Source organism: Streptomyces sp. NPDC107581, assembly GCF_055657175.1.
The window spans coordinates 1-57,671 of sequence record NZ_JBVKBH010000015.1 but is presented as its reverse complement, the minus strand read 5'-3'; the positions used below and the strand labels follow the sequence as shown (position 1 = coordinate 57,671).

General features: G+C 72.5%; 43 protein-coding genes. 20 read left to right on the top strand and 23 right to left on the bottom strand.

Features of this window, described 5'->3' with window-relative positions:
* Positions 1-36: 36 nt before the first annotated feature.
* Entirely contained in the window at positions 37-804 is a 768-nt protein-coding gene (locus ACZ7P3_RS31885; protein WP_472086944.1) for a glycerophosphodiester phosphodiesterase, read from the bottom strand.
* On the bottom strand, positions 801-1,454 hold the full coding sequence (yczE, locus tag ACZ7P3_RS31880; protein ID WP_472086942.1) for a membrane protein YczE: 654 nt from the start codon (positions 1,452-1,454) through the stop codon (positions 801-803). Before yczE ends, ACZ7P3_RS31885 begins: the two co-directional genes overlap by 4 nt.
* A gap of 102 nt (positions 1,455-1,556) precedes the next feature.
* On the opposite strand from yczE, the gene ACZ7P3_RS31875 reads away from it, so the two are divergent.
* Entirely contained in the window at positions 1,557-3,065 is a 1,509-nt protein-coding gene (locus tag ACZ7P3_RS31875) for an SCO1417 family PLP biosynthesis transcription factor (protein WP_472086941.1), read from the top strand.
* Positions 3,066-3,349: 284 nt separating this feature from the next.
* Here ACZ7P3_RS31875 and ACZ7P3_RS31870 read toward each other — a convergent pair whose 3' ends face one another.
* Together ACZ7P3_RS31870 and ACZ7P3_RS31865 are read right to left on the bottom strand one after the other, a co-directional pair.
* Entirely contained in the window at positions 3,350-4,927 is a 1,578-nt protein-coding gene (locus ACZ7P3_RS31870) for a P-loop NTPase family protein (RefSeq protein WP_472086939.1), read from the bottom strand.
* A 40-nt stretch (positions 4,928-4,967) separates the two neighbouring features.
* Entirely contained in the window at positions 4,968-5,162 is a 195-nt protein-coding gene (locus ACZ7P3_RS31865; protein ID WP_020938770.1) for a hypothetical protein, read from the bottom strand.
* Between the two features lie 265 nt (positions 5,163-5,427).
* Between ACZ7P3_RS31865 and ACZ7P3_RS31860 the strand changes: the two genes are divergently transcribed.
* The 9 genes from ACZ7P3_RS31860 (at position 5,428) to ACZ7P3_RS31820 (ending at position 19,635) form a co-directional block, all read left to right on the top strand.
* A complete protein-coding gene (locus ACZ7P3_RS31860; protein ID WP_472086937.1) occupies positions 5,428-5,820 on the top strand; it encodes an ankyrin repeat domain-containing protein in 393 nt (130 codons plus the stop codon).
* A gap of 302 nt (positions 5,821-6,122) precedes the next feature.
* Entirely contained in the window at positions 6,123-7,541 is a 1,419-nt protein-coding gene (locus tag ACZ7P3_RS31855; RefSeq protein ID WP_472086935.1) for a HEAT repeat domain-containing protein, read from the top strand.
* Between the two features lie 193 nt (positions 7,542-7,734).
* Positions 7,735-8,865 carry a glycosyltransferase family 4 protein gene (locus ACZ7P3_RS31850; protein WP_472086934.1) on the top strand — a complete coding sequence of 377 codons (1,131 nt, stop codon included), beginning with the start codon at positions 7,735-7,737 and terminating at the stop codon, positions 8,863-8,865.
* Complete coding sequence (locus ACZ7P3_RS31845; protein ID WP_472086933.1) at positions 8,862-10,043, top strand: glycosyltransferase; 1,182 nt, start codon at positions 8,862-8,864, stop codon at positions 10,041-10,043. Before ACZ7P3_RS31850 ends, ACZ7P3_RS31845 begins: the two co-directional genes overlap by 4 nt.
* Entirely contained in the window at positions 10,040-11,008 is a 969-nt protein-coding gene (locus ACZ7P3_RS31840) for an SGNH/GDSL hydrolase family protein (protein WP_472086931.1), read from the top strand. Before ACZ7P3_RS31845 ends, ACZ7P3_RS31840 begins: the two co-directional genes overlap by 4 nt.
* A 511-nt stretch (positions 11,009-11,519) precedes the next feature.
* Positions 11,520-12,227, top strand: coding sequence for a GntR family transcriptional regulator (locus ACZ7P3_RS31835; RefSeq protein ID WP_472086929.1), 708 nt, complete (start codon positions 11,520-11,522; stop codon positions 12,225-12,227).
* 69 nt (positions 12,228-12,296) lie between these two features.
* Positions 12,297-13,826 carry a hypothetical protein gene (locus ACZ7P3_RS31830; protein WP_472086928.1) on the top strand — a complete coding sequence of 510 codons (1,530 nt, stop codon included), beginning with the start codon at positions 12,297-12,299 and terminating at the stop codon, positions 13,824-13,826.
* 154 nt (positions 13,827-13,980) lie between these two features.
* Positions 13,981-14,871: a hypothetical protein gene (locus tag ACZ7P3_RS31825; protein ID WP_472086927.1), complete on the top strand. Its 891-nt coding sequence runs from the start codon at positions 13,981-13,983 to the stop codon at positions 14,869-14,871.
* A gap of 39 nt (positions 14,872-14,910) precedes the next feature.
* Entirely contained in the window at positions 14,911-19,635 is a 4,725-nt protein-coding gene (locus tag ACZ7P3_RS31820; RefSeq protein ID WP_472086925.1) for a hypothetical protein, read from the top strand.
* A 67-nt stretch (positions 19,636-19,702) separates the two neighbouring features.
* Here ACZ7P3_RS31820 and ACZ7P3_RS31815 read toward each other — a convergent pair whose 3' ends face one another.
* From ACZ7P3_RS31815 to ACZ7P3_RS31775, 9 genes are all read right to left on the bottom strand, one after another.
* Positions 19,703-21,253: a GMC family oxidoreductase gene (locus tag ACZ7P3_RS31815; protein WP_472086924.1), complete on the bottom strand. Its 1,551-nt coding sequence runs from the start codon at positions 21,251-21,253 to the stop codon at positions 19,703-19,705.
* Between the two features lie 25 nt (positions 21,254-21,278).
* Positions 21,279-22,847 (bottom strand): APC family permease, encoded by a 1,569-nt coding sequence (locus ACZ7P3_RS31810; RefSeq protein WP_472086923.1) that lies wholly within the window; start codon positions 22,845-22,847, stop codon positions 21,279-21,281.
* 78 nt (positions 22,848-22,925) lie between these two features.
* A complete protein-coding gene (locus ACZ7P3_RS31805) occupies positions 22,926-24,392 on the bottom strand; it encodes an aldehyde dehydrogenase family protein (protein WP_472086922.1) in 1,467 nt (488 codons plus the stop codon).
* Positions 24,385-25,515 carry an aromatic ring-hydroxylating oxygenase subunit alpha gene (locus tag ACZ7P3_RS31800; RefSeq protein ID WP_472086920.1) on the bottom strand — a complete coding sequence of 377 codons (1,131 nt, stop codon included), beginning with the start codon at positions 25,513-25,515 and terminating at the stop codon, positions 24,385-24,387. The genes ACZ7P3_RS31805 and ACZ7P3_RS31800 overlap by 8 nt, the downstream gene beginning before the upstream one ends.
* Before the next feature lie 10 nt (positions 25,516-25,525).
* Positions 25,526-26,680, bottom strand: coding sequence for an N-methyl-L-tryptophan oxidase (solA, locus tag ACZ7P3_RS31795; RefSeq protein ID WP_472086918.1), 1,155 nt, complete (start codon positions 26,678-26,680; stop codon positions 25,526-25,528).
* Positions 26,681-26,703: 23 nt separating this feature from the next.
* Complete coding sequence (locus ACZ7P3_RS31790) at positions 26,704-29,250, bottom strand: GcvT family protein (protein ID WP_472086916.1); 2,547 nt, start codon at positions 29,248-29,250, stop codon at positions 26,704-26,706.
* A 75-nt stretch (positions 29,251-29,325) separates the two neighbouring features.
* Positions 29,326-29,952: an MBL fold metallo-hydrolase gene (locus ACZ7P3_RS31785; protein WP_472086915.1), complete on the bottom strand. Its 627-nt coding sequence runs from the start codon at positions 29,950-29,952 to the stop codon at positions 29,326-29,328.
* Positions 29,949-31,034 carry an S-(hydroxymethyl)mycothiol dehydrogenase gene (locus ACZ7P3_RS31780; RefSeq protein WP_472086913.1) on the bottom strand — a complete coding sequence of 362 codons (1,086 nt, stop codon included), beginning with the start codon at positions 31,032-31,034 and terminating at the stop codon, positions 29,949-29,951. Before ACZ7P3_RS31780 ends, ACZ7P3_RS31785 begins: the two co-directional genes overlap by 4 nt.
* A 357-nt stretch (positions 31,035-31,391) precedes the next feature.
* Entirely contained in the window at positions 31,392-32,135 is a 744-nt protein-coding gene (locus ACZ7P3_RS31775) for an IclR family transcriptional regulator (RefSeq protein WP_472087217.1), read from the bottom strand.
* A 397-nt stretch (positions 32,136-32,532) separates the two neighbouring features.
* Here ACZ7P3_RS31775 and ACZ7P3_RS31770 point away from each other — a divergent pair, with 397 nt between their 5' ends.
* Both ACZ7P3_RS31770 and ACZ7P3_RS31765 read left to right on the top strand, forming a co-directional pair.
* Positions 32,533-32,856, top strand: coding sequence for a bifunctional 3-phenylpropionate/cinnamic acid dioxygenase ferredoxin subunit (locus ACZ7P3_RS31770; protein WP_472086912.1), 324 nt, complete (start codon positions 32,533-32,535; stop codon positions 32,854-32,856).
* A gap of 226 nt (positions 32,857-33,082) precedes the next feature.
* The gene (locus ACZ7P3_RS31765) at positions 33,083-34,267 is read left to right on the top strand and encodes an NAD(P)/FAD-dependent oxidoreductase (protein WP_472086911.1); all 1,185 of its coding nucleotides are present in this window, start codon (positions 33,083-33,085) and stop codon (positions 34,265-34,267) included.
* A gap of 98 nt (positions 34,268-34,365) precedes the next feature.
* On the opposite strand, the gene ACZ7P3_RS31760 is transcribed toward ACZ7P3_RS31765, so the two are convergent.
* Positions 34,366-34,902 (bottom strand): hypothetical protein, encoded by a 537-nt coding sequence (locus ACZ7P3_RS31760; protein WP_472086909.1) that lies wholly within the window; start codon positions 34,900-34,902, stop codon positions 34,366-34,368.
* A 416-nt stretch (positions 34,903-35,318) separates the two neighbouring features.
* On the opposite strand from ACZ7P3_RS31760, the gene ACZ7P3_RS31755 reads away from it, so the two are divergent.
* The 4 genes from ACZ7P3_RS31755 (at position 35,319) to ACZ7P3_RS31740 (ending at position 39,789) form a co-directional block, all read left to right on the top strand.
* The gene (locus ACZ7P3_RS31755) at positions 35,319-38,168 is read left to right on the top strand and encodes a sensor histidine kinase (RefSeq protein WP_472086907.1); all 2,850 of its coding nucleotides are present in this window, start codon (positions 35,319-35,321) and stop codon (positions 38,166-38,168) included.
* Positions 38,165-38,599, top strand: coding sequence for a roadblock/LC7 domain-containing protein (locus tag ACZ7P3_RS31750; protein WP_472086905.1), 435 nt, complete (start codon positions 38,165-38,167; stop codon positions 38,597-38,599). Before ACZ7P3_RS31755 ends, ACZ7P3_RS31750 begins: the two co-directional genes overlap by 4 nt.
* 9 nt (positions 38,600-38,608) lie before the next feature.
* Entirely contained in the window at positions 38,609-39,004 is a 396-nt protein-coding gene (locus ACZ7P3_RS31745; protein WP_472086903.1) for a DUF742 domain-containing protein, read from the top strand.
* Positions 39,005-39,183: 179 nt separating this feature from the next.
* Positions 39,184-39,789: a GTP-binding protein gene (locus ACZ7P3_RS31740; RefSeq protein ID WP_472086902.1), complete on the top strand. Its 606-nt coding sequence runs from the start codon at positions 39,184-39,186 to the stop codon at positions 39,787-39,789.
* A 117-nt stretch (positions 39,790-39,906) separates the two neighbouring features.
* Here the strand turns inward: ACZ7P3_RS31740 and glpK are convergent, their stop codons facing one another.
* The 5 genes from glpK to ACZ7P3_RS31715 all read right to left on the bottom strand — a co-directional run bounded on the left by glpK (position 39,907) and on the right by ACZ7P3_RS31715 (position 46,101).
* Positions 39,907-41,427: a glycerol kinase GlpK gene (gene glpK, locus ACZ7P3_RS31735; RefSeq protein WP_472086900.1), complete on the bottom strand. Its 1,521-nt coding sequence runs from the start codon at positions 41,425-41,427 to the stop codon at positions 39,907-39,909.
* Between the two features lie 34 nt (positions 41,428-41,461).
* Positions 41,462-42,211, bottom strand: coding sequence for an MIP/aquaporin family protein (locus tag ACZ7P3_RS31730; protein WP_472086898.1), 750 nt, complete (start codon positions 42,209-42,211; stop codon positions 41,462-41,464).
* A gap of 362 nt (positions 42,212-42,573) precedes the next feature.
* Complete coding sequence (locus ACZ7P3_RS31725; RefSeq protein WP_472086897.1) at positions 42,574-44,223, bottom strand: EAL domain-containing protein; 1,650 nt, start codon at positions 44,221-44,223, stop codon at positions 42,574-42,576.
* A gap of 241 nt (positions 44,224-44,464) precedes the next feature.
* Positions 44,465-45,655 carry a lipid-transfer protein gene (locus ACZ7P3_RS31720; protein WP_472086895.1) on the bottom strand — a complete coding sequence of 397 codons (1,191 nt, stop codon included), beginning with the start codon at positions 45,653-45,655 and terminating at the stop codon, positions 44,465-44,467.
* Positions 45,652-46,101, bottom strand: coding sequence for a Zn-ribbon domain-containing OB-fold protein (locus ACZ7P3_RS31715; protein ID WP_472086894.1), 450 nt, complete (start codon positions 46,099-46,101; stop codon positions 45,652-45,654). Before ACZ7P3_RS31715 ends, ACZ7P3_RS31720 begins: the two co-directional genes overlap by 4 nt.
* Before the next feature lie 226 nt (positions 46,102-46,327).
* On the opposite strand from ACZ7P3_RS31715, the gene ACZ7P3_RS31710 reads away from it, so the two are divergent.
* Positions 46,328-46,864 carry an NUDIX domain-containing protein gene (locus ACZ7P3_RS31710; protein WP_472086892.1) on the top strand — a complete coding sequence of 179 codons (537 nt, stop codon included), beginning with the start codon at positions 46,328-46,330 and terminating at the stop codon, positions 46,862-46,864.
* Positions 46,865-46,874: 10 nt separating this feature from the next.
* On the opposite strand, the gene ACZ7P3_RS31705 is transcribed toward ACZ7P3_RS31710, so the two are convergent.
* Complete coding sequence (locus tag ACZ7P3_RS31705; protein ID WP_472086890.1) at positions 46,875-49,235, bottom strand: glycoside hydrolase family 31 protein; 2,361 nt, start codon at positions 49,233-49,235, stop codon at positions 46,875-46,877.
* Positions 49,236-49,449: 214 nt separating this feature from the next.
* Between ACZ7P3_RS31705 and ACZ7P3_RS31700 the strand changes: the two genes are divergently transcribed.
* Positions 49,450-51,417: an acetoacetate--CoA ligase gene (locus tag ACZ7P3_RS31700; protein ID WP_472086888.1), complete on the top strand. Its 1,968-nt coding sequence runs from the start codon at positions 49,450-49,452 to the stop codon at positions 51,415-51,417.
* Positions 51,418-51,429: 12 nt separating this feature from the next.
* Here the strand turns inward: ACZ7P3_RS31700 and ACZ7P3_RS31695 are convergent, their stop codons facing one another.
* Complete coding sequence (locus tag ACZ7P3_RS31695) at positions 51,430-52,749, bottom strand: aminotransferase class I/II-fold pyridoxal phosphate-dependent enzyme (RefSeq protein ID WP_472086886.1); 1,320 nt, start codon at positions 52,747-52,749, stop codon at positions 51,430-51,432.
* A gap of 124 nt (positions 52,750-52,873) precedes the next feature.
* Between ACZ7P3_RS31695 and ACZ7P3_RS31690 the strand changes: the two genes are divergently transcribed.
* The gene (locus ACZ7P3_RS31690) at positions 52,874-54,082 is read left to right on the top strand and encodes an MFS transporter (RefSeq protein WP_472086885.1); all 1,209 of its coding nucleotides are present in this window, start codon (positions 52,874-52,876) and stop codon (positions 54,080-54,082) included.
* Positions 54,083-54,104: 22 nt separating this feature from the next.
* The gene (locus tag ACZ7P3_RS31685; RefSeq protein ID WP_472086883.1) at positions 54,105-54,998 is read left to right on the top strand and encodes a hypothetical protein; all 894 of its coding nucleotides are present in this window, start codon (positions 54,105-54,107) and stop codon (positions 54,996-54,998) included.
* Positions 54,999-55,068: 70 nt separating this feature from the next.
* Here ACZ7P3_RS31685 and ptsP read toward each other — a convergent pair whose 3' ends face one another.
* Complete coding sequence (gene ptsP / locus ACZ7P3_RS31680) at positions 55,069-56,739, bottom strand: phosphoenolpyruvate--protein phosphotransferase (RefSeq protein ID WP_472086882.1); 1,671 nt, start codon at positions 56,737-56,739, stop codon at positions 55,069-55,071.
* A gap of 78 nt (positions 56,740-56,817) precedes the next feature.
* Positions 56,818-57,267: a PTS sugar transporter subunit IIA gene (locus tag ACZ7P3_RS31675; RefSeq protein ID WP_472086880.1), complete on the bottom strand. Its 450-nt coding sequence runs from the start codon at positions 57,265-57,267 to the stop codon at positions 56,818-56,820.
* Positions 57,268-57,671 lie beyond the last annotated feature (404 nt).

Here is a 57,671-nt window from a genome sequence, read left to right as displayed (position 1 = left end):
GTTCCGTGCGAAGGCGCGGTCCGGGCGGTCCGGGGGTCAGACCCAGACTCCGCGGTCCTCCATGACCTTGCGCAGCATGTCGATGTGATCGGTCATGATGCCATCGACACCCAGGTCCAGGAGGCGGTGCACCCGTTCCGGATCGTTGATGGTCCACACGTGCACCTGCAGCCCGCGCGCGTGGGCGGCCCGTACGAAGCGGTGGTCGACCACCGGGACGCCCGACTGGGCCTCGGGCACCTGCGCGGCGACCGCGGAGCGGCGCACCGCGGCCGGCAGGCCCCAGGAACGCAGCCGCAGGCTGAGCACTCCGCGCGTGCCGAACGAGGTGGCCAGCCGTGGACCGGCCAGCCGCTGCGCCCGCAGCACCCGTGCCTCGGAGAAGGAGCCCACGCAGACCCGGTCCCAGGCGTCCGTGCGCTCGATCAGCTCCAGGAAGGGGCGCAGGGCCGGCTCCGCCTTGATGTCCACGTTCCAGCGGACCCCGGGGAAGGTCTCCAGCAGTTCCTCGAAGAGCGGGACGGGTTCCTTCCCTCCCACGCGCGCGTGCCGTACGTCCTCCCACGGCAGGTCGGCTATGCGGCCCGCCCCGTCGGTGACCCGGTCCAGCGTCGCGTCGTGGAAGGCGACGAGCCTGCCGTCCGCCGTGGTGTGGACGTCGGTCTCCATGTAGCGATAGCCCATGTCGGCCGCGCGCCGGAACTGCGCCACGGTGTTCTCCAGCCCGTCTGCCGCCCCGCCGCGGTGGGCGAAGGCGATGGGGCCGGGATGGTCGAGATAGGGGTGGCGTATTGCGGTGGTCACGGACGCAGTATGGCGCGTTCCGGTTGCCCGGTGGCAACGACCGTGCTGCGCCCCGGTGCCGAAGGGGCGGCGAACACGCGCAGGAAGAACTGGGCGAGCGGGCCGATGGACAGTGCGTACAGGACGGTCCCGACCCCCACGCTGCCGCCGAGGGCGAATCCGGTCGCGACGACGGTGACCTCCACCGCGGTGCGGATCAGCCGGATCGAGCGGCCCGTGCGCCGGTGCACCCCGGTCATCAGGCCGTCGCGCGGGCCCGGCCCGAAGGCGGCGGAGATGTAGAGGCCGGTCGCCATGCCGTTGAGCACGATGCCCGCGAGCAGGACGGGCACCCGGACCGCGAGGGAGTGCTCCTCCGGGAGCGCGGCCAGGGTGGCGTCCATCACGAAGCCGATCACCAGGACGTTGGAGACCGTGCCGAGCCCGGGGCGCTGCCGCAGCGGGATCCACAGCAGCAGGACGGCCGCCCCCACGATCGTCAGCACCAGACCCATGCTGAGCCCGGTGAGTTCGGCGAGGCCCTGGTGCAGCACGTTCCAGGGCTCGAGCCCGAGACCCGCCTGCACCAGGAGCGCGGAACTCACGCCGTACAGCGCGAGCCCCGCGTACAGCTGGAACAAGCGGCGTCCGAGCCGACTGCGCGTGGACACGACATACCCCCCAGGGTGGTGATGGTGGCCTGACCCATGACACTCTGTGGCTTGGGATGGAATCCCATCCATGGCCAATTCGGGGAAGGTGGACTGATCGTCATGGCGCAGTGGACCTCAGCGGTGGGGGCCGCGCAGCTCGGCCGGCTCCTCAACTCCCAGCAGGACCGCCCGGCCGGCCCCGGCACACGCCGTCCACCCGCCTACCGTGCCCTCGCCGACGGCATCCGGCTGCTGGTGCTCGAAGGGCGCGTCCCCGTGGCAGCCCGCCTTCCCGCCGAGCGTGAACTCGCCCTGGCCCTCTCCGTCAGCCGCACCACGGTCGCCGCCGCCTACGAGGCGCTGCGCAGCGAGGGCTTCCTGGAGTCCCGGCGCGGCGCGGGCAGCTGGACCGCCGTGCCGGCCGGCAACCCGCTCCCCGCGCGGGGCCTGGAACCGCTGCCTCCGGAGACCCTCGGTTCGGTGATCGACCTGGGCTGTGCCTCACTCCCGGCCCCCGAGCCGTGGCTCACCCGCGCGGTCCAGGGAGCGCTGGAAGAGCTGCCCCCGTACGCTCACACGCACGGCGACTACCCGGCCGGACTGCCGACCCTGCGCTCCATGATCGCCGAGCGGTACACCGCGCGCGGGATCCCCACCATGCCCGAGCAGATCATGGTCACGACCGGGGCGATGGGCGCCATCGACGCCATCTGCCACCTCTTCGCCGGCCGCGGCGAACGCATCGCCGTCGAGTCGCCGTCCTACGCCAATATCCTCCAGCTGATGCGGGAGGCGGGCGCGCGGCTGGTGCCCGTCGCGATGGCCGAGGGGCTGAGCGGCTGGGACATGGACCGCTGGCGCCAGGTCCTGCGCGAGGCCGCGCCCCGGCTCGCCTACGTCGTCGCCGACTTCCACAACCCGACCGGCGCGCTCGCCGACGAGGACCAGCGGCGCCGGCTGGTGGACGCGGCCCGCGCGGCCGGGACGGTCCTCGTCGCCGACGAGACGATGAGTGAACTGTGGCTCGGCGAGGAGTTCGGGGACGGTGGCATGCCGCGGCCGGTCTGCGGCTTCGACCCGGCCGGCTCGACCGTCATCACGGTCGGTTCGGCGAGCAAGGCGTTCTGGGCCGGCATGCGCATCGGCTGGGTGCGGGCGGCACCGGACGTGATCCGCAGCCTGGTCGCGGCCCGCGCGTACGCCGACCTCGGCACGCCGGTCCTGGAGCAGCTGGCCGTGAACTGGCTGTTCAGCACGGGAGGCTGGGAACAGGCGGTCGAGCTGCGGCGCGGCCAGGCCCGGGAGAACCGTGACGCCCTGGTCGCCGCGGTGCGCCGCGAACTGCCCGACTGGGAGTTCGAGGTTCCCCGGGGCGGGCTGACCCTGTGGGTCCGCGCGGGCGGCCTCTCGGGATCGCGGCTGGCCGAGGCGGGGGAGCGGGTCGGCGTCCGCGTCCCCTCCGGCCCCCGCTTCGGAGTGGACGGCGCCTTCGAGGGCTACGTGCGTCTGCCGTTCACGGTCGGCGGAGCGGTCGCCGATGAGGCGGCGGTACGTCTGGCGGCAGCGGCGCGCCTCGTCGAATCCGGCGCGACCGGGGGGACGGAGGCGCCGCGCACGTTCGTGGCGTAGGGGTGGTGGCCGCGGCGGCTACGCGCCGTCGGGGTGGTGGCCGTGGCGGCTACGCGCCGTCGGGGTGCGGGCCGTCTTCCGGGTGCGGGTGGGTTGTGGCTGGTCGCGCCGTTCCCCGCGCCCCTTTGGGGTGGTCGCCGGTTGGGGTGGTGGCTGTGGCGGTTGTGCGCGGTGGTGGGTGTCTTGCGGGTGCGGGTGGGTTGTTGTTGGTTGCGCAGTTCCCCTCGCCCTTCTGGGGGCGCTGGGTGGTGTGCGGCGTTGTTGCTGATCGCGCAGTCCCCGGGTCAGGTGCTCTCTGCGGCCACGGGCTCCGCGGGCAGTGGTTCGGTCTCGACGGCTGTCGTCCGGGGTGGCAGCAGGCCCAGGACCGCCTGTCGGTCGGCCTCGCTGGTCGCGTCGTCGTACGGGTCCGGAGTGGACGGGACCTGCAGCCGGTGCACCGCCGCGGACCCCAGCCGCGCATACCCGCGCCCGGGCGGCATCTGCGCCAGCGGGGTGGTGTGCGGCGGTACCCCGAGCACCGCCGCCACCTGCTCGGGCGTCGCGGGCCCGAGGACGATCCGCGCGCGTGTGTGCTGCCGTACCGCCTCGCTCAGGGTCTCCGTGCTGTCGAACTGCTCGGCCACGGCCACCGTCACGTTGGCCGCACGGCCGTGCCGCAGCGGCATCTGGAGCAGCGTCTGCGGATCCTTGCGGCCGTCCGTCGCGGCGAGGTGGGTGAAGACGGTCGGACGGTCCAGCAGGATCCACAGCGGACGCCGGGTGTCCTCGGGCGGCGGGTCGCCCGCCTGCCGCGCCCGGTTGATGGCGATGAGCCGCCGCTCGGTCTCCTGCGCGGCCCACTCCAGGCTGGCCAGCGCCCCGTTCGGCGCGCACTCCACGGCCAGTACGCCGTCCCGGCCGATCAGGCAGGCGTACTCGCCGGTGCCGCCACCGTCGACGATCAGTACGTCGGCGTACTGGAGGGCCTGCAGGGCGATCGAGCGCAGCAGGGTCGAGGTGCCGCTGCCGGGGTGGCCCATGGCCAGCAGGTGCGGCTCGGTGGAGCGCAGGCCGGTGCGCCAGACGACCGGCGGGACGTCGCACTGTTCCTCCCCGTAGGAGAGGGGGAGCGTGCGCTGCACTTCGCTCGCGTCGGTGAAGCCGAGGACCGTCTCGCCCGGCGCGGTGACGAAGCGCTGGGCGGCGATGCCGGTGGGCAGCGGGGCGAGGGCGGTCACCGTCAGCCGGTTGGCCTCCTCCTCCCAGGCGAAGTGGTACTCGCGACCCCGTCCGGCCTTCGCGGTGAGCAACTGCTCGATGCGCGCGCGGGCATCCGGTTCGTTGTCCGGGAAGTACGCCGGGTAGCGGATCACCAGGTGTCCGACGCGCCCGGCGTCGTTGAACTCGTGCTCGGCGAAGGCCTTTTCCCACTCGCCGCCGTGCGCGTACAGCGGCGTCGGATCCTCGGAGGTGGAGAAGTAGGGCACCAGGGCCTCGTACAGGGACCGCAGCCGCTCGGTCTGCGACTCGTCCGGGCCCTCGGGCGCCGGTGGCGTGCGGTCGCGGCCGTGCCAGGCGGCTGCCGCCATCACGGTGATGGCGGCGAGCAGCGGTCCGTACGGCATCAGCGCCACGACCAGGACCACGGAGGCCGTCAGGAACAGCAACGGCCCGCGCTTGTCCTTGGGTGTCTCGGCCCACTTGCGCCGCCCGGCCGAGGCCAGCCGGCGCAGCCCGCGCGAGATGGTGATCAGCGGGTGGAGGACGTCGGTGGCGCTGTCGGCCGCCGTCCGGGCCAGCTCCCGGCTCCGGGCGATCTGCATCCGGGCGATCTGCGCGCTGTCTTTGCTCAGAATGCGGGGGAGAGGACGCCGGGCCACTGCTGTCTCCTGTGGGTGCGTACGGGCGGGACGGGCGGCGTCAGAACTTGATGCCGCCGAGGAGGCTCGCCAGGCTCTCGCCGCCCGCCTTGATGCTGGGGGCGATGCCCGTGCTGGCCAGGTAGAAGCCGAACAGGGCCGAGGTGCACGCGTGCGAGCCCTTGAGCCCGTCCTTGCGGAAGAAGAGGAAGACGACGACGCCGAGCAGCATGACGCCTGAAATGGAGAGGATCATTTGAGGTCTCCTGGTGTCGGGAGGGGACAGTCACCATGAGTACTTCCAGGATCACAGGATGTGTCTATACGATAAAAGGTGCAACCGGGTGAAATCCGGCGCATTTCCCCCGCCCGGTGGACCCGGTCATGGTCCGGTTGAGCAGGACGCTTGCGTCCCGCGGGCTCTGCAGTGATCTTTACCTCGGGCACATCGGGTCATGTGAGGCGCGAGCCAGTACCCTTGCGATTCACCTGAACGGTTGTAATGAGAGGCGGTCCGGTCCATGAGCGAAGCCCCCGACCCCGAGGTCGTGGAGCTGGCGACCAAGATCTTCGATCTGGCCCGGCAGGGGCGGACGGAGGAGCTGGTGGCGTACGTCGACGCGGGTGTTCCGGCCAACCTCACCAACGACCGTGGCGACTCCCTCGTGATGCTCGCCGCCTACCACGGCCACGCCGACGCGGTACGGGCCCTGCTCGCCCGGGGCGCGGAGGGGGACCGCATCAACGACCGAGGCCAGACCCCGCTCGCCGGGGCGGTCTTCAAGGGTGAGACAGAAGTGATCAAGGCCCTCCTCGAGGGCGGCGCCGACCCTGCCGCGGGTACTCCCTCGGCCGTGGACACGGCGCGCATGTTCGGCAAGACGGAACTCCTGGAACTGTTCGGCGCGCACTGATGCGAACGTCCTGACCAGATACGGCACGGAAAACGGGGGAGGCGGTAAAGGGCCGCCGGAAATACGGTCGCGGCAGCACACACCGCGGGTCATCATGACGACGTGATTCACGGACGCGATGGCTGGGCAGGTGTTGCCGCACCGCGCGGACTGTGATGCACGGTCCGCATGGGCCACCGACGAGAGGCAGAGAGAAATGGTCTACAGCAAGCAAGAGACGGCGGGCGCTCCGACGTTGTGTCACGCGGCCAGGTAATGCGTGTTCTCCGGTTGCGTCGACGCTTGATGTGAGGCTGTTTCCCATGTTCGATCCGGTCATAGCGCCCAGCGGCACGCTGCTCGGCCTGCTCCAGCGCGGCCGTGGCGACGGCACCCTGCACGCGCTCACCGCCCCGCGCGCGGAAGCGCTCGCGGCCCTGAACCACTGCGTGCTGCGCGACCCCCGCCACGACTGGCAGGTGGAGAACCGCTCCCTCTACTACGCCCGGCTCTACCTCGACCTGAACGGCGAGCTGGACGCCATCGAGGCGCACCTCTTCGATCCCGAGGACGTCCTCGACACCGACGAGTCGCGCACCGGCCTCGCCCTGGCCGTCCTCGGGCACCTCGCCTCCTACGGCAGGCGGGACGCGCTCGAACTGCTGCGCAGGTACGCCGCCCGCGGTTCCAGCTGGGCCTGGGCCCTGGACGAGCTGGCCCTCCGGGACGACGACGCGGGCCTGCGCGCCCTCGCCGCTCCCGTCCTGGCCCGCTTCGCCACCGATCCCGAGGGCGAGGCCGAGCTGGCCGTCGCCGTGCGCGACGCCTTCGAGCCGCGGCCCTGGCGGCTGTGGGCCGAGGATCCGCGCGAATCGATCGCCACGCGTGTGCGTGCCGCCCAGGAAACCGGCTGTTTCGACCGCTGGCAGCGCCAGATGCGACCCACCGGGCCCCGCCCGGGATGGAGCGTGCGAGCCGTCTTCGAGTGGGCCCAGCTGGGCATCGAACGCGGCGCCGCCCTCCATGTGCCGGCCGCCCGCTGTCTGGTGGCCGTGGCCTGCCCCGAGGACCGGCCGGAGATCCTCCAGGCCGCCAGGAACGGCATCGACGGCGCCCGGTGCACGGCACTGCGCTACCTCGCCGACAGCAACGACCCCGAGGCCCTCGACCTGATCGAGGCCGCCGTCGCCGACGGGACGACCCTCGTCGTGGAGGCCGCCGTCGACGCATTCGAACGGATGTGCAGTATCGCCGCCGTCGACCGCGCGCGCGGCTGGGCCCAGCGCCCCGACGCCCTCGGCGCCGCCGCCGGACGCATACTGGCCGTCCGCGGCGGAGCCCAGGACCGCGATCTGGTCCTCGGCGCCCTGCGCGAGGCCGTACGCGGCGAAGGGCCCGACGCGCCGACCCTGTGGACCCTGGTCGACGGCACCGGACGGCTCGGCATCGCCTGCGCCGCCCCCGTGCTGCGCCACATCTACCGGGAGACCGCCTCCTCCCACCTGCGCGGCCGCGCCGCCCGGGCCCTGGCCGCCACCGACCCCTCCTTCGCCACCGGCTTCGCCGTCGAATGCCTGTGGGACTGCGAGGAGACCACCCGCGAAGTCGCCGCCCGGCACGCCGAGACCGGTGACGCCCGCGTCGTCGAGCGACTGCGCCGCCTCGCCGCCGACCCGGCCGAGGAGGACGAGGTGCAGACGGCGGTCCGCAGCCGCTTCGGACCGGACGCCCAAGCCATGTGACCCACCGGAGCCGTTCTGCAAGGGCGGACGGGCGGGAGACCGCCCGCAGGGTGAACGCGGGGTGACCCGGAGGTCAGCCGGTCATGACGGCCGTCTGACCTGCTCGGGTGTGCAGGCCAACGCTCATGGGACGTTCCCCCACCGGAAAGATCGACGTTGACGCGGCCACGTCCGGCACGGCGACAACACCCGTATGCGTGTCGTCATCGTGACCGAATCCTTTCCCCCCGATGTGAACGGCGTTGCCCACTGCGCGCTCCAGACCGCCCGGCACCTCGTGGATCGCGGCCACCATCCGCTCGTCGTTGCGCCGGCCACCGCGCCCGGCACCAAGGCCGACGCCCTCGAGGCGCCGTGCCCCGTCGTCCGTGTCCCCTCCCTCCCCCTCCCCGGCTACCCCCAGGTGCGCGTCGCGCTCCCCAGCCGGCGCCTCGCCGCTGCGCTCACCGAGCACCGCGCCGACGTCGTTCACCTGGCAAGTCCCTTCGTCCTCGGCGTCCGCGGCATGGCCGCCGCCGCCCGGCTCGGCATCCCCGCCGTCGCCGTCTACCAGACCGACCTGGCCGGCTACGCCCGTACCTACATGGGCGCCGGCGAGGCCGCCGCCTGGCGCCGGATCCGCTCCGTGCACTCCGCCGCCGACCGCACCTTGGCACCGTCCAGCGCGGCCCTCAACGACCTGGAGGCACACGGTGTGCCCCGGGTACGGCTGTGGCAGCGGGGCGTGGACACCGCCCGTTTCCGGCCGGACCACCGCGACGAGGAGCTGCGCCGCGAGCTCGCCCCGAACGGTGAACTGATCGTCGGCTACGTCGGCCGGCTCGCCCCCGAGAAGCACGTCGAACTCCTCGCCGGAGTCTGCGGCCTGGACGGCGTACGGGTCGTGGTCGTCGGCGACGGGCCCAGCCACGCGCACCTCACCGAGGCCCTGCCCGGCGCGGTCTTCCTCGGCCGCCGCACCGGCCACGACCTCGCCCGGATCTTCGCCTCGCTGGACGTGTTCGCGCACACCGGCCCCTTCGAGACCTTCTGCCAGACCGTCCAGGAGGCGATGGCCAGCGGCGTACCGGTGGTCGCCCCCGCCGCCGGCGGCCCGCTCGACCTGGTCGACCACGGCCGCACCGGACTGCTCGTCCCGCCGCGCGACGCGGACGCCGTACGGGAGGCTGTACGCACCCTCGCCGCCGACCCCGGCCTGCGGGCCGCGTACGGCGCCGCCGGGCACGCCACGGTCGAGGGCCGCACCTGGGCCGCCGTCGGCGACCAGCTGATCGCACACTACGAAGACGTGCTCGCGGCGCGCAGGACGGTGGTGGCGGCATGACCGGCACCCCGCTGCGCATCGTGCGGCTCGCCAACTTCGTCGCCCCGTCCTCGGGCGGCCTGCGCACGGCCCTGCGCGAACTGGGCAGGGGCTTCCTGGCCGCGGGCCACGAGCCGGTGCTCGTCGTGCCGGGCGAGCGGTACACCGACCGGGACACCGAGCAGGGCCGGGTCATCACCCTCCCCGGGCCGCAGCTGCCCGGCACCGGCGGCTACCGCGTCCTGACCGACAAGCGCCGCGTGGCCGCGCTCCTGGAGGAACTGGCCCCCGACCGCCTGGAGGTCTCGGACCGCACGACCCTGCGCTGGACCGGCCGCTGGGCGCGGCGGGCCCGGGTGCCCGCCGTGATGGTCTCCCACGAGACCGCCGACGGAGTGCTGCGCACCTGGGGCCTGTCCGAGAACCTGTCCCGCCGGGCCGCCGACGCCCTCAACACCCGTACCGCGCACGTCTACTCGCGGGTCGTGTGCACCACGGAGTTCGCCGAGCGCGAGTTCGTCCGCATCGGCGCGCGCAACGTCGTACGCGCCCCCCTGGGGGTCGACCTGATGGAGCGGCATCCGGCACTGCGCGACGCGCGGCTGCGCGCACTCCATGCGAGCGCGCCCGAGGCGCTGCTCGTGATGTGCTCCCGGCTGTCCGTGGAGAAGCGGCCCGGCACGGCCCTGGACGCCCTGGAGGCCCTGCTGCGCCGCGGCCGGCGGGCCGTGCTGGTGGTGGCAGGGGACGGGCCGCTGCGGATACGGCTCGAGCAGCGTGCGCGGGAGCGCGGGCTGCCGGTGACCTTCTTGGGGCACGTCTCCGACCGGGCCCTGCTCGGCGCGCTCCAGGCCTCCGCCGACGTGTGCATGGCGCCCGGGCCGGCCGAGACCTTCGGCCTGGCCGCCCTGGAGGCCATGGCCTGCGGTACGCCCGTGGTGGCGAGCGCGTCCTCGGCGCTGCCCGAGGTGATCGGCTCCGCGGGGGCGACGGCCGCCGACCGCGGAGAGGCGTTCGCGGACGCCGTGGAGCTGCTCCTGTCGCGTCCCGAGCACGAGCGGCGGGAGGCGGCACGCGCGCGTGCGGAGTGCTTCGGATGGGCAACGGCTGTGGAGGCCTTCCTGGCGGCCCATGACGCGGAGGTGCTCAGGCGCGACGACACCCCGGTCCGCCCCGCCGCCCGGGAGGGCGTGGCATGAGACCCGTCCGTTTCGTGGCCCTCGGCGACTCGCTGACCGAGGGCGTGGGCGACCCTGTCGCAGACGGCTGGCGGGGCTGGGCCGCGCTGCTGGCCGGCGGCCTCGCCGCGGACGCCGGGGGCGTGGAGTTCACCAACCTCGCGGTCAGCGGGGCCCAGACGCGGGACGTGCTGGAGCGGCAGACTCCGGCCGGTCTCGCGCTGCACCCCGACGTGGTCGCCGTCGTCATCGGCGTCAACGACACCCTGCGCGCCACCTTCGACATCCACGCGGTCACCGCCCGGCTCGACCAGGTGTACGCGGCCTTCACCAGGCAGGGAGCGACCCTGCTCACCGCCTGCCTGCCCGATCCCGGCGCGATGCTCAGGCTCCCGGCCGCACTGGCCCGTCCGCTGGCCCGCCGGCAGCGGGCGGTCAACGCGGTGGTCCACGCGCTGTCCGACCGGTACGGGGCCGTGCATCTGCACGCCTCGCAGGGCGAGTGGCTCACCGACCGTGCCCTGTGGAGCTCGGACCGGCTGCACCCGGGCGAGCGCGGTCACCGGCAGCTGGCCGTACGCTTCCACGCCCTGCTCGCGCAGGCGCACCTGAGCATGGGCACGCCGCCGTCCACCGAACCCGAGTTCCCCGCCCCGACCCGGTCGGCGAGCCTGCTGTGGCTGGCCACCGCGGGCACCGCCTGGGTGGTCAGGCGGTGCAGGGATCTGCTGCCGCAACTGCTCCAGCTGGCCGCCGATGAGATGAGACACCGCGCGCGGGGCACCAGCGCACGTCTCGATCTGCGCGCCACGGCCGCGGTGTCCGCGGCCCTGGCCGCCCTGCCGGTGACGGAGCGGCCGCAGGGCACACCCGACGACGCCGAGGCTCAGCGGCGCCGCACGGCCACGCACCTGACCGGGGTGCCCGGTGCGGCCTGCGCGGCCGCGGAGAGGCCGGAGGCAAGGCCCACGGCGGTACCTGGGTAGCCGCCGGCGGCTCCTGGACGACCCGCGGCTACGCGGTGACCGCGTGGTCACGGCGGTTCCTGGACGGCCCGCGCCGGTTACCGCGTGGTCACTGCGGTCCCTGGGTCCACGGTGGCCACCGCGTGGCTCACGGGTCCCTGGCGGCCCGCGGCGGTCACCGCGTGGTCACGGCGGTTCCCCTGGGTCCACGGTGGCCACCGCGTGGCTCGCAGCGGTCCCTGGAGGGCCCGCGGCGGGCCCCGCGTGGCGCGTGGCGGTCACCGGACAGCCCCGGCGGTCACCGGGCGACCTCCCGCGGTCGGACGCTCGGACGGTCGGCCGAGAACTCGACCGGCCGGCCGCCCGGCGGGACCTGCACCGTCCCGGGCACCGTGCCCCTCCTGTGCCGCGCCCTTCCGTGCCGCGCCCTCCGTCCCGGCACCCGTGCCAGGCGGAGCGCAGCCAGGGATCGTTCGACGATCCATCAATACCTACGTTGTTTCGTTCCTCGGTCTGCGGTTGAATTCCGGGCATGGCAGAGCAGCTGACGGGACTGGCCGACGACCGCGCCCTTCTGGGGCGCACCAGCACCGCCGAACGGGTCTCCGACATTCTCAGGAGCCGCATAGCCGACGGCTACTTCCCGCCGGGCACCCGCCTGTCCGAGGACGCCATCGGCGGCGCGCTCAGGGTCTCCCGCAACACCCTGCGCGAGGCGTTCCGGCTGCTCACCCACGAGCGTCTGCTCGTCCACGAACTCAACCGCGGCGTCTTCGTGCGGGTCCTGACCGTGGAGGACGTCGAGGACATCTACCGCACCCGGACCCTCGTCGAGTGCGCGGTCGTACGCGGACTCGGCGAGCCGCCCTACGTCCTCGACGGCCTGGCCGCCGCCGTCACCGAGGGGCAGCTGGCCACCCACGAGAACGACTGGAAGGCACTGGGTACGGCCAATATCCACTTCCACCGGGAACTGGTCGCGCTGGCCGGCAGCGAACGCACCGACGAGCTGATGCGCAGCGTCTTCGCCGAACTGCGGCTCGCCTTCCACGTCGTGGACGATCCGCGCCGACTGCACGAGCCCTACCTCATCCGCAACCGCCAGATCCTCCAGGCGCTGCAGGCCGGGGACCGTATCGGGGCGGAACGGCTGCTGGAGACCTACCTCGCGGATTCGCTGGAACGGGTCGTCGAGGTGTACCTGCGACGGGTCGGCGAGGACGGCGCCGACGCCTCCTGAGCGGCTGTGACGCCCGTCGCTTCTGCGTCGTTTGGGTTGTTGTCAGACTGAGGACCTAGTCTGTGCACCGTGACTTCGCCTGCACCGACGGACCGTGTTCCGCCCCAGCTCAGCGCGGGGCCGCGCCCAGCACCGGGGCCGGCCGCCGACGAGGGGCTGGCGCGTCGGCTGCGCGCGCTCGCCTGCACCGCGCCGCTGCACGACCTCGACGCGCGCAAGGCCAACCTGGCCGGCGAGTACTCGGTGTACGGCATGGCCGAGGTGGCCCTGTCCGCCATCGACCTGGTCACGCTGAACATGGACTTCGACACGGGTGCCGACCACGAGCAGATCGTGGCCCGGCTCGTCCCGCGCATCGCCGCCCAGGCCCCGCACCGGCCCACCGCCGAGCACGAGCGCGTGGCCCGCTGGGTCCTGGAGAACCTGATCAACGTCGGCAGCGTGGACCGCGGCTTCCGCGCCGTGTACGGCACCTTCGCGCCGGACGGTACCTATGTCCGCCGTGACTACGACTTCAAGCTGATCGAGGAGGTCCCCGGCCCCGGCGGCACCGTCTACCTCCGCACCACCGACGAGGCGGTCAACGTCCTGGTCGGCGCCCTGGACACCGACGTCACCAGCGCCCAGATCGCCGCCGAGGTCAAGCTGGAGGTGCTGATCAGCCGCGGCCGCCTCGCCGACGCCCAGCTCGCCGCGGAGCAGGCCCGCTACCGCACCGTGCAGTACTCGGAGACGCTGCGCCGCGCCCTGGAGGCCACCCGGCGCAACGTCCGCGCGGTGGACTGGCTCAACGCCGTGCCCGACATGATCACCGAGGCCCTGGACCACGTGGCCGACCGCTACCGGCACGAGAACGCGATCCTCACCAACATCCGCAAGGCCCGCGACGAGACCGAGGAGCCCGAGCACAAGCGCCGCGCCGCCGAGCTGGTCGACATCGTCAAGGACTGCATCCGGCGGCACACCCAGCTCCAGTCGCGCCTGCTGGAGGCCGGCCCCCTGTTCCGCGCCGAACAGGACCGGCAGGCCTTCGCCACGCCCACGACCACGTCCGGAACGGACCTCTACGGCCACTTGGTCGCCCCGGTGCTGCCGCTGCCCCTGGAGCAGGCGATCCGGGTCACGGACGCCTTCTTCGCGCACGGCACGGGTCTGCGCACGCCCGTCTCCGTACGGGTGGGCGACCTCGTCGACATACTGCTGACACCGCCGGTGGAGCGGGAGCACCTCGGCGCGGAGATGCCCGAGCCCGACCTGATCGCGACGCCCGACGACAGCCGGTTCAGCGAGGAGCAGCTCGCTGTCGCCATGGAGCTGCTGGATCTGCCGGCCGACGCGCCGAGGAGACTGTCGGGGCTGCTGGCGCAAGCGCGCCGGACCGGGGACCCCGATCTTGCCTACCTGGTCGCCCTGTTGGCGGTGCACGCCGCCAGCCCCGCCGTGGGCACGGCCTACCGGCAGGGCGAGGAAAAGCTGTTGTTCGCCGTGGACGACGGGACCGAGCTGGACGATCCGGAGTTCGGCGGGGCCGACCTGATCGTGGGGACCGCCCTGCTGGACGCGGCAGGGATGGCCGCCGACAGAACGGAGGCCGCGTGATGGTCCCGCCGGCGGTCGCGTGCCCATCCGTCGTGGCCGGTCGCCTCCCGTGGCGCGGTCGCGGACGGCTGCGGTCCCGCGCCTCGTGGGAAGTTGCGCCTTCCCTCGGTTCCAAGAGTTTCAAGAACAAGGACAAGAACAAGGAGTTGTGTCCGTGAGCGAGCACGTCGAGTGGAGTGAGGCGGAGACCCCCGCCGCATCGGCGACCAGCGCCGTCACCCCCGCCGACGCCGCCGACGCGGCGCGGCTCGTCGCCTTCGGGCTGCAGCCCAAGCTGCAGCCCGCGCGCGACCAGGAGTACACGGAGCTGCTGCGCCGCTACCGCGACGACCCGCCCTTCGCGCGGCTCGCGGACGCCGTCGCCGCCGGTCTCGGACTCGTCGTGCTGGAGGTGTCCCCGCGCGCGGGCATGGCCGTGACGGCCGCCGAGGACTCGGTGTTCGCCGTCCGCATGGGCGACTACGCGCGTCGCACCGCCGCCGACTCCGGGGACCGCTTCCTGCACGGGCTGGCCCATCTCGCCGTCGCCGCCCTGGCGTTCCCGCGCCCCGAGGACCTGGCCGACGACTCCTACATCGGCCGGGTCACCGTCAACGGGGTCGACGCCTTCGTCCGGCAGGCCTGCCGCCGCCTTGAGGAGCGCGCCGAGGAGCACGGCGAGAACACCGACCCGGCGACCGACGCCCCCGGACTGGAGGCGGCCTGGCGGATCTGGGCCAGACGCAGCGCGACCGGCGCCACCAAGGACGCGCGCCGGCCGGCCGCCTCCACCACGGGCATCGTGGCCAAGGCCGTGACCTTCCTCACCGACTCGGGATTCCTGCAGCGCACCGGGGACGACCACGGCGGCACCTACCGCACCACCGCGCGCTACCAGCTCCAGGTGCGCGACATGGCCGGCAGCGCCGCGCTGGCCGAACTGCTGGAGCTGGGCGTCGTCCCGGTCACCGACGGCACGGCCAGCCTGCTGCCCGCCGAGGAGAGCGCGGACCTGGACCTGGTGGCCGACGCCGGGCTGCCCTTCCACGCGCCTTCGCACCCCTGAAACCTCCCTGATCTGCCGGAAGACTGACGAGAGTCCGCCATGTACGAGCTGTCCCGGGTCCGCCTCTACTCCATCGGGCCTGCCGGTGCGCGCTATGCCGACACCGTGCTTGACCTGCGGGGTGTGGGCGAGCCCGTGCCCGACCCCGCGCCCACACAGGCGGAGTTCTTCGAGGAGGAGCCCACCGGCCCGCCGCGCCGCCCCGCGCCCGCGGGCGTGCTGTTCCTGGAGAACGGCGGCGGCAAGTCGGTGCTGCTGAAGCTGATCTTCTCGGTGATGCTGCCGGGCCACCGCAACACCCTCGGCGGTGCCAGCTCCGGCGTGCTGCGCAAGTTCCTGCTCGCCGACGACTGCGGGCATGTGGCGCTCGAGTGGCAGCACGTGCAGACCGGCGAGTGCGTCGTCGTCGGCAAGGTCAGCGAGTGGCGCGGGCGTCAGGTCTCCAACGACCCGCGCAAGTTCGCCGAAGCCTGGTACTCCTTCCGGCCCGGCCCCGGTCTGAGCCTGGACAGCCTGCCGGTCGCCGAGTCCACCGCCGTACGGCCGCCGGTCGAGGGGGCCTCGGGCGCCCAGGGACGCCGCCGCACCATGAAGGGCTTCCGCGACGCCCTCATGGAGGCGGGCAAGGCCTATCCGCACCTGGAGGTGCACTGGGAGGAGATCCACGACCGGTGGATCGAGCACCTCGGCGACCTCGGCCTCGACCCGGAACTCTTCCGCTACCAGCGGGAGATGAACGCCGACGAAGGTGAGGCGGCCGGCCTCTTCGCGGTCAAGAAGGACTCCGACTTCACCGACCTGCTGCTGCGCGCGGTCACCGACACCCGTGACACCGACGGTCTCGCCGACCTCGTCAGCGGCTTCGGGAACAAGCTGGGCCGGCGCGCCGAGCTGATCGCCGAGCGGGACTTCACCGCCGGCTCGGCCGACCTGCTCGGGCGGATCGTCGAGGCCGCCGAGGCGCGTGCGCGTGCGCGTGACGTCCACTCCGGCGCCGAGCGCCGAACCCGCACCCTGGCCCGGCGGCTGTCCGCGCGGGCCGTGCAGGAGCGGGTGCGGGCCACCGACCTCGCGCAGCGCGTCACGGCCGCCGCCTACGCGGTCACGCACTCCGAAGGCGCACGGGAGCGCAGCGCCCTGGTCGCCGCCGAACTCGCCTACCGGCACGCCTCCCTGGCGCTGGCCGCCACCGAGAAGTCCGCCGCCGCGCAGAAACGCGAGCTGGCCGACGCGCGTACCCTGCACTCCGCCTGGCAGGCCGCCGAAGCCGTGCTGCGCCACCGTGCCGCCGCCGACCGGGTCGCGCGCGTGTCCGCCGCCATCCAGGAGGCCGAGCGGGACGCCGCACCCGCGCTCGCCGCCCGCGCCAAGGCCGCCGTGGACCTCGTACGGGCCCTGCACGCCGCCGCCGGCAGCGCCGAGGCCCTCGCCAACGAGGAGGAGGAGCGTTCCGCCGCCCTCCAGGAAGTCGGCGACGGCGCCTACCAGGACTCCACCGCCGCCGCCACCGAGGCGCAGCGCGCCCGCAGCGAGGCCGGTCACCTGCGCCAGCGCCTCGCCGAGGTCGAGCAGGAGACCGCCGAGGCCGTGCGCGCGGGCTGGCTCGACGACAGCGCCCCCGACGCCGACCCGGCCCGCGCCGCGCTCGCCGCCAGCGACGCCGAGAAGACCGCCGTGGCCGCCTGGGACGCGGCCCGCGAGGCCGCCCGCAAGGCGACCGAGCACGCTCGCGAAGCGGCCTCCGCCGAATCCCGCGCGGAGCTCACCGCGGCCCGGGCGGCGGACGCGGCGACCGCGGCCGAGCGGGCCCACGAGGCCGAGCAGCGCCTCGCAGAGGCCCTCGTGACAGAGGAACGGCTGGCCGAACTGCTCGGCCTGCCGGGTACCTTCGGACCGGGCAGGCCCGGTGTGCCCGCACCCCGGTCGGGCGCCGACGACGTGTCGGACGGCCGGACCGGCGCCCCGGCCGGCGGCCGGGGCGCGGCGGGAGCGGGCGCCGGGGCCGAGGGCGCCGACGCGTCCGGTGCGGCCGGCCCCTCGGCCGAAGGCCCCTTCACCACCGAGGAACTCGACCGCTTCGCCGACGAACTGCGCCGGCTGCTCGACGACGCGGTGTCGACCGCCGAACGGCATCTCTTCGACCTGCGCACCGCCGCCGCCGACGACGCCCGCATCCTCGGCGCCCTCGGCGACGGAGGACTGCTGCCGCCGGGCCCGGACGTGCTGGCCACCGTCGAGTTCCTCGGCGAGCACGGCATCCCCGCGCTGCCCGGCTGGCGCTATCTCGCGCAGAGCGTCGACCCCGCCGATCACGCGCGCGTGCTCGCCGCCCGGCCCGAACTGGTCGACGGCGTGATCATCACCGACCCGGACACGCACGCCCGGGCCCGCCAGGCGCTCGGCGACGCCGCCCTGCTGCCGCGCTCCGCCGTGGCCGTCGGCACGGCCGCCGCGCTGCTCGCCCCCACCCCGGCCCCGGACGCGACCCCCGGTGACGTCTTCCTGGTCCCGCCGAACCCGGCCATGCACGACGAACACGCCGCCGACGAGGAACGGCAGGCGCTGCGCGCGCGGGCCACCGAGCGCGACGAGGAGATCCGCGCCCTCGCCACCCGGCTCGGCAAGGACCGCGAGCTGGCCGCACGCCTGACCTCCTGGCGCACCGGCTGTCCGGCCGGCCGCCTCACCGAACTCGCCGATGCCGCCCGGGCCGCCCGCGCGTTCACCGAGGAGACCGAGGCCGAACTGGCCGAGGCACGCACCGTGCGCGCCGAGGCCGACGAGGCCGCCGCCGAGGCCGTGCAGGTCCGCGACGAGCGGCAGGAGGCCGCGCAGAAGGCACGGCGCGCCGCCGACGCCCTCGCCGGGCTCGCGTTCCGGTTGCGCGAGCGCGCCGGCTGGCAGGTGAAGCTGCGCGAACTCGCCGACGAGGCAACCGAGTCGGAGGTCCGCGCCCAGACCTGCCTGGAGCGCGCCCGGGCCGCCGACGAGGACCGCCGCGCCGCACAGCGGGCCGCCGACGACACCCGCCGCACCGCGCGTGCGCTGCGCGCCGAGCGCTCCGAGATCGCCGGCGCCCCCGACGACGTGCCGGAGGACGGCACGGACGCCCCGAAGGGCTCCCTGCCGGCTCTCCGCGAGGCCTACCGGGCCGCCTCCCAGCTGTACGAGAAGGTCGGCGTCGGCGCCGATCTGCGCGCCGAGCAGGCCCGCGCGGAGAGCGACGAGAGCGCGGCTCGCGCCGAGCTCGACCGGCTCAGCAACAAGGTCCGCACCCGTGCCGAGCACCTGCTGCAGTCGCCGGACGGCGCGGACGGCCCCTCCCGGCAGGCCGCCGCCGCGCGCGCGGAAGGGCTGGTGCAGCTCCTGGAGACCAGGATGTCCACCGCGAGCGAGCAGCTCGGACGACTGCGCGGCGAGGCCGAGCGGCACGCCCCCGAGGACGGCGGGGCACACACCGAGCTGCCCGGGGAACTCGTCCCGCGCGACGCCGAGCATGCCCAGGCGCTGCTGCGCACCGCCACGGCCGAACTAGCCTCCCGCACCGGGGCGCTGGCCGAGGCCCGGGAGGCGCACGCCGAGCTGCTGGACGCCCACCGGGCCGCCGAGCACGCGGCCGGCGGCTTCGACGAGATCGCCGCGATGCTCCGCGACCTGCTGCGCGAACATCCGCCCGAGGAGGAGCCGGAGGAGCCGGAGCCGTACCCGGGCAGCCCGGAGGAGGCCCGGCACTCGGCCGCCGAGGCGCGCCGTTCGCTGCGCGGCTGCGCCGCCGACCTGTCCGCCGCCGAGTCGGCCGTGCGCGAGGCGAGCGACGTGCTCGTGCGGCACGCCAACTCCACGCGCTACGAGCAGGTTCGCACCCCGGCCCGGCAGCAGATCCGTGAGCTGCCCGCCTCTGCGCTGCCCGAGCACGCCCAGAAGTGGGCGGACGCCTTCGCGCCCCGGCTGCGCGTCCTCACCGACGAGCTGGCCCAGCTGGAGCGCAACCGGGACTCGATCGTGGACCGGCTCAGGGGACTGGTCGAGTCGGCCCTCGCCACCCTGCGCTCCGCTCAGCGGCTCTCCCGCCTGCCGGAAGGGCTCGGCGAGTGGTCGGGTCAGGAGTTCCTGCGCATCCGATTCGAGGAGCCCGACCAGGCGACCCTCACCGAACGGCTCGGCGAGGTCATCGACGACGCCACGCGCGCGGCCGTGAAGAAGAACTCCGACCTGCGCCGCGACGGCATGTCCCTGCTGCTGCGCGGAGTCGCGGCAGCACTCCAGCCGAAGGGCGTGGCCGTCGAGATCCTCAAGCCCGACGCCGTACTGCGCGCCGAGCGGGTGCCCGTCGGGCAGATGGGCGACGTCTTCTCCGGCGGCCAGCTGCTCACCGCCGCCATCGCCCTGTACTGCACGATGGCCGCGCTCCGGTCGAACGACCGGGGCCGCGACAAGCAGCGGCACGCCGGCACGCTGTTCCTCGACAATCCCATCGGCCGCGCCAACGCGACGTACCTGCTGGAACTGCAGCGGGCCGTGTCCGACGCGCTGGGCGTGCAGCTGCTGTACACCACCGGCCTGTTCGACACGACCGCGCTGGCCGAGTTCCCGCTGGTCATCCGGCTGCGCAACGACGCCGACCTCAGGGCGGGCCTGAAGTACATCAGCGTGGAGGAACACCTCCGTCCCGGCCTGCCCCAGCAGCCCCAGGCCGGTGAGGCGGGACACAGTGAGATCACAGCGACGCGCATGTTCAAGCGCCCGGCACCGGCAGCGTCCTGAGGGACGCGGGGCGACCGCGGGCCCGATACGGTCCCGCAGTCGCCCCGCGTCGTGGCCTGCCGGGATCTCAGGCGTCGGCCTTCAGGAGATCCGCGCACTTCTCGCCGATCATCATCGTGGTGATGCACGGGTTGACGGCGATGAGATCCGGCATCACCGACCCGTCGGCGACCCGCAGCCCCTCGACCCCCTTGACCCGCAGCCGCGCGTCGAGCGGGGCCGAGGGGTCGTCGTCCGCGCCCATCTTCACGGTGCAGGACGGGTGGTAGACGGTGTTGTGGGTCTTGCGGATGTAGTCGAGGAGTTCCCCGTCGCTGCGCACGTCCGGCCCGGGAGCCAGCTCCGCCCCCGCCCACCCGCTCAACGCGGGTTGTGAGGCTATGCGACGCGCCAGCCTCAGCCCGTACGTCATCACCCGGACATCGTGCTCGTGCGTGAAATACCGCGGATCGACCCTCGGCTTGTCCCGGTAGTCCCGCGTCCGCAGCCGCACCGTGCCGCGCGACCTCGCCTTCGTGACGTTCGGCGTCAGGCAGAACGCGTTCTCCGAACTCGGGTAGCCCCACCGCGCGGTGTTCATGTCGAACGGCACCGAGCCGTAGTGGAACATCAGGTCGGGGCGGTCCAGACCGGGTTCGGTGTCGTAGAAGATGCCCGCCTCCCACCACTGGCTGGAGACGGTGGTCATCGGCTGCCTCGCCTCCCACATGATGACGCCCTCGGGGTGGTCCTGGAGGTTCTCGCCGACGCCCGCCGAGTCGACGACGACCTCGACGCCGACCTCGCGCAGATGCCCGGCCGGGCCGATGCCCGACAGCATCAGCAGCTTCGGGGAGTCGATCGAGCCGCACGAGACGATCACCTCGCGCCGGGCCCGCACCGTGCGCGTGTGCACCAGGTCGGGGTCCAGATACTCGGCGCCCACGCAACGGCGCCCCTGAAGCACCAGCTTCTTGGCCCGCACTCCCGTCCGTACGTCCAGGTTCGGCCGCTTGCCCAGCACCGGGTGCAGATAGGCCACCGATGACGACTGGCGGATGTTGTTCTCGTCGGAGTTGATCTGGAACCAGTTGGCCCCGCGCACGACGGTACTGCCGGTGTTGAACGCGACCGTGGGGATGCCGGCCTGCGCGCACGCCTCCAGCAGGGCCGCGCCGCACGGGTCCGCGCCCTTGAGGGTGCGCAGCTTCACCGGTCCGGTGCGGCCGTGGTGCTCGCCGGGCGCGTCGTTGTTCTCCAGGCGCCGGTACAGCGGGAACAGCTCGGCCGCGCTCCAGCCTGTGCAGCCCCGGGCCGCCCAGTCGTCCAGGTCCTCCGCCGGTGCCCAGAAGGCGATACAGGAGTTGTGCGACGAACAGCCGCCCAGCACCTTCGCGCGCGCGTGCCGCATAAAACTGTTGCCGTCGGCCTGGTGCTCGACCGGGTAGTCCCAGTCGTAGCCGGACTCCAGCAGGCCCATCCAGCGCTCCAGTTTGAGGACGTCGTCGTCGCCGACGTCGCTGGGGCCCGCCTCCAGGACGCACACCGTCACGGACGGGTCCTCGGAGAGCCGTGCCGCCACGACGTTGCCCGCGGTGCCGCCGCCGACCACCACGTAGTCGAACTCGTCGATGCTCATGAGCGTGACCTCCTTGGAGCCGGAGTCAGTCGGCCGTCGGGGCGGTGAGGGGAGCGGCCGGGGCGGACCCGGACTCGAGGCGGTGTTCGGCGAGGACACCGGTGCGATGACGCTGGACGAACCAGTAGTAGGCGAATCCGCCGCCCGCGATGACGGCCACGAACAGCACCGCGCCCCAGCGCAGGTACCAGTGGTACGGCGCGCTCGCGTTGTAGACGGCGGTCCGCGGCCAGATGAGGTTGACGGTCATGGCCGCGCCCCACACCACCGCCACGATGTTGACGAGCAGGCCCCAGCGGCCCAGCGAGAACCTGCCCGCGCCCGCCGGCTGCCACCTGCCGCGCAGCCGCGCCACCAGCATCGGCCCGGTGACACCCAGGTAGGCGAGATAGATCATCACAATGCCGATGCTCGTGACGACCGTGAAGATCTGCGGCTGGCGGATGTTGACCACGAGGATCGCCAGGGCCAGCACACCGATGATCACGGCCGGCAGGACAGGGGTCCGGAAGCGCGGGCTGACCCGGGCCAGCAGCGAGGACGCCGGCAGGTTGTTGTCCCGGGCCATCGCGAAGGCGAGCCGGATGGCCGCCGTGTGCACGGCCAGCGCGCACACCGTGACGGCGATCAGCACGCACCACAGCATCGCCTTGCCGGCCGTCGGGCCGAGCACGTCGAGCACGATGTACTGCAGGCCGTCCGTGGAGAGCTTGTCGCCCTTGAGGCTGGAGACGCTCATCAGGGCGAGCAGGAGCACCAGTCCGCCCAGGACGAAGGAGGCGACGATCGCGCGGATGATGGCGCGCGGCGCGTTGCGCGACGGGTCCAGGGACTCCTCGCCGAGCGAGGCCGCCGTGTCGAAGCCGTACATGACGTACGCCGATGCCAGTGAGGCCACCAGGAAGGCGCCCAGATAGCCGGCGCCGTGTCCCGTCCCGGTTCCGTTCGTCTGCATGACGACCTGAGGGCCCCGGGTGATGTGGACGGCGAACAGGATGATCAGTACAACGGTCGCGATCAACTCGATGAAGACACCCGCTGTGTTGATCGTGGCCATCAACTTGACGCCGAAAGCATTGACCAGTGTGGTGAACAGGATCAACACACCCGCGAGAAGCACCGCGTTGGCCGCCACGTCGTACTTGCCGGTGCCGTCCCCGACGAACTGGAAGGCGGACGAGATCTGCGGCAGTGTCAGCTGGTAGGCGAGGGCGACCGCCGCGATGGACACGATGGACGCGATCAGCATCATCCACCCGGCGAGCCAGCCGAGATGCGGATTGCCGACCTTCTTCGACCAGTTGTAGACCGAACCCGCCACCGGGTATCGGGCGGCCAGTTCGGCGAAGCACAGGGCCACCGTGAACTGGCCGACGAACACCATCGGCCACGACCACCAGTAGGCGGGGCCACCGCTGCCGTAGCCGAAGTAGAACAGCTGGAAGGTGCCGGTCAGGATCGAGATGTAGCTGATCCCGGCGGCGAAGGTGTGGAAGTTGCCGAGGGTGCGTTTGAGCTCTGGCCGGTAGCCGAACTCGGCGAGTTCGGCGTCGTCGTGGTGGTGCGGGCCTGGTGATTGCTCGGTGGTTGTCATGAGCGGACTCCTCGTGGGCCTGGGGGAGGGGTGGGAGTGGCTCGCGCGGGTGCCGGGTCCGGAGGGACAGCCGGAGGGTCAGTCGAACCAACCCTGGGGTGACGGCGCGGTGTTCCGCCAGATGTGCTTCGTCTCGCGGTACTCGGCGAGCCCCGAGGGCCCGAGTTCGCGGCCGAACCCGGACTGCTTGTAACCACCCCATTCGGCCTGCGGCACATACGGGTGGTAGTCGTTGATCCAGACCGTGCCGAGCCGCAGCCGGCCCGCGACCCGGGCGGCCTTGGCCTCGTCGCCCGTCCAGACGGCGCCGGCGAGCCCGTAGACGGTGTCATTGGCGAGCCGGACGGCCTCCTCCTCGCCGGTGAAACGCTCGACCGTCAGCACCGGCCCGAAGGACTCCTCCCGGACCACGGTCATCCCGCTCGTGCACTCGTCCAGGACGGTCGGCAGGTAGTAGAAACCCTCGTCGTAACCGGGGCCGGCGGGCCGGGCGCCGCCGCAGCGCAGCACCGCGCCCTCCTCGACCCCCTGGGCCACATAGGCCTCGACCTTCGCCCGGTGCGCCGCCGAGATCAGCGGCCCGGTCTGCGCCCGCTCGTCGAACGGCCCGCCCAGCCGGATCAGCCGTGCCCGCCGTACGACCTCGTCCACGAACCGGTCGTGCAGGGCGTCCTCGACCAGCAGCCGGGCCCCGGCCGAACACACCTGTCCCGAGTGGAGGAAGACGGCGGTCAGGGCCATGTCGACGGCCGCTTCGAAGCCGGCGTCGGCGAAGACGATGTTCGGGTTCTTCCCGCCCAGTTCGAGCGCGACCTTCTTCACCGTGCCCGCCGCGGCGGCCATCAGCCGGCGGCCGGTCTGCAGGCCGCCGGTGAAGGAGACCAGGTCGACGTCCGGGTGGTCGCCGAGCGGCGCCCCCGCCTCCGGCCCGGCGCCCAGGACCAGGTTGCCCGCGCCCGGCGGCAGCCCCGCCTCCGCCAGCAGCCGGACCAGGTGGATCGCCGTGTGCGGGGTCAGCTCGCTCGGCTTCAGGACGAAGGTGTTGCCGGCCGCGAGGGCCGGGGCGACCTTCCACGCGGTCTGCAGGAGCGGGTAGTTCCACGGCGTGATCAGGGCGCAGACGCCGACGGGCTCGTACACCACCCGGCTGTCGACGCCCTCCCGGCCGGTGTCGACCACCCGCCCGGCCTCGCCCGCCACCAGGTGCCCGAAGTAGCGGAAGCAGTTCGCGACGTCGTCGATGTCGTAGGCGCTCTCCACCAGCCGCTTCCCCGTGTCCAGGGACTCCGCGCGGGCCAGCGCGTCCTTGTCCCGGTCCAGGAGGGCGGCCACGCGCAGCAGCAGGCCGGCGCGCTCCTGCGGGCAGGTGCGAGGCCAGGGGCCGGAGTCGAAGGCCCGGCGGGCCGCCGCGATCGCCTCCGCCGTGTCCTTGCCGCCGGCCTCGTCCACGACCCCGACCGGGGAGCCGTCGGCGGGACAGCGGATCTCCCGGGTGCGTTCGTCCAGGGCACCCCGCCACCGGCCGTCGATGAACAGGTCAGGCATGGCCGCCTCCGAGCTTCTCCAGGAGCCACTCGTGGAAGATCCCGATGTGGTGCTCGTTCGGGACCAGCACACCACCCCTGCGGTACGCGCGCGAGGACATCGCCGGCTGGGTGCGCTCACAGGCCTCGAAGTCCTGGACATTGACGCGGTGGAACAGTTCCACGGACTTGGACACGTCCGCTCCCGACTCCACCACCTCCGGTGCGTAGAGCCAGTCGCACTCCACCACCGTGCGGTCCTCGGCCAGCGGGAACATGCGGTGCAGGATGACGTGGTCCGGCACGAGGTTGACGAAGACGGTCGGCTTGACGGTGATGGCGTAGTAGCGCCGGTCCTGGTCGGCGCCGACCTCGGGGAGCTTGGCGAAGCCCGCGCTGCCGTCGACCGTGAAGCCCTGGATCCGTTCGCCGAACTCCGCGCCGTGGCCGACGTAGTACTGGGCCGCGTATCCGTCCGCGAACTCCGGCAGGACCTCGGTGAGTTCGGGGTGGATCGTCGCGCAGTGGTAGCACTCCATGAAGTTCTCGACGATCAGCTTCCAGTTGGCCCGCACGTCGTAGGTGATGCGTTTGCCGAGCGCCAGCTTCCCGGTGCCGTAGTGCTCGATGGCGGCAGCGTCACCGAGCCGTTCCACGGCCGCGTGCATCACCGTGTCCTCGAAGGAGGGCGGCTCGTCGGCGAGGCACACCCAGGCGTAGCCGAGCCATTCGCGCAGGGCGACGTTGATCAACCCGTACTCGTCTCGATCAACGTCGGGCATCTTGATCAAGTTGGGTGCGGCGATCAACCTGCCGTCAAGGTCGTACGTCCATGCGTGGTACGGGCACTGCAGACTGCGGCGCACCTCGCCGGACTCTTCGGTGCACAGCCGTGCACCGCGGTGCCGGCACACGTTGAGGAAAGCGCGCAGTCGGCCGGTCCGGGTGCGGGTGAGGATGACGCTCTCACGGCCCACCTGGACCGTACGGAACGCACCCGGCTTGTCCAGGTCGGCGCTGCGGACCGCGCAGAACCACAGGGACTCGAACAGCAGCTCCTGCTCCTGCCGGAAGACGTCCGGGTCGGTGTAGTAGTGACCGGGAAGCGTCGCGATGAGGCTCGGGGAGATCGGTGTCGTCGTCACGGGGCGCTCCTCAGACGGACGCGGCGGCGAGGCGGGCGGGGTCGAACAGGCCGATGGGGTGCGCGGTGGAGCCGGTCAGCGCCAGATCGGCCAGGATCTCGCCGACCACCGGCACGAACTTGAAGCCGTGCCCGGAGAACCCGCAGGCCACGGTGACCGACTCGGGGTGCGCGGGGTGCCGGGCGATCACGAAGTGCTCGTCGGGCGTGTTGGAGTACATGCAGGTGGCGGCCTTGAGGAAGGTGCCGGGCAGATCGGGGACGCAGCGGGACATGTGGCCCGCCATCGCCTGGATCTCGTCCTCGTGCACGGTCCGGTCGATGGTCTCCGGGGTGGTGACCAGGCCCTTCCTGAAGAAGGCGACCTTGGCGCCCAGCTCCGGGCCGTCGATGGCCGGGAAGCCGTACACCTGGACGCCCTCCGCGTCCTCCCAGACGTAGATCGGGTGGCTGCGGGGCGCGAACCGCTCGGTGCCGCCCCTCGGCCGGAACCAGTACATGACCTGGCGCTCGATGGTGAACGGCACCCCGAGATCGGTGAGCAGCTGCGGCGCCCAGGCACCGGGGCAGATCACCAACCGGGCCGCCGTGTAGCTGTTCTCGGCCGTATGGACACGCACACCGTCCCGGTACGGCTCCCAGCGCAGCATCGGCTCCTCGAAGTGCAGCCGGGCGCCCTGCCGGGTGGCCAGCTGGAGGTGGGCGGCGACGGTGTTCTCGGGCCGGAGCAGGCCCGCCTTCTTCTCGTACAGCGCCACCTCGTCGTCGCGCGGCGCGAGCGTCGGAAAGCGGCGGCGGATCTCCTTGGCGTCGAGCATCTCGTGCGGCAGGTCCCACTGCCGGGCCGAGCGCAGCGAACCGGAGACGGTACGCGACTCGGGAAGGCCGACCATCACGCCACCGTTCAGGATCGCGATCTCCCGGCCGGTCTCCCGCTCCAGGTCCTCGTACAGCTCGTAGGCGCGCAGCAGCAGGGGCACGTACGCCGGGTCCTCGAAGTAGGACTGGCGGGTGATCCTGGAACCGCCGTGACTGGAGCCGCGGTTGTGCACCGGGCCGAACTTCTCCAGGCCGAGGACGCGGGCGCCGCGCGCGGACAGGTGGTGGGCGGCGGCGCTGCCCATGCCGCCGAGACCGATGACGATCACGTCGTGGGTGGGGGACACGCTTCGGACCTCCTGAGGGTGTGTCACCGGCGGATACGGGTCATCTTCGGGTCGAACAGCGGCTCCTCCGCGACGGTCGCGGGGACCTTCTCGCCGAAGTACGCGATGTGCACGCCGGTGCCGGTGGCGAGATGCGCGGGGAGCCAGGCGTAGGCGACACAGCGGCCGAGCGTGTAGCCGTACGATGCGCTGGTCACATAGCCGGCCGGGGACCCGTCGACGTACACGGGCTCCTTGCCGAGGACCACGGCGGCCGGGTCGTCGAGGAGGAGCGGGGTGAGCCGGCGGGCGGGCTCGGGGAGAGCGCGGAGCGCGTCCCGGCCGGCGAAGTTCTCCTTGTCCATGCGGACCGCGAAGCCGACGCCCGCCTCGAACGGGGTGTGCTCGTCGGTCATGTCGGTGCCCCAGGCGCGGTAGCCCTTCTCCAGGCGCAGGGAGTTGAACGCGGAGCGGCCGGCGGCGATCACACCGAGGTCCCGGCCGGCCTCCCACAGCGTGTCCCAGAGCCTGAGGCCCAGGTCGGCCGTGGTGTACAGCTCCCAGCCCAGCTCGCCGACGTAGCTCAGGCGCATCGCCGTCACCGGCACGTGTCCGAGATACGTCTGCTTCGCCCGGAAGTAGCCGAAGCCCTCGTGGGAGAAGTCGTCACGGCTCAGCGGCTGGACGAGGTCCCGGGCGAACGGCCCCCAGACACCGATGCAGCAGGTGCCGGAGGTGATGTCCCGGATCTGCACATCGGCGGGCGCGTGGCGCAGCAACCGGTCCAGGTCGGCGGGGGAGTTGGCGCCCACCTGGAAGCGGTCGGCGGCGAGACGGGCGACCGTGAGGTCGGAACGGATGCCTCCGGTCTCGTCCAGGAGCAGGGTGTAGGTGACCGCGCCGGGTTTCTTGCGGAGGTTGTTGCTGGTCATCCGGTCGAGGAAGGCGAGGGCGCCGGGGCCGGTGACCTCCAGACGGCGCAGCGGGGTCATGTCGTACAGGGCGACCTTCTCGCGGGTGGCCTTCGCCTCGGCGGCGGCGATCGGCGACCAGTAGCGCGCCGACCAGGCGTCGCGCTCCGGAAGCCCGCCGAGGGCGTCGACGAGCGGGGCGTTCGCCTCGTACCAGTGCGGTCGCTCCCAGCCGGCGCCTTCCAGGAAGAACGCGCCGAGCTCCCGCTGGCGTGCGTGGAAGGGGCTGACCCGCAGCGGCCGGGGATGCTCCATCGGCTGGAGCGGGTGCAGCACGTCGTACACCTCGACGAACTGCTGCGAGCCGCGTTCCCGGACGTACGCCGGCGAGCGCTGCGCCTCCTCGAACCGCGTGAGGTCGCACTCGTGCAGGTCGATCGACGGCCGCCCCTCGACCATCCACTCGGCGACGGCCCTGGCCACTCCGGCGGAGTGCGTCACCCACACCGCCTCGGCCAGCCAGAAGCCCCGCAGCTCCCGCGCCTCCCCGAGGACCGGCATGCCGTCGGGGGTGAACGAGAACACCCCGTTGAAGCCGGACTCGATCTCCGTTTCGCGCAGGGCGGGCAGCAGACGGCGGCAGTCCTCCCAGCTCGGCGCCCAGTCCTCGGTGGTGAAGGGGTACGAGGACGGCATCTCCATGTCCCGGGCGCGCGCCTCGTCGTAGGCCAGGACCGCGAACGGGTCGACCGGCATCGGCCGGTGCGCGTAGGACCCGATGCCGATGCGGTCCGCATGCTCGCGGAAGTACAGGTCGCGGTCCTGGAAGCGGAGGATCGGCTTCGAGGCCTCGGCCGTGACACCGCTCAGCTCGGACAGCGGACCGGTCCTCGCGTACTGGTGGGCGAGGGGCTGCAGCGGTACGTCGATGCCGGCCATCCGGCCGATGACCGGACCCCAGAAGCCGGCCGCGGAGACGACGTGATCGGCGACGAACGTGCCCCGGTCGGAGACCACGGCGGTGACCCGGCCGCCCTCCTTTTCGATGCCGGTGACCGTGTGCCGGTCCAGGAAGCGGGCGCCCCGGGCGGTGGCCCGCTCCATCTGGGCGCGGGCCGCGAGCAGGGCGCGGGCCAGGCCGTCGTCCGGGGTGTGGAAGCCGCCGAGGACGACCGAGGCGTCGAGCAGCGGCCACAGTTCCTTGCAGCGGGCGGTGCTCACGATCTCGCCGCGGATGCCCCAGGCGGCGGCGTATCCGGCCCTGCGGTGCAGTTCGGCCAGGCGCTCCGGGGTGGTGGCGAGTTCCAGACCGCCGACCTGGTGGAAGCAGGAGACGCCGTCCGCCCGGAGGGAACCGAACTTCTCGACGGTGTACTTGGCGAACTCGGCCAGGGTCTTCGAGGGACTGGTCTGGAAGACGAGACCGGGTGCGTGGGAGGTGGAGCCGCCGGGGGCGGGCAGGGGGCCCTGATCCAGGACGGTGACGTCCGTCCAGCCGCGGGCGGTCAGCTCGTCGGCGAGGGAGCAGCCGACGATGCCGGCGCCGATCACGATCACACGGGGGCCGCGGGGAGGGCTTCCGGGCGGGCGGGACCGGTCCTCGGGTGTGCGGGAGCCGTCTTCGGTCGTGCGGGAGCGGTCTTCGGGTGTGCGGGAGCCGTCTTCGGGTGTGCTGGACATGCCCCTCCTTGTGCTGGCGGGGACGGCAGGGGTCGGGGTGGCCGGCCTGTGCGGCGGGCACACGGGGCGCACGGCCTACGCGGCGGGCACGTGGGGGCGCTCGGCGGCGATCGTCGTGTCCTGGCCGTGCCCGGTGTGGACGACCGTGTCGCCGGGCAGGGTGAGGAGCCGTTCGCGGAGGGACGCCACGAGGGCGGGGCGGTCCGAGTAGGAGCGGCCGGTGGCTCCGGGGCCGCCGTGGAAGAGGGTGTCGCCGGTGAAGACGGCGTCCAGGAAGGGGACGTGGAAGGAACAGCTGCCCCAGGTGTGCCCGGGGTTGTGGATCACGTGGACCTCGATGCCGGCCACGGTGACGATCCGGCCGTCGGTGAGCTTTCCGTCGGGCTCGCGGGCGGGGTGGGTGCGGCACCAGAGCTTGTGGTCCTCGGGGTGCAGGAGCACGGGCGCACCGGTGAGGGCGGAGAGTCCGGGAGCGGCACCGATGTGGTCGTCGTGGGCGTGGGTGCAGACCAGGGCGGTGAGGTGGCGGCCGGCCGTGGCGCGGTGGATCGCCTCGGCGTCATGGGCGGCGTCGACGACCAGCACCTCCGCGTCGTCACCGATCAGCCATACGTTGTTGTCGACGTCGAAGGTCTCGCCGTCGAGGCTGAACGTGCCGGAGGTGACGACACGTTCGACGCGTACGCTGCCGTGGACGCTCACAGCACCACCACCGAGCGCAGCACCTCGCCCCGGTGCATCTTGCCGAACGCCTCCTCCACCTGGTCCAGCGCGATCGTCTCGGACACGAACGCGTTGAGGTCGAGCAGGCCGTACAGATACTGGTCGATGAGGAACGGGAAGTCCCGGCTCGGCAGACAGTCGCCGTACCAGGAGGACTTGATGGCACCGCCGCGTGAGAACACGTCGATCAGCGGGAGTTCGACCTTCATCTCCGGGGAGGGCACGCCGACCTGGACCAGCAGGCCCGCGTGGTCACGCATGTAGAAGGCCTGCTTGAAGGTCTCGGGCCGGCCCACGGCGTCGATCGCGATGTCCACGCCGAAACCGTCGGTGAGTTCACGGACCGCCTCGACCGGGTCCGTGCCACGGGAGTTGACGGTGTGCGTGGCGCCGAACTTCTCCGCCTGGTCCAGTTTCTTGTCGTCGATGTCGACGGCGATGACCTTCATCGCGCCGTTCAGACAGGCGCCGGCGATCGCCGCGTTCCCGACGCCGCCGCAGCCGATCACGGCGACCGAGTCGCCGCGGCCGACGTTGCCGGTGTTGACCGCCGCGCCGTAGCCGGCCATCACGCCGCAGCCGATGAGGCCCGCTGCCTCGGGGCGTGCGGCCGGGTCGATCTTCACGGCCTGGCCCGCCGCGACCAGGGTCTTCCCGGCGAAGGCGCCGATCCCCAGGGCGTTGCTGAGCGGGGTGCCGTCCAGCAGGGTCATCGGCTGGGCGGCGTTGCGGGAGTCGAAGCAGTACCAGGGCCGGCCGCGGCGGCAGGAGCGGCAGCTGCCGCAGGGCGCCCGCCAGGCCAGAACGACATAGTCACCCGGCCTCAGGTCGGTGACCCCCGCTCCGACCGCCTCGATCGTGCCGGCGGCCTCATGGCCGAGCAGGAAGGGGAAGTCGTCCGTGATCGCGCCCTCCCGGTAGTGGAGGTCCGTGTGGCACACCCCGCAGGCCTGCACATCGACGAGCACCTCACCGGGGCCCGGGTCGGGGACGACGATCGTCCGCACCTCGACGGGCGCGCCCTTCTTCACAGCGACTACGGCACGGACCTCGTGTGGCACGACAAGCTCCTCTGCTGTTGCGCATTGCACGATGGGTTGCGTGATGGGGAACATCTTGAGAACGGGGTCACGGAGCCGTCAAGGGGTGCGCGTTAACCCTTGGCAAAAGGAATCTGTGGGGCGAAATCTCTCGGACACACGGCGGCGCGAGACCGGGAAGGTCCCGGTCCCGCGCCGCGGTGCGCCCGTTGTGCGTGCCCTCGCGTGTCCGTCCAGGTGGTCAGGTCCACCCCGGGGACCTCAGGCCCCGTCGGGCGTCCGCCCGTCTCTTCGAGCCGTCTGCCCGTCTCTTCGAGCCGTCTGCTCGCGCCTCCGCCGGATGCCGTACGGCAGAACCCGTGTGCCGGAACGCGTACGTCAAAAGCCGTAGCCCATGCGGCGGGACAGCTCGGCGCCGGCCGCCACCGTCCGCTTCGCCACCTCCGGCAGCCGGTCCGCATTGAGCCGGTACACCGGTCCGGACACGCTGATCGCCGCGATCACCTTGCCGTCGTGCGCCCGCACCGGCGCTGCGACGGCCGCGAGGCCCAGTTCCAGCTCCTCCATCGTGATGCCGTACCCCTGTTGGACCACGGCCTCCAGCTCGGCACGGAGCATCGTGGCGCCGGTGATCGTGCGGTCAGTGAACCGCGGCAGCGGCCGGGCCAGCAGCCCCTCGCGCAGAGTGGGCGGCATGTGCGCGAGCAGCACCTTGCCGCTGGAGGTGGCGTGCAACGGGGTGCGTCTGCCCAGCCAGTTCTGCGCGGTCACCGACGCGGTGCCGCGGGCCTGCATGATGTTGACCGCCGCATCGTCGTCGAGCACGGCGATGTTCACCGTCTCGCCCAGCTCGTCGGCGACGTCACGGCAGACGGGGACGCCCTCCTGGGAGATGTCCAGCCGCACTGCCGCCGCCCCCGCCAGGCGCAGTACGGCGGCCCCCAGGTAGTACTTGCCGCGGTCCTTGGCCTGGGCCACCAGGCCGCGGTTCTCCAGCACGCCGAGCAGGCGGAACGCCGTGGACTTGTGCACGTCCAGCTCCTCGGCGATCTCGGTGACGCCGGCCTCGCCGTGCCGGGCGAGGATCTCCAGCACGCTCACGGCGCGGTCCACCGACTGCACCGCACTGGCCGTTCCCCGGCCGTTCTGCCTCGTTGGGGGTTCTGGGTTCCCGGTGGTCTCCTCGTTGCGGTCAGACCGCTTCTGCGTGCGGGTCATGGCTCAACTCTCACCACCTGTCGGCCCGGTTCGGGCCGCATCTGCGGGAAGCCCTTGACGCGACGGTCGTCCCGCGCGGATTCTGTTGCGCATAGCGCTGGATCGTGCGCCATGCGAAACATCATGTTACCCAAGCGTCTGGATCCCGGAAGGGTGCCGGACCCACCCGGACCGATGAAGGTCCGACTCTCCCGCACAGCTCCACCGCCCGGACCTGCGAAGGTCCGGACTCCTGCCTGCATCCCTACCGCCTGCATCGAGCAGGTCCCGGACCGAGTGTCCCGGACCGAGAGGGGGGCCCGTGATTCCCGTCTGCCGCCTCGAAGACCTCCCCGAGGGTGAGTCCGTGCGCGTCGCCACCACGCCGCCGGTCGCCGTGTTCCGCACCGACGAGGGCGAGTTGTACGCCATCGACGACACCTGCACCCATCAGGACGCCTCCCTCTCCGAAGGCTGGCTCGAGGGCTGCCTGGTCGAATGCCCGCTGCACGCCGCCTCCTTCGATCTGCGCACGGGCCTGCCGACCTGCCTCCCGGCCCGGCGCCCCGTCCGCACCCACCGCGTGACCGTCGACGAAGGTGTCATCCACGTCCACCTCACCGCCGAGGAGGGCACGGCCGCATGAACCCCGCCGCGGACCGGCACACGGTCCTTCCCCTGACGCCCCTTCCCGGAACCGGCACCCCTCCCGGGACCGGCACCTCCCGCGGGCGCCGTTCCTCCCGCGAGGCGGCGAGTCCTTCCCGTCAGCTGAGGTGTCCTTCCCGCGAGGCGGCGAGTCCTTCCCGCCAGGTGGGGTGTCCGTCCCGCGAGGTGAGACTTCCCTCCCGTGAGGTGAGGAGCAGCTTCGTATGAGGACCGTGACCATCGTGGGCGCCTCCCTCTCCGGGCTGTACGCGGCCCGTGAGCTGCGCGCCCAGGGATTCGACGGCCGACTCGTGATCGTCGGCGAGGAACCCCGTCTCCCCTATGACCGCCCCCCTCTCTCCAAGGACTTCCTCACCGGCCGCGCCGGCGAGGACCAGCTCGCTCTCACCGACACCGAGGAGAGCGCCGGCCTCGCCGCCGAGTGGCGGCTCGGCGTCCGCGCCCGCGGCCTCGACGCCCGTGGCCGTACCGTGCTGCTCGACGACGGCCGTACGGTCGCCACCGACGGTGTGGTCATCGCCACCGGTGCCGCCGCCCGGCGTCTGCCCGGAGAGAGCCTCGCCGGGGTGCACACCCTGCGCACCCTGGACGACGCCCGTGCCCTGCGCACCGATCTCACCCGGGGCCCGCGCCGGGTCGTGGTCATCGGCGGGGGCTTCATCGGCGCCGAGACCGCCTCCTCCTGCACCCTGCTCGGCCACGAGGTCACGGTCGTCGAAGCCGCCCCGCTCCCGCTGGTGCCGCAACTCGGCGCGGAGATGGCCGCGGTGTGCGCCATGCTGCACCGCCGCGGCGGCGTGGACCTGGTCACCGGCACCGGTGTGGCGGGACTGCGCGGCACCGCCACGGTCACCGGTGTCGGTCTCACCGACGGCCGCACACTGCCCGCCGACGTCGTGATCGTCGGTATCGGTGCCGTCCCGAACACCTCCTGGCTGGCGGGCTCGACGCTCGCCCTGCACGACGGCGTGCTGTGCGACGACGGATGCATGACCGCCCTGCCTCAGGTGGTCGCGGTCGGCGACGTGGCCCGTGTCGATGGCGTCCGGGCCGAGCACTGGACCTCCGCCACGCAACAGCCCCGCGTCGCGGTGGCCAACCTGCTCGCCGGCCGCACCCTCGACACCGTCCGCCCCGTGCCGTACTTCTGGTCGGACCAGTACGGCTCCCGCGTCCAGTTCGCGGGCAGGCGCCATGACGGCGACACCGTGCGGATCGCGGAGGGCGGCCTCACGGACGGCGCCCCGGGCGAGAGCGGCTTCCTCGCGCGCTACGAGCGGGACGGCCGTACGGTCGCCGTGCTCTCCGTGGACCGCCCCCGCCCCTTCACACGGGCCAGGCGGGAACTCGGGCGGGAGGAGAAGCGGGTGGAGCCGGCCGTGCTGTGAGGGCGGCGAGGACCGGGTGCGCCGAGCGGCACGCCCGGCCTGCCGGGCGCGGCCCGACACCGACCGCGCCCGGTCACCGGAACCGGACCACCCGAAGGTCAGGGGTGCGACAGCTGGCCGGTGCCGCCCCGCCGGCGTATCCGCTCCTGCTCCCGCAGCGCGCTCCGCTGCTGGCGCCGGCGGGCGCGGCGCTCGCGGCGCAGCGAACGGGCTGTGCTGCTCGGCTCGGAGACCACGCCGTACCGCTGGCTCCACACCTGGCGGGTCACCCACACGTCGACCACGGCCCAGGTGGCCACCACCGTGCTGGCCACGCTGCTGATCACCATCGGGAACGCCGGCCAGGTCCCGGCCAGCGTGCACAGGAACGCCACCATGGCCTGGATCAGGGTCACCGCGATGATCAGCACCGCCCGCACCGCCGCCGTCCGCACCGGGTCCGGCATCCGGCGCCTGCGCGCCGGCTCCTCGACCCACAACGGCCGGTGATCCGGCTCCTGTTGCGATTCGTCCGGCTCCCGGGCATGCACGCGCACCGGAATGTCGCGATCCGTCGCCCGCTGTCTCCGCCGCCCCGTCGAGCGCCCCGCCACGCTCTCGTCGGGCCTCTCGCGCCGCTCCGCCGTCCCCGTCACCGTGTCACTCCCCACCGCCAGCAGACCGCTTGCCCCGGTGTCCGAAGACCCCGACTCCCCAGTGGCTGCCCGGCTTGCGCTCTTTTACGCCGCCGGGGTGCGGGATGCGGCTCCTGTGGCCGATTCCGCCCCCATTTCCCGTAGAGAAGGACGAACAACGGCCCCCGAAGATTCCCTTCTTGCGAAAACTTCCAGCCAACCGATTGTCCGTACTGCTTCAGCCGCCCCGGAACAGGCCCGCACTTCCTGGGTGCAATCTCCCCTCATGCCCGGACAACTCGCCATCTCTCGCCACCAGAACGGAAGCTCATCCTCCGGACGTGTCTTCGAGTTAGCTGTGGGGCGGTAGTAGGCTCGCGCCGTTTGTTGACGGACATGTGTACCCCCGGCCGGCGGGGGTCGAGCTGGGGGAGGCCATGCGCTTTCGCGGGAAGTCGATCCGCCGGAAGATCGTGGCGCTGCTTCTCGTGCCGCTGGTGTCCCTGACCGCCGTCTGGGGCTTCGCCACGGTGCTCACAGGGCGCGAAGTCACCCGGCTCTTCCGTGTGTCCGACGTCGTGCAGGACATCGGCTATCCGACCGACGACATGGTCCGGGTCGTGCAGCAGGAACGCCGCCAGACCCTCGTCTACCTCGCCGACCCGCGGGCGGCCGACTCCCTCTCGGCGCTGCAGCGCACCCGTGCCGCCACCGACCGGGCCATCGCCAAGATCCGCAAGAACGCCAGGCACCACGACGTCCTCGACGGCATGGACCCGGACGACACCGAGCGTCTCACCGCCGTCCTGGACGCCTTCGACGGGCTCGAGTCCCTGCGCCGCAGCGTCGAGGAGCGCACGGTCAGCCGCGCCCAGGCCTTCAACCTCTACAACCGGCTCGTAGATCCCTGCTACTCCCTGCTCTCCGCCCTCGACGGCATCGACGACGTCGAGATCTCGAAGCAGGGCCAGGCCCTGGTCGACCTCAGCCGCGCCCGCGAGCTGCTCTCCCGCGAGGACGCCCTGCTCGGCTCGGCGCTGGTGGTCGGCAGACTCTCCCACGACGAGACCCGCGACATCTCCGACCTCATCGCCCAGCGGACCCTCCTGTACGACACCAGCCTGCCGCTGCTGCCCGCCGGGGAGCGCGAGCGGTACGAACGCTTCTGGAAGAACGCCACCACCGCCCCGCTGCGCGTGGCCGAGGAGACCGCCGTCGGCACCGACGCCGGAACCCCGCGCGGCCTCACCGCCCGGAGCTGGGACTCCGTCGCGGGCGGCGTGCTGGACGAACTCGGCACCCTCGACGACCAGGCCGGCGACCGCTTCCAGGACCGGATGCGGCCCGTGGCCGTCGGGGTGATCGTGCAGGCCGCCGTCGCGGGGGTCCTCGGTCTCGTCGCCCTGCTGGTCTCCGTCCTCCTGTCCGTGCGTGTCGGCCGCAGCCTCATCCGTGATCTGCGAAAGCTGCGTCTGGAGGCGCACGAGGCGTCCGGGGTGCGGCTGCCCAGCGTGATGCGCCGCCTCTCCGCCGGCGAAGAGGTCGACGTCGAGACCGAGGTGCCCCGGCTGGAGTACGACAAGAACGAGATCGGCGAGGTCGGCCAGGCCCTCAACACCCTTCAGCGCGCCGCCGTCGAGGCCGCCGTCAAGCAGGCCGAACTGCGGGCCGGAGTCTCCGAGGTCTTCGTCAACCTCGCCCGCCGCAGCCAGGTGCTGCTGCACAAGCAGCTCACCATGCTCGACACCATGGAACGCAGGACCGAGGACACCGACGAACTCGCCGACCTCTTCCGCCTGGACCACCTCACCACTCGTATGCGCCGGCACGCCGAGGGCCTGGTGATCCTGTCCGGCGCCGCTCCGTCGCGGCAGTGGCGCCGTCCCGTGCAGCTGATGGACATCGTCCGTGCCGCCGTCGCCGAGGTCGAGGACTACGAGCGCATCGAGGTCCGGCGCCTGCCGCGCGTCGCCGTCACCGGCCCTGCCGTGGCCGACCTCACCCATCTGGTGGCCGAACTCCTCGAGAACGCCACGGTCTTCTCGCCGCCGCACACCGCCGTCCAGGTGCTCGGCGAGCGGGTCGCCAACGGCTTCACCCTGGAGATCCACGACCGGGGCCTGGGTATGACGGCCGAAGCGCTGCTGGACGCCAACCTCCGCCTCGCCGAGACGCCCGAGTTCGAACTCTCCGACACGGACCGGCTCGGACTGTTCGTGGTCAGCCGCCTCGCCCAGCGCCAGAACGTCCGGGTCTCCCTGCAGCCGTCCCCCTACGGCGGCACCACGGCCGTCGTCTTCATCCCCGACGCGCTGCTCACCGACGAGGTCCCGGACACCAACGGCATCGGCTTCCGCCTCGACCGGGACCGCCCCACGAAGGAAGCCGGGCAGGCGGCGGGCCTCACCCCCGCCCGGTCGCAGGCGCCGGTGCAGCTGCCCGGCCTGCCGACCTCCCTGCTGGACGGACCGGTCGAGCTGGAGGCCCCTGTGGACCTGGACGCCATCGACGACTTCCCGGGCGCCCTGACGGACGAGGAGAGCGAGCGCGGCGGACTCTTCCGCCCCCGCCGCACCCGCGGCGGCGCCGACGGCCCGGCACCCTCCCGGCCGGGTGAAGCCCATCGGCCGCTCCCCCCGCGGGCCGACGACGGCGGTGCCGACGAGACGGCGGCCGGTGACCGCACCGGCGGACCCGTACCGCTGCCCCGGCGGCAGACCCCCAAGCTGGTCAGCTCGCACGGCAGGCCCGTCATCGAGCAGCGCTCCCGGCGCGGCGACGCGGACGAGCAGCCCGCCGCAGGCCGGCGCCGCACCGACCCGGGCGGACTCGCTCCGCTGCCCGCCCGCCGCCGAGGCGATGCGGCACACCGGCCCGCCGGGCCCGTCGGCCCCGGCGACGGGCGCACGGCGGCCGAGGCGGGCGGCCCGGACGAGACCTCCAAGGCCCCGGCCCTGCCCAGGCGGCCCCGGCAGCCGGCCGCCGCCTCGGGCGGAGGGCCGGGCGACGCCGCCCCGCCCTCCGGCGGAGCGCCCCCGGAGCCCGGTCCCGGCAGCGGGCCGCTGCCCCGGCGGGTACGGCAGGCCAACCTGGCCCCGCAGCTGAAGCAGGAACCCGAACGGCGCGCCGAGCCCCCGGCAGAGCCGGCCGACCGCGATGCCGACGAGGTCCGCAGCCGGATGGCATCCCTCCAGCGCGGCTGGCAGCGCGGCCGCGAGGAGAATGCCACGGGCGACGGCGCCCAGACCGGCACAGCACAAGGAACGACTAAGGGAGACGGTCGATGACCGCACCGAAGGCCACCGGCCACACGGCGACGAACAAAGTGGAGCTGAACTGGCTCCTGGACGACCTCGTCGACCGGGTCGCCAGCATCCGCAAGGCCGTCGTGCTCTCCGGCGACGGTCTGCCCACAGGGGTGTCCAAGGATCTGACCAGGGAGGACAGCGAGCACCTGGCCGCCGTGGCATCCGGCTTCCACAGCCTCGCCAAGGGGGTGGGCCGGCACTTCGACGCGGGCAGTGTCCGGCAGACCGTGGTCGAGCTCGACGACGCCTTCCTGTTCGTGACCGCCGCCGGGGACGGCAGCTGCCTCGCCGTCCTCTCGGACGCCGACTCCGACGTCGGGCAGGTCGCTTATGAGATGACGCTCCTGGTCAAGCGGGTCGGTGTGCATCTGGGCAGCGCACCGCGCACCGATCTGTCCGCAGGCGGGTAGTGGGATGACATGAGCGGAGACGGTCAGGGAAGAAGCCACTGGTTCGACGACGAGGCCGGGCCGGTCGTCCGTCCCTACGCCATGACGCGCGGACGGACCACGAGCCCGGCACAGCACCGCCTCGATCTGATCGCGGTGGTCGTCACCGAACCCGGCGCGGGTGATCCGGAGGGGGACCCGACCCTTGCCCCGGAGCACGTGGAGATCGTCGGACTGTGCCGCGAAGAACCGCAGTCCGTCGCCGAACTCGCCGCGGAACTCGACCTGCCCACCGGAGTGGTGCGCGTCCTCGTCGGAGATCTCGTACACGCCGAACTCGTCCATGTGACCCGCCCGGTGCCTCCGGCCGAGCTGCCTGACGAGAGCATTCTGCGGGATGTGATCAATGGCCTCCGGGCGCTGTGACCGGCGCGGAGACGGGGGAGTGACGTGCATGGCCGGCAGCTGCGGGCCGACCGGGGCGGCACCTCCGCCGACACCGTCGCGCGCCGCCGGGACGGCCGCCCACCCACGCACGGACACCCCCGGTGGCGGCGGCTACGGCCGACCGTCGCCCGACCACCATCAAGCAGGAGAAGAGACCGATGATCTTCGGGCGTTCTGAGCGCGGCAAGCCCCCGGTCGAGCCCGTCACGCTCAAGATCCTGGTGGCCGGCGGCTTCGGCGTGGGCAAGACGACCCTCGTCGGCGCGGTCAGCGAGATCAGACCGCTGCGCACCGAGGAGTTGCTCACCGAGGCGGGGCGCCCGGTCGACGACACCTCGGGCGTGGAAGCCAAGCACACCACCACCGTGGCCATGGACTTCGGACGCATCACCCTGCGCGAGGACCTCGTGCTGTACCTGTTCGGAACACCCGGACAGGAGCGGTTCTGGTTCATGTGGGACGAGCTGTCCGAGGGCGCGCTCGGTGCCGTGGTCCTCGCCGACACGCGCCGCCTGGAGGACTGCTTCGCCGCCGTCGACTACTTCGAGAGGCGCGCCATCCCCTTCCTCGTCGGCGTCAACTGCTTCGAGGGAGCCGACCGGTACCCCGCGCAGTCCGTCCGCCAGGCCCTGGACCTGGACGAGGACGTGCCGGTCCTGCTGTGCGACGCCCGCGACCGGGAGTCGGCCAAGGACGTGCTGATCGGAGTCGTGCAGCACGCGATGGACTACGCGGCCGACCGCCGCCGGGCCGTCGCCACCTGACCCAGGGCACGACCCGTACCCCCGCCGACCGGGGTACGGGCCGCGGTCCCTGTGGGGAGCCACGCGCGCGCGTGCCCACGTACCCGGCACGCGCGCGAGAAGCGCGTACCGCCTCGCCTAGGCTTCGCCGTCCTCGAGCCAGGCGAAGCTCTTCTCCACCGCCCTGCGCCAGTTGCGGTACTCGCGCTCGCGCACCGGCGCCTCCATGGCCGGTGTCCACCGGGCGTCCTGCTGCCAGTGCGCCTTCAGTTCGTCGAGGTCGTTCCACACCCCCGTCGCCAGACCGGCCGCGTAGGCGGCGCCCAGGCAGGTGGTCTCGGACACCCGGGGCCGGATCACCGGCACGCCGAGGACGTCCGCCTGGTGCTGCATCAGCAGGTCGTTCCGCGTCATGCCGCCGTCGACCTTCAGGGTCGTGATCCGCACCCCCGAGTCCTGGTGCATGGCGTCCACGACCTCGCGCGTCTGCCAGCTCGTCGCCTCCAGCACCGCGCGCGCGAGGTGGGCCTTCGTGACGTAGCGGGTCAGCCCGGTGACGACGCCGCGCGCATCGGACCGCCAGTACGGCGCGAACAGGCCGGAGAAGGCCGGCACGATGTAGGCGCCGCCGTTGTCCTCGACGCTCGCCGCCAGCGTCTCGATCTCGTCGGCGGTGCGGATGATGCCGAGCTGGTCGCGGAACCACTGGACCAGCGCACCCGTTATCGCTATGGACCCCTCCAGGCAGTACACCGGCGCCTCACCGCCGATCTTGTAGCCCATCGTCGTCAGCAGCCCGTTCTTCGACGGCACCGGCCGGTCACCGGTGTTCAGGAGCAGGAAGCTGCCGGTGCCGTAGGTGTTCTTCGCGGTGCCGACGTCGTAGCAGGCCTGGCCGAACACGGCGGCCTGCTGGTCGCCCAGCGCCGAGGCCACGGGCACACCGGCGAGCTGCCCGACGGCAGTGCCGTACACCTCGGCGGACGACCTGATCTCGGGCAGGACCGCCTCGGGCACGTTCATCGCGGACAGGATGGTGCGGTCCCACTGGAGGGTCTCCAGGTTCATCAGCATGGTGCGGCCCGCGTTCGTCACGTCGGTGACGTGCCGGCCGCCGTCCGTGCCGCCGGTGAGGTTCCAGATCAGCCAGGAGTCGATGGTGCCGAAGGCGATCTCGCCGCGTTCGGCGCGGCTCCTGAGGCCGGGCACGTGGTCCAGCAGCCAGGTCGCCTTGGGCCCGGAGAAGTAGCTGGCGAGCGGCAGTCCGGTCTGGTCGCGGAAGCGGTCCTGGCCGTCGGCGCCGCTCAGTTCACGGCACAGGGCCGCGGTGCGGGTGTCCTGCCAGACGATCGCGTTGTGCACCGGCTTGCCCGTGGCGCGGTCCCACAGGACGGTGGTCTCCCGCTGGTTCGTGATGCCGAGCGCGCTCAACTGGTCGGCGCGCAGCCCGGCCTTGGCCAGCGCCCCCGCCACCACGGCCTGCACCTTGGACCAGATCTCGGTCGCGTCGTGCTCGACCCAGCCCGGCTTGGGGAAGATCTGGCGGTGCTCGCGTTGGTCCACGGCTACGATCGCGCCGCCGTGGTCGAAGACGATGCAGCGGCTGGACGTGGTGCCCTGGTCGATGGCGGCGACGTACTTCTCGGCGGTGTCCGTCATGGCTGCCCCTCGGTCGCTGGGTCGGGTCGCTGGGTCAGAAGGCCGCGTTGTAGACGAGGCCCGCGAGCGCCCCGCCGATCAGCGGGCCGGCCACCGGGATCCAGGCGTAACCCCAGTCGGACGTGCCCTTGTTCGGGATCGGCAGGAAGGTGTGCACGATGCGCGGTCCGAGGTCGCGCGCCGGGTTGATGGCGTAACCGGTGGGCCCGCCGAGGGAGAGCCCGATGCCGACGACGAGCAGCGAGACGATCAGCGCCGTGGTGCCGGACTCGCCGAGCCCCTTCGTCAGCCCGAAGGCGAGCACCGGGAGCACCAGTGCCATCGTCGCGATGATCTCGGTGATGAGGTTGGCGACCGGGTTCCGGATCTCCGGGACGGTCGAGAAGACGCCTAGCGTCGGCACCGGTTCGCCGGCGGCGTCCTCGGCCGTTCCCTCCTCGCGGACGTTGGCCTGGAACTGCGCCAGATACACCAGGTAGGCGAGGACCGCGCCCAGCATCGCACCCACGATCTGGCCCAGCAGATAGACCCAGACCTTGCCCCACTTGCCGGTGTCGATCGCGATGCCGATGGTGACCGCGGGATTGAGCTGGCCGCCGGAGAGGGGAGCGGCGGTGTAGGCGCCCGCGAGCACGCCGAACCCCCATCCGAACGCGATGACGACCCATCCCGAGGCCCGCGCCTTGGAATGTCTGAGGGTGACGGCGGCGCAGACACCGGCACCGAACAGGATCAGGATCGCGGTGCCGATGACTTCGCCGACGAAGATGTCTCCGTTGCTCATGGCGGCTCCCTAGGCGCCGGCTCGGGGCGAGCGGCCCCGGCCCTCCGTGCAGGAACGGTTCCCTTGGCGACTTCAGCCGAAGGCAGGGAGGGTCCCGCGCCCCGCCCGGCGTCCGTGACGAGCGTGCCGTCGCAGCCGGATCGCCCAGGAGGGACGGATCGTGGATGAGGAAAGGCCCACGGCGCAGTGCCTGATTACGCAGAAAATGTACGGCGATGTCGGCTGACACCGGGAAGTGTTCACCGGCACAGAGGGACCGTCAAGGTCGCCGACGGCATCGGTGAGAGCGGTTTCCCGGCCCCCGGGGCCCGCGGCTTCCTTCCCGCAGGTGGGCGGCCAACGGCCGGACACGAACGGGATGTTCACCCGAGCGGCTCGGCGGCCGCGCACTCCGCCTGGGCCGCGGCGGCCCCGGAACCGCGCCGGATCTCGTGCCCGGACAGGCCCGCGCGCCCCAGTACCCAGCTCGTCCCGCTCAGCGCCTTCGCCGTCTTCTTCAGCGGAGCGAGCCGGGCGGCGGCCTGCCGGTGGTCGGAGACGCTGCCGGGCCTGCACACGATGGTCGCCAGGGACAGCGTGACCGCACGGCCGCCGGCCGACCAGGGCGCGTCCAGCACGGCGGCGACCAGCGGATCGAGCGCCTCCTCCTCGGCCAGCACCAGGAAGTCGTCCCCGCCGATGTGGCCCACGCGCGCGTGCCCGGCCACCGTCTGCTGCAGCGCCCGCCCCACCGAGCGGATCAGCTCGTCACCTGCCGCGAACCCGGCACCGTCGTTGACCTGCTTGAAGTGGTCGATGTCCAGCCAGCTGAGCGCGAACGCCCGCCCGTCGGCGATACGCCGGTCCACCTCGCTCGTGATCGTGTCGGAACCCGGCAGCCTGGTCAGCGGATTGAGCCCGGCCGCCTCCTCCACGCGGGTCTCGGCCAGCGCCCGCACGAGATCCGCGAGCCGTACGACGCCCACGCACCGGCCACGGCGGTCGACGACCGCCACGTCGTCCGAGGTACGGTCGCGGCCGCCGACCGCCACCACGTCCAGCACCTCCCAGGCCGTGGCGTCGGCGCCGACCGTGCGCGGTGCGTCGCCCAGCTTGAAGGCCGGCCGGTCCGCGTACAGGGCGTGCCCGTACCGGCCGGACATCGACAGCAGGAAGCGTGAACGGTGCACCGAGCGGACGGGCGCCCCGGAGTGGTCCACGAGCAACACCCCGGAGACGTCCGGCGAGCCCGTCAGCAGGGCGCGCACCTGCCCCGCCGACGCGGTGACCGGCAGGACGGCTGCGGGCCGTACGAACTCCCGCACCGACGGCCCCGGGCGGGGCACGGCCTCCGCACCCGGAGTGCGGGGCGGAACGTATACCTCCGCCGCCGGAATCCGGGCCGGCGGGGCGAACAGCTGGCCCTGGGCGAGCTGTGCGCCTGCCGACAGCGCCGCCGAGCACTGCAGTTCGGTCTCCACGCCCTCCACCGCCACCAGGGCGCCCAGGTGCTCGCACAGCGTCCGCATCGCCCGCACCGCGGCCGGGCGGGCCAGCAGCGAGGCGTCGAGCTTCACGAGGTCGGGGGAGAGGTCGGTGAGCAGCCTGAGGGGTACGTCCCCGTCCCCGATGCCGTCGGCGCTGATCCGGAAGCCCTGGTCGCGCAGCGCGGTCACCGCCTCCAGCAGGGCCCGTTGGGGCACATGCGTGTAGGGCGGCACGACATCGAGGGTCACCTCCCAGGGCATCCGCCCCGCCGCGCGTACGGCGTCGTACAGCGGGGTGAGGCCGCCGAGGTCGGCGAGCGTGGCCGCGAACACGTTCAGGTGCAGCGGCAGCAGCGTCTCCTTGCGCGTGGCCGTGCGGAGGGCCAACACCGCCAGCCTGCCGTCGAGTTCGGGGTCCCGGCGGGCTTCGGCCAGGATGTCGCCGGCCTCCGGGCGGGCGAGTATCTCCAGTGCGGCGACCGCGCCAGTCCTCAGGTTGACCACCGGCTGGAAGGCGAAGCGGAGAGTATCCGTCCAGGAGTGCACGGGAGCATGATGGCGCTGCCCGAGTACCCCCAGGCCCAGTTCATAAGACGTTCACGCAGCATTCCGGGGTGATCACGCAGCGTGCGCGACCTTATGAGTCCCGCCTGACGCACACCGCTCATATCGGCCTCCGCCCGCCGTCCTGTCGGCCTCCGCCCGCCCGCCGTCCTGTCGGCCTCCGCTCACTGCCCCTCCGCCGTCGTGGCACCGCTCACTTCTCCTCCGCCGTCGCGGTCTCCGCTCACCGCACCACGATCACCGACGAGCCGTGCCCGAACAGCCCCTGGTTCGCCGTGATCCCCACCCGCGCCCCGGCGACCTGCCGGTCGCCCGCCGAGTCCCGCAACTGCCAGGTCAGCTCGCAGACCTGGGCGATGGCCTGGGCCGGTACCGCCTCACCGAAGGACGCGAGCCCACCACTGGTGTTGACGGGTATGCGGCCGCCCGGGGCCGTCGCCCCCTCCCTGAGGAGCTTCGCCCCCTCGCCCGCGCCGCACAGCCCCAGATCCTCGTACCACTGCAGTTCCAGCGCGGTGGACAGGTCGTACACCTCCGCGAGGGACAGGTCCTCGGGGCCGATGCCCGCCTCTTCGTATGCAGTCCGGGCGATGGAGGCGCGGAAGGTCTCGTCCGGGGGCCGCACCGCGGCGGCCGAGTCGGTGGCGATGTCCGGCAGATCCAGCAGCGTGTTCGGGAAGCGTGGAGTCACCGTCGAAACGGCCCTGATCCGCACCGGCCGCGCCACCCCGTGCCGGTGCGCGAAGTCCAAGCTGCACAGCACCAGTGCGGCGCCGCCGTCGGACGTCGCACAGATGTCGAGCAGCCGCAGGGGATCGGCGACCACCGCGGAGGCGGCGACCTCCTCGGCGGTGACCCGCTTGCGGTAGCGCGCGTACGGGTTGAGCGCCCCCAGGGCGGCGTTCTTCACCTTGACCTGGGCGAAATCCTCCGGGGTGTCGCCGTGCACCGCCATCCGCCGGCGCGCGTACAGCCCGAAGTACGCCGGGTTCGTCGCGCCGAGCAGACGGAACCTCAGCCAGTCCGGATCGTCCGGGCGATCCCCGCCCGCGGGCCGGAAGAACCCCTTGGGCGCGGCGTCCGCCCCCACCACGAGGACGACGTCCGCGAGCCCGGCGAGGATCTGTGCCCGAGCGGTCGCGATCGCCTGTGCTCCGGACGCGCACGCCGCGTAGACGCTGGCGACCCGGGCCCCCTGCCAGCCCAGGGCCCTGGCGAACGTCGCTCCCGCCACGTACCCCGGATATCCGCCACGCACCGTGTCCGCGCCCACGATCGAGCCGACGTCCGGCCAGTCGAGGCCGGCGTCCGCGAGGGCCGCGCGGGCCGCCGCCGTCCCGTACTCGGTGAAGCTGCGCCCCCACTTGCCCCACGGGTGCATGCCCGCACCGAGCACCGCCACCTCCGCCGTCATGCCGTCACCCCCGTCGGCCGCCAGTGCCAGGTCGTCCAGGTCGTCTCCGCGTCCTCGTCGAGCACTCCGGGCACCACCTCCACCTCCATGCCCACCGTCAGATCGGCGACGGTGACCCCGGGAACCGCCTGTCCCAGCACCACGATCCGCTCGCACTCCAGCTCCACCGCGATCAACGCGTACGGCTCCCACGGAAGTTCCGGATTGCTCACATAGGGTGACGGGGGGCGGTAGCGGCTGTCGGTGTACGACCAGATCCGGCCTCTCCGTGACAGCGGGACCTCCTCGAGCGTGCCGCCCGCGCAGTGCGGATTGCGGCAGTGGCCGTCCTCGCGCGGGAAGAAGACAGAGGCGCAGGACGAGCAGCGGGTGCCCAGGAGCCGGAAGCGGTCCCCCTCACCGGTGAACCAGCCGGAGACCGCGGGTGTGCGTGTATGCGACAACATTCCTCCCGGCATCACGTGATCTGACGGAGCGTCAGAAGTGTGCCACGGGCGACCGGAAAAGGGCAGGCGTGCCGGTCAACCGGACGGCCGGTTCCTGCGTCGTGACAACAGGAGAGGCGGTCCGGGGCCGACGGGGGTGGTTCCGGGCCGCCCCTCCTGATCCCTGCCTTCCCCTTGTGCACCGTTGCCGGAAGACGTCCCTCCTCTGATCGGATACAGTCCGCGCGTGTCCGAAAATCAGCACTCAATTGTCAACTCCGTGCCGAACTCACACTGTTCGAGCTGCGGAGCGCCCTACGGAGAGGGCATCTCCGGCTGGCCGCGCACCTGCCCGTCCTGTGGGACCGTCGCCTACCGCAACCCGCTGCCGGTAGCGATCGCGCTCCAGCCGGTCTACGACACCAAGGGCACGGCCCTGGTAGTCATCACCCGGACCGTCTCCCCCGCGCGCGGAGGCACGGCACTCCCCGGCGGATACGTCGACGACCGGGAGGACTGGAAGCAGGCCGTCGTCCGCGAACTCAAGGAGGAGACGGGCATCGACGCGTCCGCCCGAGAGGTGCGGCTCGTGGACGCCATGAGCTCCCCCGACGGGCATCTGCTGCTGTTCGGCGCCCTCCCCGAACGCCCGGCCGAAGGACTCCCGCAGTCCGAGGCCACGGACGAGACCGAGGGCTGGCACCTGCTGCGCAGGCCCGAGGAACTCGCCTTCCCCCTGCACACCCTGGCCGTGCGGGCATGGTTCGAGGGCCGCTACCTCTGAGACCGGCCGCTCAGCCGAGCCCCCGTATGCGCACCGGGTAGGGCGGCTCACCCGCGCCGTTCTCCCCCTCCCGGGTCACCACCACCCGCCCGCCCTGCCGGCGTACGGCGTAACGCTCGATCGCGGGTTCCTCCCACCCCTGGCCCGCGTCCGGCACGACCAGCCCGCCCCCGGTCCGTCCAGGGGCGGGTGCCCACACCTCCAGCTCGAGCCCGCCGTCCGCACCGCGAACGGGAACGACCGAGCCCGCGCGCGCGAGCACCGCGATCCGGGACAGCGGCGCGTCGACCAGGACCTGTGCCGGCCCCTCGTACACCTGCTCCGTCACCGTGTCGTACCAACGGCCCCGCGGCAGCTGCACCGCACGCCGTTCTTCCCCCGGCTCCAGCGCCGGCGCCACCAGAAGACAGTCGCCGAGCAGGAACGCGTCCTCGCAGTCGCGCAGCGCACGGTCCTCCGGCGATCCCCACCACACCGGCCGCACATAGGGCGCGCCGGTACGCCGGGCCAGGTGCGCCAGCGTCGTGAAGTACGGCAGCAGACGCTGGCGTTCCACCAGCGCCGCGCGCGCGTGCTCCAGCACCTCGAGGCCGAACTCCCAGGGCTCGCGGCGCCCCGCCCGCAGGCTCGCGTGCGTACGGAACAGCGGCAGGTACGCGCCGAGCTGGAACCACCGCAGATACAGCTCGGGCGACGGACTCCCGTCGAAGCCGCCCACGTCCGGGCCCGAGTACGGCACCCCGCACAGCCCGAGGCCCAGCACCAGCGACAGGGAAGCCCGCAGACCCGGCCAGCCCGTCGCCACGTCCCCCGACCACGTGCCGCCGTAGCGCTGCATGCCCGCCCAGCCCGACCGCGAGAACAGGAACGGCCGCTCCTGGGGCGTCAGCTCGCGCAGCCCCTCGTAGGCCGCCCTGGCCATGCAGAGCGCGTACACGTTGTGCGCCTCGCGGTGGTCGCCGCCGCGCCCCTCCAGGGAGTGCCGGGCCGACCGCGGCAGTGTCGGCTCACCGAAGGCGTTGAAGGACGTCGGCTCGTTCATGTCGTGCCAGAACCCCGCGAAGCCCTGCCCCAGCCGCTCCTCGTAGAGCCCGCCCCACCACTTGCGCACGCGCGCGTGCGTGAAGTCCGGGAAGACCGACTCGCCGGCCCACACCTCGCCCCGCACCGAGCGCCCCGAGGCGTCCCGCACGAAAGCGTCCACGGCCGACCCGCCGTCGTACACGGCGCTGCCCGGGGCGGCCTTCACCGCCGGGTCGACGACGGACACCAGCCGGATCCCGTCCCGGCGCAGCTCCTGCGCGAGCACCGGCAGCTTCGGAAAGCGCTCCTGGTCGACGGTGAACACCTGATGACCCTCGTAGTGGTCGATGTCCAGGTGGACGGCGTCCAGCGGCAGACCGCGCTCCTGGTAGCCCGCGACGATCCGGCGCACCTCCTGCTCGCTGCCGAACCCCCACCGCGCGTGATGGTGCCCGAGCGCCCACTGCGGCGGCAGCGCGGGTGCCCCGGTCAGCGAAGCCCAGTTGTGCAGAACGCGCGCGGGGGTGCCCACCATCACCCAGCAGCGCAGCGGGCCGCCCTCCATGCGCACCTCGCAGCGCCCGGCCCGGTCGTGCCCGGACCCCGCCCCCTCCTCGCCCTCCTGCAGGGTCACCCGGCCGTCCCACGAGGTGTCGTGGAACACCAGATGGGCCGCGGCATCGGCCACCACCAGCTGCACCGGCATGGTCACGTACAGCGGATCGTCACCGGGCCCGAACGCCCGGCCCGGATCGGTGTTCCACAGCCGGTACGTACCGTCCCGCAGCCGAGGCCCCGCGGCGCGCCCGCCCAGACCGAAGAAGCGGGCGTCCGCCGCCACCTGCGAACGCTGCATCCACCGCGCCGTGCCCCCGGCGACCGGCTCCCACCAGCGCGGCGGCAGATCGCGCCGCAGCAGCACGCCACCGGGCGTGCACACCTCGATCGCGCCGTGCCGGGAGACGACGACCGTGACCCGCTCGGCCACGACCCGCCAGCCACCGTCCTTGTCCGGCTCCAGCACCGCCCGCGGATCCGGCTCGGGACAGCCCCCGGCAAGCGCGTACGACGGTTCCGGACCCGCCCCGTCCCAGCCCCAGAAGACCGCCCCGTTGACCGCGACGGTGATCCGCAGCTCGGACCGGTCGAAACGGATCAGACCGCCCCCCGGGCCCGGTTCCGCACCCTGCACCTGCCCCGGGACCCGGGCACGCTCGGCCCCCCGCGGCGGCAACCCGGCGGCGTCGATACGCCTCCTGCGCCACGCGGCCCGCACGGTACGCAATCCCTGAGCCGCCCTCCCCGAACCGACCACACTCACCGAACGCACCAGGTCACGACCGTTCATGCTGCTCACCCTGCCACTGACCGCCTCACGCGCGCGTGTCGTTCAATTTCCGTTCACCCCTGCCGGGACCACATCTTCACGACACGGACCATGGGGGACACACCCTGGTGCAGAAGTCGATCACATGGCATCGTCCCTGTCAGCCGCGTCACGCGCACACCCCAGCCCGTGCGCGGACCGACGCACACGACGCGCACAGTCCGGGAGCCGCCCCATGTCGACCGCGAACCCCCAGCCGCTCTGGCAGCCCGACCCCGAACGGATGGCCCGGGCCCGGATCACCACGTTCCAGGCATGGGCCGCCGAACACCACGGTGCCCCGGCCCACGGAGGCTATCCGGCGCTGCACCGGTGGTCCGTCGACCAGCTGGAAACGTTCTGGCAAGCGGTCACGGAGTGGTTCGACGTACGGTTCTCGACCCCCTACGCGCGCGTGCTCGGCGACCGCTCGATGCCGGGTGCCCAGTGGTTTCCCGGAGCCACCCTCAACTACGCCGAGCACGCGCTGCGCGCCGCGGCCGACCGCCCGGACGAGCCCGCCCTCCTGTACGTCGACGAGACCCACGAACCGCGCCCGGTCAGCTGGTCCGAGCTGCGCCGACAGGTGGGTTCCCTCGCCGCCGAACTCCGCGCCCTCGGCGTACGTCCCGGCGACCGCGTCAGCGGCTACCTCCCGAACATCCCCGAGGCCGTGGTCGCCCTCCTCGCCACGGCCGCCGTGGGCGCCGTGTGGACGTCCTGCGCCCCCGACTTCGGCGCCCGCAGCGTCCTGGACCGCTTCCAGCAAGTGGAGCCCGTGGTGCTGTTCACGGTCGACGGCTACCGCTACGGCGGCAAGGAACACGACCGCCGCGAGATCGTCGCCGAGCTGCGCCGCGAGCTGCCCACCCTGCGCGCCGTCGTCCACATCCCGCTCCTCGGCACCGAGGCCCCGCAGGGCGCCCTGGAGTGGGCGGCGCTGACGGCGTCCGACACCGAGCCGGTCTTCGAGCAGGTGCCGTTCGGCCACCCCCTGTGGGTGCTGTACTCCTCCGGCACGACCGGCCTGCCCAAGGCCATCGTCCAGTCCCAGGGCGGCATCCTCGTCGAGCACCTCAAGCAGCTGGGCCTGCACTGCGACCTCGGTCCGGAGGACCGTTTCTTCTGGTACACCTCGACCGGCTGGATGATGTGGAACTTCCTCGTCTCCGGCCTGCTCACGGGCACCACGATCGTCCTGTACGACGGCAGCCCCGGCTACCCGGACACCGGCGCCCAGTGGCGGATCGCCGAACGCACCGGGGCGACCCTCTACGGCACCTCGGCCGCCTATGTCATGGCCTGCCGCAAGGCGGGCGTACACCCCTCCCGCGACTTCGGCCTCTCCCGGGTGCAGTGCGTCGCCACCACCGGCTCGCCCCTGCCCCCCGACGGGTTCCGGTGGCTGCACGACGAGGTCCGCGACGACCTGTGGATCGCCTCCGTCAGCGGCGGCACGGACGTCTGCTCCTGCTTCGCCGGAGCCGTGCCGACCCTGCCCGTGTACACCGGAGAACTCCAGGCGCCGGGCCTCGGCACCGACCTGCAGTCCTGGGACCCGAGCGGCAGCCCCCTCGTCGACGAGGTGGGCGAGCTGGTCGTCACCAACCCCATGCCCTCGATGCCGATCCGCTTCTGGAACGACCCCGACGGCAGCCGCTATCACGACAGCTACTTCGACACCTACCCGGGCGTCTGGCGCCACGGCGACTGGATCACCCTCACCTCGCGCGGCTCCGTGATCATCCACGGCCGCTCCGACTCCACCCTCAACCGGCAGGGCGTCCGCATGGGCTCGGCCGACATCTACGAAGTCGTCGAACGCCTGCCCGAGATCAAGGAGTCCCTCGTCATCGGCGTCGAGCAGCCCGACGGGGGCTACTGGATGCCGCTGTTCGTGCACCTGGCACCGGGCGCCGTCCTGGACGAAGCACTCCTGGACCGCATCAAGCGTGCCATCCGCGAACAACTCTCCCCGCGCCATGTGCCCGACGAGATCATCGAGGTCCCGGCCGTCCCGCACACCCTGACCGGCAAGCGCATCGAGGTCCCGGTCAAGCGCCTTCTCCAGGGCACGCCCCTGGAGAAGGCCGTCAACCCCGGTTCCATCGACAACCTCGCCCTGCTGGGCTTCTACGAGGAACTGGCCCGCAAGCGCGCCTGACCCACCCGCACGTCACCCTCCATAGGTGGCCTCGGACTCGCCGAGCACGGTGGCGAAGTCCGAGGCCAGCCGCTCGGCCTCGGCGGGTCCGAGACCCGCGGTCGAGATCCTGAGGCCGGGCGCCGACGCCAGCCGGAACCGCGCTCCGGCCGCGACCCACCATCCGTACGACCGCAGCCCGTTCACCGCTGCCGACTCGTCCCGCACGGGCACCCACAGGTTCATCCCGCTCGCGGCGTGCGAGGCGATGTGCCGCGCGGCCAGCTCCCCGGCAAGGGCGGTGCGTCGCAGCGCATACGTCTCGCGCGCGCGTGCCACCAGCGCACGCGTGCCCTCGTCCGCCAGCAGCCCGTGCACGGTCTCCTGCAGCAGATGACTCACCCAGCCCGAGGTCAGCAGCAGCCGCCCGTCGTGGCGGGCGAGCGTGACCGGGTCACAGGCGGCGGCCGCCCACCGCAGGTCGGTGCCCAGGAACTTGCTCACGGTCCGCACATGGACCCAGCGGACCAGACCCGAGCCGGTCACCGTGTGCAGGGCGGCACCGGCCACCTCGGAGGCGTGATCGTTCTCCACCACGAGCACATCGGGCTCGTCCCGCAGCAGATCGGCCAGCGCGTTCCGGCGCGCCACGGAGAAACAGCCGCCGTAAGGATTCTGCGCCCGCGGACTGAACACCACCGCCCGCACACCGGCCCGCAGCGCCGCCCGCAGAGCCTCCGGACACATCCCCTCGTCGTCCACGGCGACCGGGACCATCCGCAGCCCCAGCGCCGGGACCAGATCCAGCAGATGGTGATAGCCCGGATCCTCCATGGCCACACTGTCCCCGGGCCGCAACTCCACCGACAGCACCCGGCTGATCAGGTCCAGCGCCCCGTGCGCGAACGTCACGTGCTCCACGGGGATGCCGTCCGCCCCCAGCCAGTCGCGTACGGCGCCCTCGAGCCGGGCGAGCCGGGGAGCGGAGCGATGGGAGTGGGCACCGGGGGAGAGCCGTGACGGCGGCACCAGCGCGGGCAGCAGCGCCGGATCGGGATGTCCGCCGGCCAGGTCCCGCAGCCCTTCCGGCACCCTGGGCGGCCGGCGTGACGCGACCGCCGGGGCCTGCGCGACCACGGTGCCGCCGCGTCCGCGCGTGACGACGATGCCTCGCCGCCGCAGCTCCTTGTAGGCCGTGGCGACCGTGCCCGGACTCACGCCCAACTCGTCCGCGAGCCGCCGCACGGGCGGCAGCGCGGCACCCGGCGGCAGCACCCCCTCGGCCACGCCCCGTTCGACGGAGCCGGCAATTGCCTTGGCCGTCGTACCACTGATCTCATATTGTGTTACCACGTTGATAATTATGTACCGATACAAAACTCAACACAAGCTCCGCGCAAGGGGGAAAACAGTGGACGCCACACCACGCGGTGCCGGCCGGGCGCCGCGCATACCCGGAGGCCGCGACGGACGCCGGATGCTCCTCGTCACCTTCCTCGACCGCACCGGCAGCGGCCTGTGGGCATCCGTCTCCGTCCTCTACTTCACCTACGTGTCGGGCCTCTCCGTCGCCCAGGTCGGCACGCTCGCCGCGGTCTCCGGCGCCATCGGCATCGCGGGTGCCCCCCTGGGCGGCCGCATCGCCGACCGCTTCCCCCTCACCCGCGTCCTGATCGCACTCCAAGCTCTGCGCGCCCTGGCCTCCTTCGCCCTGCTCACCACCGACCACTACCTCGCGCTGCTCGCGTTCTCGGCGCTCGGGAGCCTCGGCGACCGCGCCTCCAGCATCCTCACCAGGCTCTACGCCACCCGCGTCGCCGGAGCCGACCGCGTCCGCTACCAGGCGGTCAACCGCACCGCCTCCAACGCCGGCTGGGCCCTGGGCGGCCTCGCCGCGGCCGCCGCACTCACCCTCGGCACCACCACGGCCTATCGCTTCCTCCTCGCCGGCGACGGCCTCTCCTTCGTCGTCGTCGCCCTCCTCACCCTGACCTGCGCGGAGCCCCCGTCGACCACGCGCACCGCCGCCACCTGCGACGACGCACCCCGCAAGACCAAGCCTGCCAACCCCTGGCGCGACCGCACCTACCTCGCCTACGTCGCGACCGAGACCGTCCTCTGCCTCGACGACACCGTCTTCAAGATCGGCCTGCCCCTGTGGATCGCGCACAGCCAGGACGTCCCCCACGGCCTCGCACCGCTGCTGCTCGTCCTCAACAACCTGATCGTGGTGGCCTTCCAAGTGCCGCTCGCCCGCTACGGCGCCTCCACCGCGGCGGCCCGCAAGCTCCTCCTCCCGCTGTCCGCCGCCTTCGCCCTCGGCGGCATCACCCTGGCGCTCTCCGCCACCGACAGCACCTTCGAGGCCGTCTGCATGCTCACCGCCGCTGCCGTCGCCTTCACTGTGGCCGAGATGCTCCACGCAACCGTCTCCTGGGAGCTGTCCGTGGCCCTCGCCCCCGACACCACCCTCGGCGCCTACCTGGGCGTCCACGGGCTCGCCCAGTCCGCCCAGCGCAGCATCGGCCCGCTCGCCGTCACGGCGGCCATCGCCACCGGACCCGTCGGCTGGACCGTCTTCGGCGCCACCATCGCTCTGACCTGCGGAATTCAGCACCGACTGGTCCGTGACCGCCTTCAGCGCACCCCGTTGTCAGCGCCGCCGGTTACTGTGAGTGAGCATTGATCGACTGCGCATTGGGGGAAACATGGCGCACACCGACCACCAGACCATGCGACGCGTCCTGCGCCGCGAAATCGCCGGCACCATCGGCCTGCTCACCGACGAGCACGACTTCCGCGCCATGCGGCGCTACCGCAGCTTCGCCTTCGACGACCACACCACCTACCTGCAGCAGGTGGAGGCCCTCCTCAAGAGCCGCGCGGCCCAGGGCAGCCACACCGTCCTGGCCCTCTTCGACCCAGAGGACTACGCGGCCTTCTGCACGGACACCGGCCTCGATCCGGAAGCCCCCGCCAGCCGCACCCGGTTCACCGCGGAACTCGCGGCCACCGGACCCACCGTCCCCTACGACGGCCGCCCCCTCGCCACACTCCTGCCCGCCCTCGTCGACGAGGCCGTACGGCAGGCCACCTGGGAGTACGCCACCACCCTCCTGACTCGCCTCGGCCCGTGCCCCACCTGCGGCGAGGACATCGGACGCGCCGCCTTCACGCGCGCCTCAGACCTCGTCGTCCGCATCCTCGACACCGCCCCGCCGGGCGAACGGCACCTCGTCTGCAGCGTCTGCGGACCACCGGAAACACTCCTCTCCGTCCTGCACGCCGACGACAGCGCCGAAGGCACCCTCGAACTCGACGAGGCCGAGGCCCTCGAATTCACCAGCGTCCTGGCCCTCGGCCTCGCCACTCGCAGTCCCGGCGGAGTCGTCATGCGCATCAGCGCCCCCGACACGGCCGACCGCGTCCACGGCTGGCGGCTGCGCGGAGGTGCTCTCGAACCCCTGACCGCCTCCGAGGTCTTCGACGCCTACTGCACCGACGCCGAATCCGGCGACATCATCTCCCCCGAGCCAGGCGTCGACTACTGCGTACCGCCGGACCTCGGGGAGGAAGGCACGGCACCGGCGCATCGCCACTGAACGCGTCAGGGGCGCCCCACCCGAAGGCGGGACGCCCCTGAACACCGCGAGCAGCGGTCACCGGCCGCGACTACTCGCCGGACAGCACCGCCTGAGCAGCGCTGCGCGCCTCCTCGGCGCTGTCAGACGCACGCGCGGCAGCGGCGGCCCGCTCGCACTGCGCCAGCGTGTACTTCGCCAGCGTCGCCCGGACATAAGGAAGCGACGCCGCACCCATGGACAGGGAGGTGACACCCAGACCCGTCAGCACACAGGCCAGCAGCGGGTCCGAGGCGGCCTCACCGCACACACCGCAGCTCTTGCCCTCGGCCTTGGCCGCCTCGGCGGACAGCGCGACCAGGTCGAGCAGCGCGGGCTGCCACGGGTCCTGAAGCCGCGACACCGCACCCACCTGCCGGTCCGCGGCGAACGTGTACTGCGCGAGGTCGTTGGTCCCCAGCGATAGGAACTCGACCTCCTGCAGGATCGAGCGCGCCCGCAGCGCGGCCGACGGGATCTCCACCATCGCACCGAACTTGGCCCGCAGACCCGCCGCACGGCAGGCGTCCGCGAACGCCTTCGCGTCCGCCCGGTCCGCCACCATCGGCGCCATGACCTCCAGGTAGACCGGCAGACCCTCCGCGGCCTTCGCCAGCGCGGTCAGCTGCGTACGCAGGACGTCAGGGTGGTCGAGCAGAGTCCGCAGGCCACGCACGCCGAGCGCCGGGTTCGGCTCGTCCGCCGGGGTCAGGAAGTCCAGGGGCTTGTCCGCACCCGCGTCCAGGACCCGCACGACCACACGGCCCTCGGGGAACGCCTCCAGCACCTGCCGGTAGGCCGTCACCTGCTTCTCCTCGGACGGCGCGTTCTTGCTGTCGTCCAGGAACAGGAACTCGGTACGGAACAGACCGACGCCCTCGGCCCCGGCCTCCACCGCGGCCGGCACGTCCGCCGGCCCGCCGACATTGGCCAGCAGGGGCACCTTGTGCCCGTCCGCCGTGGCACCCGGCCCGGTCGAGGCGGCCAGCGCCGCCTTGCGCTCGGCAGCCGCGGCCCGCAGCAGCGCCTTCTTCTCGTCGCTCGGGTTCACGAAGATGTCCCCCGTGCTGCCGTCGACGGCGATCACCGTGCCCTCGGCCAGCTCGCCGGCGCCCGGCAGCGCCACGACGGCCGGAACGCCCAGTGCCCGCGCCAGGATCGCGCTGTGACTGGTCGGCCCGCCCTCCTCGGTCACGAAACCGAGCACCAGAGACGGATCCAGCAGCGCCGTGTCGGCCGGAGCCAGGTCCCGTGCCACCAGTACATAGGGCTCGTCGCTGTCCGGGACACCCGGCATGGGCACCCCGAGCAGGCGGGCGACGATACGGTTCCGCACGTCGTCGAGGTCGGCCACGCGCCCGGCGAGGTACTCCCCGGCACCGGCCAGCAGCTCGCGGTACGCCGCGAACGCGTCGTACACCGCGCGCTCCGCCGTGCTGCCGACGGCGATGCGCCGGTCCACGTCGGCCATCAGCTCGGGATCCTGGGCCATCATGGCCTGCGCCTCGAGCACGGCCTGGGCCTCGCCCCCCGCGAGGTTGCCACGCGCCATCAGGTCGGCCGCCACGGCGTCCACGGCCTGGCGAGCCCGCCCCTGCTCGCGCTCCGCCTCCTCCGTCGGGATCTGCTTGGCCGGCGGTTCGAGCACCGCCGTTCCCATGTGCCGAACCTCGCCGATCGCCACACCGTGGCTCACGCCGACGCCTCGCAGCGTTGTCTCCATCTCACCCGTCTCCGTTAGTGCGGCGGGTCCCGCCGCCGCGGTGGTTGTCCTGAGCACCGCCTTACGGCGGCCTTGCCGTCAGCTCCAGGTGAAGAGGCTGTCGCCGGGCTTCACGTCGCCGCTTTCACGGAGGTCGGAAAGGGACTCGGCCGTGGCCTCCAGCGCCACGACCGGGCACACCGCGGACTTGCCGGCGGCCTCGACCGCGGCGGGGTTCCAGCGCACGATGCTCTGACCGCGGGTGACGGTGTCGCCCTTGTTGACGAGAAGCTCGAAGCCCTCGCCGTTGAGCTGGACCGTGTCGATGCCGAGATGGGTGAGCACGCCGTGCCCGTGCGCGTCGACCACGACGAAGGCGTGCGGGTGCAGGGAGACGATGACGCCGTCCACGGGCGCCACGGCCACGGAGGGCTCACGCACGGGGTCGATCGCGGTGCCCGGGCCGACCATGGCCCCGGAGAAGACCGGATCCGGCACGGCGGCCAGTCCGATGGCACGTCCAGCAAGGGGGGACGTCACGGTGGTCATGGGAAGCCTCCCAGGAGTGGAGCTGCATACGAGCCGTCACTGCCTGTCCCGGACGGCACTGAGCAGCAGCGTATGTCAGATGAAGTGGCGGTTCCGTTTGAAGCTACCAGGTAGTGGTCTAGACCACCAACCCGATCGATTTGCACGTGCTTCAGGGCCCCGTGTACAGTCGTACTCCTGCTTGAGGCGGGGCGACGCAAAAGTGCCTCCACCGAGCAGCACCCAAACTCGTCAGATCCTATCTCGGGATCACCTTTTGCGTGTTTGCAGAAGGGTGGTCAGAGAGTCGGAAAAACCCTGATAGAGTTTGAAACACCGAAGGGAAGCCCGGAGGAAAGCCCGAGAGGGTGAGTACAAAGGAAGCGACCGTTCCTTGAGAACTCAACAGCGTGCCAAAAATCAAC

Bases quoted from the DNA above. Each gene is read 5' to 3' on its own strand.
- ACZ7P3_RS31875 (WP_472086941.1), top strand. From the start codon at position 1,557: ATGGCGCAGTGGACCTCAGCGGTGGGGGCCGCGCAGCTCGGCCGGCTC.
- ACZ7P3_RS31865 (WP_020938770.1), bottom strand. From the start codon at position 5,162: ATGATCCTCTCCATTTCAGGCGTCATGCTGCTCGGCGTCGTCGTCTTC.
- ACZ7P3_RS31860 (WP_472086937.1), top strand. From the start codon at position 5,428: ATGAGCGAAGCCCCCGACCCCGAGGTCGTGGAGCTGGCGACCAAGATC.
- ACZ7P3_RS31855 (WP_472086935.1), top strand. From the start codon at position 6,123: ATGTTCGATCCGGTCATAGCGCCCAGCGGCACGCTGCTCGGCCTGCTC.
- ACZ7P3_RS31850 (WP_472086934.1), top strand. From the start codon at position 7,735: ATGCGTGTCGTCATCGTGACCGAATCCTTTCCCCCCGATGTGAACGGC.
- ACZ7P3_RS31845 (WP_472086933.1), top strand. From the start codon at position 8,862: ATGACCGGCACCCCGCTGCGCATCGTGCGGCTCGCCAACTTCGTCGCC.
- ACZ7P3_RS31840 (WP_472086931.1), top strand. From the start codon at position 10,040: ATGAGACCCGTCCGTTTCGTGGCCCTCGGCGACTCGCTGACCGAGGGC.
- ACZ7P3_RS31835 (WP_472086929.1), top strand. From the start codon at position 11,520: ATGGCAGAGCAGCTGACGGGACTGGCCGACGACCGCGCCCTTCTGGGG.
- ACZ7P3_RS31820 (WP_472086925.1), top strand. From the start codon at position 14,911: ATGTACGAGCTGTCCCGGGTCCGCCTCTACTCCATCGGGCCTGCCGGT.
- ACZ7P3_RS31815 (WP_472086924.1), bottom strand. From the start codon at position 21,253: ATGAGCATCGACGAGTTCGACTACGTGGTGGTCGGCGGCGGCACCGCG.
- ACZ7P3_RS31810 (WP_472086923.1), bottom strand. From the start codon at position 22,847: ATGACAACCACCGAGCAATCACCAGGCCCGCACCACCACGACGACGCC.
- ACZ7P3_RS31805 (WP_472086922.1), bottom strand. From the start codon at position 24,392: ATGCCTGACCTGTTCATCGACGGCCGGTGGCGGGGTGCCCTGGACGAA.
- ACZ7P3_RS31790 (WP_472086916.1), bottom strand. From the start codon at position 29,250: ATGTCCAGCACACCCGAAGACGGCTCCCGCACACCCGAAGACCGCTCC.
- ACZ7P3_RS31765 (WP_472086911.1), top strand. From the start codon at position 33,083: ATGAGGACCGTGACCATCGTGGGCGCCTCCCTCTCCGGGCTGTACGCG.
- ACZ7P3_RS31755 (WP_472086907.1), top strand. From the start codon at position 35,319: ATGCGCTTTCGCGGGAAGTCGATCCGCCGGAAGATCGTGGCGCTGCTT.
- ACZ7P3_RS31750 (WP_472086905.1), top strand. From the start codon at position 38,165: ATGACCGCACCGAAGGCCACCGGCCACACGGCGACGAACAAAGTGGAG.
- ACZ7P3_RS31745 (WP_472086903.1), top strand. From the start codon at position 38,609: ATGAGCGGAGACGGTCAGGGAAGAAGCCACTGGTTCGACGACGAGGCC.
- ACZ7P3_RS31740 (WP_472086902.1), top strand. From the start codon at position 39,184: ATGATCTTCGGGCGTTCTGAGCGCGGCAAGCCCCCGGTCGAGCCCGTC.
- glpK (WP_472086900.1), bottom strand. From the start codon at position 41,427: ATGACGGACACCGCCGAGAAGTACGTCGCCGCCATCGACCAGGGCACC.
- ACZ7P3_RS31730 (WP_472086898.1), bottom strand. From the start codon at position 42,211: ATGAGCAACGGAGACATCTTCGTCGGCGAAGTCATCGGCACCGCGATC.
- ACZ7P3_RS31720 (WP_472086895.1), bottom strand. From the start codon at position 45,655: ATGACGGCGGAGGTGGCGGTGCTCGGTGCGGGCATGCACCCGTGGGGC.
- ACZ7P3_RS31715 (WP_472086894.1), bottom strand. From the start codon at position 46,101: ATGTTGTCGCATACACGCACACCCGCGGTCTCCGGCTGGTTCACCGGT.
- ACZ7P3_RS31705 (WP_472086890.1), bottom strand. From the start codon at position 49,235: ATGAACGGTCGTGACCTGGTGCGTTCGGTGAGTGTGGTCGGTTCGGGG.
- ACZ7P3_RS31700 (WP_472086888.1), top strand. From the start codon at position 49,450: ATGTCGACCGCGAACCCCCAGCCGCTCTGGCAGCCCGACCCCGAACGG.
- ACZ7P3_RS31690 (WP_472086885.1), top strand. From the start codon at position 52,874: ATGCTCCTCGTCACCTTCCTCGACCGCACCGGCAGCGGCCTGTGGGCA.
- ACZ7P3_RS31685 (WP_472086883.1), top strand. From the start codon at position 54,105: ATGGCGCACACCGACCACCAGACCATGCGACGCGTCCTGCGCCGCGAA.
- ptsP (WP_472086882.1), bottom strand. From the start codon at position 56,739: ATGGAGACAACGCTGCGAGGCGTCGGCGTGAGCCACGGTGTGGCGATC.
- ACZ7P3_RS31675 (WP_472086880.1), bottom strand. From the start codon at position 57,267: ATGACCACCGTGACGTCCCCCCTTGCTGGACGTGCCATCGGACTGGCC.